The sequence below is a fragment of the Lentzea kristufekii genome, from assembly GCF_033949925.1.
Taxonomy (GTDB): domain Bacteria; phylum Actinomycetota; class Actinomycetes; order Mycobacteriales; family Pseudonocardiaceae; genus Lentzea; species Lentzea kristufekii.
On record NZ_JAXAVV010000030.1, the window covers coordinates 57,672 to 103,298 of the forward strand.

38 protein-coding genes and 1 pseudogene are annotated in these 45,627 nt (G+C 70.9%); 19 read left to right on the forward strand and 20 right to left on the reverse strand.

The window, feature by feature from the left end; translation table 11 throughout:
* Positions 1-101: 101 nt before the first annotated feature.
* The 4 genes from SK571_RS40135 to SK571_RS40150 are packed head-to-tail and all read right to left on the reverse strand — an operon-like array spanning position 102 to position 2,895.
* Entirely contained in the window at positions 102-839 is a 738-nt protein-coding gene (locus SK571_RS40135; RefSeq protein WP_319989348.1) for a zinc ribbon domain-containing protein, read from the reverse strand.
* Entirely contained in the window at positions 836-1,660 is an 825-nt protein-coding gene (locus SK571_RS40140) for a Nif3-like dinuclear metal center hexameric protein (protein ID WP_319989349.1), read from the reverse strand. Before SK571_RS40140 ends, SK571_RS40135 begins: the two co-directional genes overlap by 4 nt.
* Positions 1,657-2,652: an Rv2231c family pyridoxal phosphate-dependent protein CobC gene (cobC, locus tag SK571_RS40145; RefSeq protein ID WP_319989350.1), complete on the reverse strand. Its 996-nt coding sequence runs from the start codon at positions 2,650-2,652 to the stop codon at positions 1,657-1,659. Before cobC ends, SK571_RS40140 begins: the two co-directional genes overlap by 4 nt.
* Before the next feature lie 36 nt (positions 2,653-2,688).
* On the reverse strand, positions 2,689-2,895 hold the full coding sequence (locus SK571_RS40150; protein ID WP_030472678.1) for a hypothetical protein: 207 nt from the start codon (positions 2,893-2,895) through the stop codon (positions 2,689-2,691).
* A gap of 84 nt (positions 2,896-2,979) precedes the next feature.
* On the opposite strand from SK571_RS40150, the gene SK571_RS40155 reads away from it, so the two are divergent.
* The 4 genes and pseudogenes from SK571_RS40155 (at position 2,980) to SK571_RS40170 (ending at position 5,519) form a co-directional block, all read left to right on the forward strand.
* Positions 2,980-3,432, forward strand: a complete 453-nt coding sequence (locus SK571_RS40155) for a low molecular weight protein-tyrosine-phosphatase (protein ID WP_319989351.1) — start codon at positions 2,980-2,982, stop codon at positions 3,430-3,432.
* A pseudogene (locus SK571_RS40160) lies at positions 3,411-4,142 on the forward strand (fructosamine kinase family protein). Before SK571_RS40155 ends, SK571_RS40160 begins: the two are co-directional and overlap by 22 nt.
* Positions 4,143-4,147: 5 nt before the next feature.
* Positions 4,148-4,696, forward strand: a complete 549-nt coding sequence (locus SK571_RS40165) for a DUF1349 domain-containing protein (protein ID WP_319989352.1) — start codon at positions 4,148-4,150, stop codon at positions 4,694-4,696.
* A gap of 4 nt (positions 4,697-4,700) precedes the next feature.
* The gene (locus SK571_RS40170) at positions 4,701-5,519 is read left to right on the forward strand and encodes an SURF1 family cytochrome oxidase biogenesis protein (RefSeq protein WP_319989353.1); all 819 of its coding nucleotides are present in this window, start codon (positions 4,701-4,703) and stop codon (positions 5,517-5,519) included.
* Here SK571_RS40170 and SK571_RS40175 read toward each other — a convergent pair.
* Positions 5,427-6,359 carry a cobalamin biosynthesis protein gene (locus SK571_RS40175; RefSeq protein WP_319989354.1) on the reverse strand — a complete coding sequence of 311 codons (933 nt, stop codon included), beginning with the start codon at positions 6,357-6,359 and terminating at the stop codon, positions 5,427-5,429. The genes SK571_RS40170 and SK571_RS40175 overlap by 93 nt on opposite strands.
* Positions 6,360-6,431: 72 nt before the next feature.
* Here SK571_RS40175 and SK571_RS40180 point away from each other — a divergent pair, with 72 nt between their 5' ends.
* From SK571_RS40180 to SK571_RS40190, 3 genes are read left to right on the forward strand one after another with little or no spacing between them, the layout of a single operon-like run.
* Positions 6,432-7,904, forward strand: coding sequence for a DUF2397 domain-containing protein (locus SK571_RS40180; RefSeq protein ID WP_319989355.1), 1,473 nt, complete (start codon positions 6,432-6,434; stop codon positions 7,902-7,904).
* Positions 7,901-9,097 (forward strand): TIGR02678 family protein, encoded by a 1,197-nt coding sequence (locus tag SK571_RS40185; protein ID WP_319989356.1) that lies wholly within the window; start codon positions 7,901-7,903, stop codon positions 9,095-9,097. Before SK571_RS40180 ends, SK571_RS40185 begins: the two co-directional genes overlap by 4 nt.
* Positions 9,094-13,122: a TIGR02680 family protein gene (locus SK571_RS40190; RefSeq protein ID WP_319989357.1), complete on the forward strand. Its 4,029-nt coding sequence runs from the start codon at positions 9,094-9,096 to the stop codon at positions 13,120-13,122. The genes SK571_RS40185 and SK571_RS40190 overlap by 4 nt, the downstream gene beginning before the upstream one ends.
* On the opposite strand, the gene SK571_RS40195 is transcribed toward SK571_RS40190, so the two are convergent.
* Together SK571_RS40195 and SK571_RS40200 are read right to left on the reverse strand one after the other, a co-directional pair.
* Complete coding sequence (locus tag SK571_RS40195) at positions 13,119-13,859, reverse strand: maleylpyruvate isomerase family mycothiol-dependent enzyme (protein WP_319989358.1); 741 nt, start codon at positions 13,857-13,859, stop codon at positions 13,119-13,121. The genes SK571_RS40190 and SK571_RS40195 overlap by 4 nt on opposite strands.
* A complete protein-coding gene (locus SK571_RS40200; RefSeq protein ID WP_319989359.1) occupies positions 13,856-14,467 on the reverse strand; it encodes a TetR/AcrR family transcriptional regulator in 612 nt (203 codons plus the stop codon). Before SK571_RS40200 ends, SK571_RS40195 begins: the two co-directional genes overlap by 4 nt.
* A 134-nt stretch (positions 14,468-14,601) precedes the next feature.
* Here SK571_RS40200 and SK571_RS40205 point away from each other — a divergent pair, with 134 nt between their 5' ends.
* Together SK571_RS40205 and SK571_RS40210 are read left to right on the forward strand one after the other, a co-directional pair.
* Complete coding sequence (locus SK571_RS40205) at positions 14,602-15,612, forward strand: DUF2399 domain-containing protein (protein WP_319989386.1); 1,011 nt, start codon at positions 14,602-14,604, stop codon at positions 15,610-15,612.
* Between the two features lie 91 nt (positions 15,613-15,703).
* Positions 15,704-15,874, forward strand: coding sequence for a hypothetical protein (locus SK571_RS40210; protein ID WP_319989360.1), 171 nt, complete (start codon positions 15,704-15,706; stop codon positions 15,872-15,874).
* A 16-nt stretch (positions 15,875-15,890) separates the two neighbouring features.
* On the opposite strand, the gene nudC is transcribed toward SK571_RS40210, so the two are convergent.
* Genes nudC through SK571_RS40230 form a run of 4 tightly spaced genes read right to left on the reverse strand, consistent with a single transcriptional unit; the run spans position 15,891 to position 21,147 of the window.
* Positions 15,891-16,838, reverse strand: coding sequence for an NAD(+) diphosphatase (gene nudC, locus SK571_RS40215; protein WP_319989361.1), 948 nt, complete (start codon positions 16,836-16,838; stop codon positions 15,891-15,893).
* Positions 16,835-18,223 carry a M16 family metallopeptidase gene (locus SK571_RS40220; protein ID WP_319989362.1) on the reverse strand — a complete coding sequence of 463 codons (1,389 nt, stop codon included), beginning with the start codon at positions 18,221-18,223 and terminating at the stop codon, positions 16,835-16,837. Before SK571_RS40220 ends, nudC begins: the two co-directional genes overlap by 4 nt.
* A complete protein-coding gene (locus SK571_RS40225; protein WP_266041001.1) occupies positions 18,220-19,503 on the reverse strand; it encodes a M16 family metallopeptidase in 1,284 nt (427 codons plus the stop codon). Before SK571_RS40225 ends, SK571_RS40220 begins: the two co-directional genes overlap by 4 nt.
* Before the next feature lie 9 nt (positions 19,504-19,512).
* Positions 19,513-21,147 carry a DUF2207 domain-containing protein gene (locus SK571_RS40230; protein ID WP_319989363.1) on the reverse strand — a complete coding sequence of 545 codons (1,635 nt, stop codon included), beginning with the start codon at positions 21,145-21,147 and terminating at the stop codon, positions 19,513-19,515.
* 396 nt (positions 21,148-21,543) lie between these two features.
* On the opposite strand from SK571_RS40230, the gene SK571_RS40235 reads away from it, so the two are divergent.
* The 3 genes from SK571_RS40235 to SK571_RS40245 all read left to right on the forward strand — a co-directional run bounded on the left by SK571_RS40235 (position 21,544) and on the right by SK571_RS40245 (position 24,826).
* Positions 21,544-22,584, forward strand: a complete 1,041-nt coding sequence (locus tag SK571_RS40235; RefSeq protein ID WP_319989364.1) for a neutral zinc metallopeptidase — start codon at positions 21,544-21,546, stop codon at positions 22,582-22,584.
* A gap of 127 nt (positions 22,585-22,711) precedes the next feature.
* The gene (locus SK571_RS40240; RefSeq protein ID WP_319989365.1) at positions 22,712-23,920 is read left to right on the forward strand and encodes a neutral zinc metallopeptidase; all 1,209 of its coding nucleotides are present in this window, start codon (positions 22,712-22,714) and stop codon (positions 23,918-23,920) included.
* A gap of 12 nt (positions 23,921-23,932) precedes the next feature.
* Positions 23,933-24,826 (forward strand): neutral zinc metallopeptidase, encoded by an 894-nt coding sequence (locus tag SK571_RS40245; protein WP_319989366.1) that lies wholly within the window; start codon positions 23,933-23,935, stop codon positions 24,824-24,826.
* Here the strand turns inward: SK571_RS40245 and SK571_RS40250 are convergent.
* Genes SK571_RS40250 through SK571_RS40260 form a run of 3 tightly spaced genes read right to left on the reverse strand, consistent with a single transcriptional unit; the run spans position 24,823 to position 27,266 of the window.
* Positions 24,823-25,302 (reverse strand): hypothetical protein, encoded by a 480-nt coding sequence (locus tag SK571_RS40250; RefSeq protein WP_319989367.1) that lies wholly within the window; start codon positions 25,300-25,302, stop codon positions 24,823-24,825. The two genes, SK571_RS40245 and SK571_RS40250, sit on opposite strands and share 4 nt — an antisense overlap.
* A 12-nt stretch (positions 25,303-25,314) precedes the next feature.
* Complete coding sequence (locus SK571_RS40255; protein ID WP_319989368.1) at positions 25,315-26,592, reverse strand: sensor histidine kinase; 1,278 nt, start codon at positions 26,590-26,592, stop codon at positions 25,315-25,317.
* Positions 26,589-27,266 carry a response regulator transcription factor gene (locus tag SK571_RS40260; protein ID WP_319989369.1) on the reverse strand — a complete coding sequence of 226 codons (678 nt, stop codon included), beginning with the start codon at positions 27,264-27,266 and terminating at the stop codon, positions 26,589-26,591. Before SK571_RS40260 ends, SK571_RS40255 begins: the two co-directional genes overlap by 4 nt.
* A gap of 72 nt (positions 27,267-27,338) precedes the next feature.
* Between SK571_RS40260 and SK571_RS40265 the strand changes: the two genes are divergently transcribed.
* A complete protein-coding gene (locus SK571_RS40265; protein WP_319989370.1) occupies positions 27,339-27,911 on the forward strand; it encodes a single stranded DNA-binding domain-containing protein in 573 nt (190 codons plus the stop codon).
* Positions 27,912-27,954: 43 nt separating this feature from the next.
* A complete protein-coding gene (locus SK571_RS40270; RefSeq protein WP_319989371.1) occupies positions 27,955-28,410 on the forward strand; it encodes a hypothetical protein in 456 nt (151 codons plus the stop codon).
* Here SK571_RS40270 and SK571_RS40275 read toward each other — a convergent pair.
* Positions 28,379-29,422 carry a potassium channel family protein gene (locus SK571_RS40275; RefSeq protein ID WP_319989372.1) on the reverse strand — a complete coding sequence of 348 codons (1,044 nt, stop codon included), beginning with the start codon at positions 29,420-29,422 and terminating at the stop codon, positions 28,379-28,381. The two genes, SK571_RS40270 and SK571_RS40275, sit on opposite strands and share 32 nt — an antisense overlap.
* Positions 29,419-30,861, reverse strand: coding sequence for a M20/M25/M40 family metallo-hydrolase (locus SK571_RS40280; RefSeq protein ID WP_319989373.1), 1,443 nt, complete (start codon positions 30,859-30,861; stop codon positions 29,419-29,421). Before SK571_RS40280 ends, SK571_RS40275 begins: the two co-directional genes overlap by 4 nt.
* A 62-nt stretch (positions 30,862-30,923) precedes the next feature.
* On the opposite strand from SK571_RS40280, the gene SK571_RS40285 reads away from it, so the two are divergent.
* Positions 30,924-31,304, forward strand: a complete 381-nt coding sequence (locus tag SK571_RS40285; RefSeq protein WP_319989374.1) for a DoxX family protein — start codon at positions 30,924-30,926, stop codon at positions 31,302-31,304.
* 76 nt (positions 31,305-31,380) lie between these two features.
* Positions 31,381-31,920 carry a hypothetical protein gene (locus SK571_RS40290; protein ID WP_319989375.1) on the forward strand — a complete coding sequence of 180 codons (540 nt, stop codon included), beginning with the start codon at positions 31,381-31,383 and terminating at the stop codon, positions 31,918-31,920.
* A gap of 392 nt (positions 31,921-32,312) precedes the next feature.
* Here the strand turns inward: SK571_RS40290 and SK571_RS40295 are convergent, their stop codons facing one another.
* Both SK571_RS40295 and SK571_RS40300 read right to left on the reverse strand, forming a co-directional pair.
* The gene (locus SK571_RS40295; RefSeq protein ID WP_319989376.1) at positions 32,313-35,675 is read right to left on the reverse strand and encodes an ATP-dependent DNA helicase; all 3,363 of its coding nucleotides are present in this window, start codon (positions 35,673-35,675) and stop codon (positions 32,313-32,315) included.
* A gap of 97 nt (positions 35,676-35,772) precedes the next feature.
* Positions 35,773-38,910, reverse strand: a complete 3,138-nt coding sequence (locus SK571_RS40300) for an ATP-dependent helicase (RefSeq protein ID WP_319989377.1) — start codon at positions 38,908-38,910, stop codon at positions 35,773-35,775.
* 195 nt (positions 38,911-39,105) lie between these two features.
* Between SK571_RS40300 and SK571_RS40305 the strand changes: the two genes are divergently transcribed.
* On the forward strand, positions 39,106-40,053 hold the full coding sequence (locus SK571_RS40305) for a chitinase (protein ID WP_319989378.1): 948 nt from the start codon (positions 39,106-39,108) through the stop codon (positions 40,051-40,053).
* A gap of 42 nt (positions 40,054-40,095) precedes the next feature.
* On the opposite strand, the gene SK571_RS40310 is transcribed toward SK571_RS40305, so the two are convergent.
* Both SK571_RS40310 and SK571_RS40315 read right to left on the reverse strand, forming a co-directional pair.
* Entirely contained in the window at positions 40,096-42,216 is a 2,121-nt protein-coding gene (locus tag SK571_RS40310; RefSeq protein WP_319989379.1) for a putative bifunctional diguanylate cyclase/phosphodiesterase, read from the reverse strand.
* Between the two features lie 105 nt (positions 42,217-42,321).
* Entirely contained in the window at positions 42,322-43,137 is an 816-nt protein-coding gene (locus SK571_RS40315; RefSeq protein ID WP_319989380.1) for an SAM-dependent methyltransferase, read from the reverse strand.
* A gap of 164 nt (positions 43,138-43,301) precedes the next feature.
* Between SK571_RS40315 and SK571_RS40320 the strand changes: the two genes are divergently transcribed.
* Both SK571_RS40320 and SK571_RS40325 read left to right on the forward strand, forming a co-directional pair.
* The gene (locus SK571_RS40320; protein WP_319989381.1) at positions 43,302-44,615 is read left to right on the forward strand and encodes a cytochrome P450; all 1,314 of its coding nucleotides are present in this window, start codon (positions 43,302-43,304) and stop codon (positions 44,613-44,615) included.
* A gap of 17 nt (positions 44,616-44,632) precedes the next feature.
* The coding region (locus SK571_RS40325) for an alpha/beta hydrolase (protein ID WP_319989382.1) at positions 44,633-45,627 on the forward strand (995 nt) is incomplete at its 3' end.

The window sequence follows — 45,627 nt, forward strand, 5'->3', positions numbered from 1 at the left end:
GGCAGGCGTTGCCGCCCGTTCAGACCTTCGCTTCGGAGACGAAAAAAGGCCCGGCAGAAACAGGAAGACTGCTTCTGCCGGGCCCGCGTTCGTCGGGCGGCTCAGGCCTTCGGCTCCGCGATGCGGACCAGGATCGTGCCGCACTCCTCGCAGCGCACGATCTCGTCCGCCGCCGCTTCCTTCAGCTTCGACACCGCACCGCTGTCCAGCTCGATCCGGCACGCCCCGCACCGGCGCGACTGGAACGGCGCGGCGCCGATGCCGCGCTGCTCGCGCTGGCGGTCGTAGAGCTTCAGCAGGTCGTCCGGGAAGCCCTTGGCCATCGTCGAACGGTCGGCGGTGCGGCGGGTCTCGGTCGCCTCCAGGTCGGCGAGGGCCTGGTCGCGGCGGGCGGCCGCGTCCTTCAGGGTCTCGCGGGCCTTGTCGAGTTCCACGCGCGCGAAGGAGGCGTCGGCGTCGACGGCCTCGCGGCGTTCCATCAGCTCCAGCAGGTCGTCCTCGAGGATGCCCTGGCGGCGCTGGATGGTGGCCAGCTCGTGTTCTAGGTCGGTGAGCTGCTTGGCGCCGACCGAACCCGACTGCATCAGCTTGCGGTCGCGCTCACCACGGGCGCGGACCTGGTCGATCTCGGTCTCCTGGCGCTTCACGTCGCGGTCGAGGTCGGTGAGCGTCGTCTCGACGGCCACCAGCGCGTCCTGCTTGGCGCGCACCTGCTGCTCGGCCTCCGCGATCTCCGCGATCTCGGGCAGCGTGCGGCGACGGTGGGTGACACGCGCCAGTTCGGCGTCGACCGCGGCCAGGTCGAGCAGCCTTCGCTGCACTGCGGGATCGGCTTTCACGCAAGTCCTCCTACTGCTGTGCTCGTCGCACCGACGGTCCACGGGTCGGTCCGGCGGGTGGAGACGAGTACGTCGACCCTACCGCCGAAGGCCGCCCGCAGGATCTCCGCCGCCTGCTCGCACCACGGCCACTCGCTGGCCCAGTGCGCCACGTCGACCAACGCGGGCCCGCCGGACTCGATGTGCTCGCTCGCGGGGTGGTGCCGCAGGTCCGCCGTGACGTAGGCGTCGACGCCTGCTCGCTTGACCGCGTCCAGGAAGCTGTCGCCCGCGCCGCCGCACACCGCGACCCGCCTGATCAGGCCTTCCGGATCTCCCGCGGCCCGCACGCCCTGCACGGTGGCGGGCAGCGCGGCGGCCACCCGCTGAGCGAACGCCCTGAGCGGCTCGGGTTCCGCGAGCTCCCCGATGCGACCGAGGCCCGTACCCTCGGGCTCGGCCGGTTCGAGCGGGCCGGTGACGGTGAGACCGATGGCGTTCGCGAGCGCGTCCGACACTCCGGGGAGCGCGCCGTCGGCGTTGGTGTGCGCGCAGTACAAGGCGGCGCCGTTCCGGATCAGCTTGTGCACCAACGCCCCCTTGGGGTCGTCGGCCGGAACACCGTTGACGCCCTTGAGGAGCAGCGGGTGGTGCGCGAGCACGAGCTGCGCGCCCCGTTCGACCGCCTCGTCCACAGTGGACGACGTCGGGTCGACGCAGACCAGGACCCTGGTGACCTCCTCCTGCGGATCACCGCAGACCAGGCCGACCGCGTCCCACTTCTCGGCGGTCTTCGGCGGATACGCGGACTCCAGGACCGCGATCACGTCGGCGAGCTTCACGCCAGTTCCTCCATCACGACGCGCAACGCGTCCACGAACACCGCGAACTCCTCCGGCGGCCGGATCGCCACGCGCAGGTACGTGTCATCGAGCCCCGGGAACGTGTCGCAGCGGCGCACCGCGATCCCCTTGTCCCGCAACGCTCGCCGCGCGCCTCTGGGCGCCCTGATCAGCAGGAACGGCCCTTTCGGCGCAACGACGACGAGGTCTTGGAGCTGCTCCAACGCGTGCGCCGCGTACTGCTCGGCCTCCAGCGCGAACCGCGCGGACTGGTCGAGCGCCTCCGGTTCGCAGCACGCCGTGATCGCTTCCAGTGTGAGGCTGCCCACCGGCCAATGCGGACGGCCGTGCGCGAGCTTCGCGAGGGTCTCCGGGTCGCCGAGGAAGTAGCCGGCGCGCAGGCCCGCGAGCCCCCAGGTCTTGGTCAGGCTGCGCAGCACCAGCACACCGGGGTCGTGCGCGAGCGACTCGGGCTCGCCGGGAACGGCGTCCATGAACGCCTCGTCGACGACCACCCGGCCGGGCAACGCCTTGAGCGCGGCGGCCTCGTGCAGCACGGACGTCGGGTTCGTGGGGTTGCCGATGACAGTGAGGTCGGCGTCCGAAGTCACGTCGCGGAGGCGGAAGTCGCCGTCGAGCAGCACGTGGTCGACCGGAATTCCGGCATCGCGAAAGGCCACCTCGGGTTCGGTGAACCCGGGGTGGACGATCGCGGCACGGCGCGGCGCGAGCTTCGGCAGCAGCGCGAAGCCCTCGGCGGCACCGTTGAGCAGCAGCACCTCGTCCGGAGAGCGCCCGTGCCGGCGTGCGACGGCCTCACGAGCACGTTCTTCGGCGAGTTTCGAGGGGTAACGCCCGAGGTCGTCGAGCGCCGCGGCCAGCCGTTCGCGCAGCCAATCGGGCGGGTGCGGCACCCGCACGTTGACGGCGAAGTCGGCGAGGCCTGGTGCGGCGTCGACGTCACCGTGGTGGCGCAGATCTGGGCTGGTCATCGCCGGAATTCTAGGCGACCGGCTCAGACGGGCGCGTCACTGCATGTAGCGGCGGAGTTCGGTGAGGTGGCTGATCAGCTCGTCCAGCTGGAACGCGTCGAGCTGCGCGGACTCACCGGGCGGGGTGCGGAAGCAGACGCGACCCTTCTCGTTGAGGTACACCTCGAACGCACGTCGGCGCCCGAGGGCGTCGGTGCACCCGATGATCTCCCGTTGCGGGGGCACGTCGGTACCTGTCTGCATGGGCGGCCTCCATGTCGTTTGTCCGTACATCTTGCGACAACGGTTGAGCGTTACCGTGCGGCGGCACCACATAGGCTGCGCGACATGCACGTCTCGTTCGTCTGCACCGGCAACATCTGCCGGTCCCCCGTGGCAGCGCTCGTGTTCCGGGAGTGGTTGTCCCGGGAAGGATTGTCGTCGAAGGTCCAGGTGTCCAGTGCCGGGACCGGCGGATGGCACGTCGGCGACCCGGCCGACCCGCGCTCGTTGAAGACGTTGGCGGACAACGGATATCCCGTCGACCACGTGGCCGCGCAGGTCGGTGCCGAACATCTGGACGCGGATCTGCTGGTCGCGCTCGACTCCGGTCACGCCCGCGCGTTGCGCCGGATGGTCGATCCGGATCGCGTGCGGCTGCTCCGTTCGTTCGACCCGGACGCCGACGGCGTGGACGTGCCGGATCCGTACTACGGCGACGACGCCGGGTTCACCGAGGTGCTGGTGATGGTCGAGGCGGCGATGCCGGGGCTGGTCGCGTGGGTCCGCGAGCGGCTCTGAGGACGAAGCACCAGTCACCGCGGGCCACCGCCGCCGAGGCGGCCGGTCTGCGGTGGCTGCGCGTCGACGGCGGCCCGCCGATCCCCTCGGTGCACAGCGCTTCGGAGGGCACGCTGGTGATCGACGAGATCCCGCTCGGCGAGCCGAATCTTCAGGCGGCCGTGACCTTCGGCCGCCGGCTGGCCGCCCTGCACCTCGCCGGAGCCCCGGCGTTCGGCTCCCCGCCTCCCGGCGGCCCGCGCGAGGCCACGATCGGCCTGGCCGAGATGGTCAACGAGCCCGCGCCGGAGTGGCCGGAGTGGTTCGCGTCATAGCGGACCGAGCCGTACGCGCGGCAGGCGGGCATCGACGTCAGCGAGGTGTGCTCGCGGATCAACGACCTCGCCGGTCCGCCGGAACCTCCCGCACGGCTGCACGGCGACCTGTGGGGCGGCAACGTGCTGTGGGGGGCCGACGGCCAGGTGTGGCTCATCGACCCGGCGGCGCACGGCGGGCACCGGGAGAGCGATCTCGCGATGCTCCAGCTCTTCGGCTGCCCGTTCCTCGACCACGTGCTCGGTGCCTACCGGGAGGTCGCACCCCTGGCCGACGGCTGGCAGGCGCGAGTGCCGTTGCACCAACTGTTCCCGCTGCTCGTGCACGCCGTGCTGTTCGGCGGCGGATACCGCTCGCAGGCGGTGGCCGCGGCACGCGCCGCTTTGCGAGGATGACGTTCATGGACCTCACCGCCTGGACCTGGCTCAACGAGCCGCGAAAGTGGTCGGCCACCCCGCTGACCGTGCACGCCGACCCGAGCAGCGACTTCTGGCGCCTCACCGGCAACGGCGTGATCCGCGACAACGGCCACCTCTACGGCATGAGCCTCACCGGCGACTTCACCATCACCGCCACCTTCAGCGGCGAGTACGCGGCGCAGTACGACCACGCGGGCGTCGGGCTGCTGGCCGACGGCGAGAACTGGATCAAGGCCGGGGTCGAGGTGTTCGACGGGAAACTGCAGGCCAGCACCGTTGTGACGCGGGGTTTCTCGGACTGGAACCTGGCGCTCGTGGAGCCGTTCGAGCGGTTCACCGTCAGTGCCGAACGCAAGGGTGACGCCGTCTGGGTGCGGTACGGGACCGACGGGCAGGAGCCGGTGAACGTGCTGCGCAAGGCGTACTTCCCGCCCGGTGTGGAGGTCAAGGTGGGGATCATGGCGGCGAGCCCGGAGGGCGAGGGGTTCGTGACCCAGTTCCACGAGGTCCAGCTCACGCAACTACCGTGAGGACGTGCGGTTCAAGTTCCTCCTCAAGCCGGGCTGGCTGGCGCTGACCCTGGCCGTCTGGGTGTTCGCGGGTGCCTGCATCTACCTCCTGTCGCCGTGGCAGTTCGGCCGCAACGACGAACGCCAGGAGCAGAACTCCGCCATCACCAAGTCGCTGAAGAGCGATCCCGCCCCGTTCGGGGCGAAGCACGACGAGTGGCAGAAGGTCGAGATCAAGGGCCGCTACCTGCCGGAGCTGGAAGCGCTCGCACGGCTGCGCACGGTCCAGGGCGAGGCGGCGTTCGAGGTCATCACGCCGTTCGAGACCACCACGGGCCACAAGGTCCTGATCGACCGCGGGTATGTGCGCCCGGTCAACGGCATCAAGCCGCCGGACTTCGACGCGCCTCCCACCGGCGAGGTCACGCTCATCGGGCTCGCGAGGCCCAACGAGTCGAACGACCAGCCCGCGTTCGAGCAGGACGGCCGCAAGCAGATCTACTCGATCAACAACAACGCGGTCGGGCCGGGCATCGAACCCGGTTACTACCAGCTGATCGAGAAGCAGCCCGGTGCGCTGGACACGTTGCCGCTGCCCCGGCTCGAGTCCGGGCCGTTCTTCTCCTACGCGCTGCAGTGGATCGCGTTCGGCGTGATGGCGGTCGGGGGCTGGCTGTACTTCACGATCCGCGAGGCACGACCGGGTGGCGTGCTCTACGAGGGCAAGAAAAAGAAGAAGTCGATCGCCGAGCTACTTGCGGAAGAGGGCGATGACGGCGCTGACGAAGCCGGCGCCGAAGCCCACGACCCGGGACAGCTCCACGGCACGCGTCACGTGACCTGAGTCCGGGCTGCGGCCGTGGCCGAGGACCGGGCGCTCTTCCACGCCGTGCGAGTAGACGGTGCGGCCGCCCAGCCTGATCTCCAGGGCGCCCGCGAAGGCCGCCTCCACCTGGCCCGCGTTGGGCGACGGGTGCGCTGACGCGTCACGGCGCCAGGTCTCCAGCGCCTGCGAGGCCGAGCCGCCGACGACCGGTGCTCCGCCGACCGTCAGCAGGGCCGCGAGGCGCGACGGCACCAGGTTCAGCAGGTCGTCCAGGCGGGCCGAGGCCCAGCCGAACCGCAGGTGGCGCGGGGACTTGTGGCCGACCATCGCGTCCAGGGTGTTGGCGGCGCGGTAGCCCAGGAGGCCGGGCACACCGGCCACCGCACCCCAGAACAGCGGCGCCACGACGGCGTCCGAGGTGTTCTCGGCCACGGACTCCACGGTCGCGCGCGCCAGGCCCGTGGTGTCGAGCCGGGCCGCGTCACGGCCGCACAGGCTCGGCAGCCGCGTCCGGGCCGCGTCGAGGTCTCCGTCGGCCAGTTCCCGGCCCATCGACGTGCCCTCGGTGGCCAGCGAGTTGCCGCCGAGCACCGTCCAGGTCGCCAGCGCCGTGGTCGCCGTCTGCAGCAGCCAGTGCTTGCGCGAGGCCCGTTCCACCGCCACGCCCAGGGCCACGGTGCCGCCGACCAACACGGCGGAGTAGACGGCCCCGGCGGCCTGCGAGTCGGCGTACAGCCGCTTCTCGAGGGCCGCGGCGGACGTCCCGAATGCCGCTACCGGGTGAAATCGGCGTGGATCACCGAACACCGCGTCCGCGGCCACGCCCAGCAACAACCCCAACGCGCGCCCCGCACCCAAGGCATCCTCCCCAGCTCGTCGACGGCACGGTAGCGCCGCGGCGGACGAGCGCGCGCATTAGGGTGGCCGGTCGTGGAGCACAAGCGGCTGAAGCTGTACGCCTATCTGGACGCGCGCGATCATCAGCGCACGTACCTGGCGATCATGCGGCTGTTCACCTCCACGCTGCTGGCGGATCTGAGCGCGGGCGAGGTCGCGGGGGCGCTGGCCGGGCAGGAGCGCGAGGGCCGCGTCGAGCAGGGCGAGAGCCGCATCGAGAACGTCATCAACCGCCTCAAGCAGCTCGTGGAGTGGGGCAACCTCGTCCAGGGCCGGCGTGAGGTCGTCGCCGCCAGCATCGCCGAGTTCCAGCACGGCAGCGTGCGCTACCAGGTCTCCAAGCTGGCCGTCCGCGTCCAGCGCGACGTCGACGAGCTGCTCCGGGTCCCGGAGGGCGCCCGCGAGGTCTCCCGCGAACTGCTCCCCGCGATCGAACGCGGCCTCAACGAGCTGGGCGGATCGCTGTCCGTCGCCCTGCTCAACGAGGGCGACAGGACCAGGGAGCTGCTGGCCGAACGCGTCACGACGCTGTTCCTGCAGCACGCCGAACTCGCCGCGACGGTCCGCGACTTCTACGCCTACCTCGGCCAGGTCGTCACGAGGAACCACCTGGCGCCCGAGGAGATCGCGGGCTTCCGGAACCTGCTGGTCGAGTACATCCAGCGGGTCGTCGAGGACGTCCTGAAGTACACGCCCCCGATCGCGGAGGCCCTCGCCGGCCTCACGAAGGCCCGCACCGAGCTCCTGCGGCTGCTCGGCACCGACCTCGGCCACAACGTCGAACGCGCCCGCGGCCGGACGCCGGAGGACTGGCAGGAGCTGACGGACTGGTTCGTCGACCGCCCTGGCCGCCCGAGCCAGGTCACGGCCCTGCGCGAGGCCACGGCGCGCGCCATCGGCAGCCTCCTGGCCAGCGTGAAGCGCGCGACGTCCGGCGGAGGACTGCTGCCCGGCCGCCGCGCCGAACTGCTCAAGCTCGCGAGCTGGTTCGACAACGCGACCAGGGAGGAAGCGCACGAGATCTACGCCTCCGCGTTCGGTCTCTACAGCGCCCGCCACCTCTCCCCCGCGCCCGAGCACGACTCGGACAACGAGCGCACGCCGTGGCGCGACGGCCCGGTCTGCGACGTCACCGTGAGCGTCCGGACCCGGGGCGACCGGGGCGGGCGCGGCAGGCCGTCCAGGATCCTCGACGACCCCATGACCGAGCAGTCGCTGCTGGCGGAGGCGCGCGAGGCGGACGAGATCCGCGCGAGGCACGTCGCGGAGCTCACCAACGCCGCCGGAAACCTGGAGAACACCACGCTCACGCACGGCGCGTTGGAGGTCTTCTGCGAGCTGTTGACGCTCGCGATGGCCCAGCGCGACTCCCCGAACGACAGCGGCTCGGCCAGCGACCCCGTGCGCGGCCTCAAGCTGGAGATCGCCCGCGGCACGACGACCCAGATCCGGTCGGCCGCCGGGACGCTCACCCTGCACGACGCGACGGTGGCACTGAAGCGATGAACCACTTGGACAACCTCTCCGACATCGACGCCGCGAACGTGGTGCGATGCGCGCGCACGTTGCTGCGCAGGCCTTTGCTGCGCACGGACGGCCCGGACGGCGAACTGCTCAGCCTCGTCTACCGGCACCGCGCGACCCTCCAGGACCTGTTCGCGGGGCTGCTCGGCTACCGGCTGGTCGTGGAACGCCGGTTCGCGCGCCTGTACAAGTCCGGTCCCGGCAACGACGACACGCGCGGCGTGCTCAGCATGTCCCCGCGCGGGTACGCCTACCTGGCGCTGACGCTCGCGGTCCTCACCGGCATCGGCCGGCAGACGTTGCTCAGCAGGCTGGTCGCCGACATCCGTTCCGCCGCAGCAGAAGCAGGCATCGACGCACCGGACGACGTCACCGAACGGCGTGCGCTCACCGCGGCCCTGCGCCACCTCGTCTCGCTCGGCGTGCTGCACGAGACCGAGGGTTCGGTCGCCCAGGACGTGCTGCCGCAGGAAGCGCTGATCACGATCGACACCGACCTGCTGGGCCAGCTCGTGACGGGCCCGGTGGGCGAGGCCCAGAGCCCCGCCCACCTCGTCGAACTGGCGGCACGCCCCGGCCCGCGCGGCATCGAGCACGCGGTGCGGCGCAGGCTGGTCGAGACGCCGCTGGTGCTCTACGCGGACCTGCCGGCCGAGCAGGCGGAGTGGCTGCGCCGCAACCAGCGCAAGGAGACCGCGTTGCTGGAGCAGGCTTTCGGCCTGCACACCGAGTGCCGCGTCGAGGGCGTGCTCGCCGCGGATCCCGAGGACTTCCTGACCGACCTGTCGTTCCCCGGTGTCTCGACGGTCGCGCGGATCACGCTGCTGGCTCTGCCCGACCTGCTCGACGGCGAGGAGGAGGACGCGCCCGCCCGGCACGTCGTCACCGTCGAACGCCTCCGCGAGGTCTGCGCCGGTCTGGTCGAGGACTACCCCGCGGCGTGGTCGAAGCAGTTCACCGACGACCTCGACCGGCTGGTCGCCGAGGTGACGGAACTCCTGCGCCGCATGGGCTTGGCGGCGCGGACGGACGACGGCTCGTGGTCGATCAGCGCGGCCGCGCACCGCTGGCTGCCGTCCCCCGACGGCGACCCGGAACGAGAACAACAACCGGAACCCGTTGTGGTGCCCGAAATACCGAGCTGGTCCCTGTTCGACGAGGAGAACGTTTCATGAGCAGGTGGCGGCTGCACCGCGGCGGCGTGGTCAACATCTGGCAGTACACCGAGCAGACGTTCGACTTCTCCGGTGGCCGCGCGATCTTCCAGGGCACCAACGGTTCCGGCAAGTCCCGCACGCTGGAGCTGCTGCTCCCGCTGTGCCTGGACGGCGACCTTCGCCAGGTCGGCTCCAAGGGCTTCGACACGGTCAGCCTGCGGCGCCTCATGCTGGACGACTACGACGGCGGCCCGAACCGCATCGGCTACACGTGGGTGGAGCTGATCCGCGAGGCCGCCGACCACTCCGGCAACGAGTACCTGACGTGCGGCCTGGGCGTGAAGGCGTCGAAGACCTCGCAGGCCATCACGGACTCGTGGCGCTTCGTCACGCCGATGCGGGTCGGCACGGAACTGCAGCTCGCGGGCCCGGAACGCGTTCCGCACGGCCCGGCGCAGCTGCGGGACCTCATCGGCGCGGACTGCATGTTCGAGGAGCCGGCGTTCCGCGCGAAGATCGCCGAGACCGTCTACGGCGTGCCGGCCGCGCGCTACGGCGACCTGCTGCACCTGCAGCGGACGCTGCGCAACCCGGACGTCGGCCTGAAGGTGCTGGAGGGCCAGCTCGAACAGATCCTGAGCGACGCCCTGCCGCCGCTGGACCAGGCGATGGTCGAGCAGCTCGCGACGTCGTTCGACGACCTGGAGTCGATCCGCGAGAACATCGTGCGACTGTCCTCGGCGGACAGTGCGCTCGGCACGTTCCTCAAGACCTACAGCGACTACGCGTTCGGCGGGCTGCGGTCCGCGGCCGAACGGCTGGAGGCCGCCGAGAAGTCCGTGGCGAAGCTGCAGCGCGAGCAGTCGAAGCTCACGCAGGAACTGGACCTCACGCGGATGGAGCGCGCGGCGGCCGAGCAGGCGCTGGCCGACATGGAGACCGGTGAGCAGCAGGCCGAGGAGACCATCGCGGCGCTGAAGGAACTTCCGGCGTTCCGCGATCTGCAGGACCTCAAGACGCGCGAGAACCTGGTGGCGGAGAAGCGTTCCTCCGCCGTCGCCGCCCTCGAGACGGCCCACCGCCAGCGCGCCCAGGAGGAGGCGGCCGTCGACAACGTGCTGCGCCTGCTGCGCCGCCTCGCCGAGGACCTCCAGGCAGCCGACGCGCTGAGCGAGCCGTTGCGCGAGAACCTGCGTCTCGCGGGCATGGACCCGGACCTCGCGCCGGACGTGCCGCAGGTCCCGGCCGCCGAGGCAGGCGTGACCACGGCTTCGGTGCGGGCCAAGCCCGATCCCGAGGCCGGGCCGCTGCCGATCGAACGCCGCGTGCCCCCGGCCGCCGCGACCGAGGACGTGCTGACCGCGCTGACGTCCGTGATCGACCAGACCTCGGGCATCGCTTCCCTTGCCCGTCAACGGGGTGCGCTCGCCCTGGCCCTGCACGAGCAGGCGCTGGCCCTGGACGCGCAGCAGCGCGAGGTGGAGTCGTTGCGGCAGAAGGCCCGCGACGCCCAGCTCAGCGCGACCGAGGCGACCTCGTTGCGCAACCAGGAGATGCAGGAGCTGGCCGAGGTCGTGCAGGCCTGGCTGGAGCAGGTCGAGGTGTGGACGTCGAGCGGCCCGTTGCTCGACGAACGTCCCGCCGAGGCCCTGAAGCTGCCGCAGACCGCCGATCCGGCCGCCGCGCGGACGCTGAGCACGACCGCCCGCGAATGGGCGGCACCGCTCGTGCAGGCGGCTCGCGACGCCGCGCACGCGTTCACCCAGCAGCGCACCGAACTGCGGGCGCGGCTCGACACGCTCGACGAGGAGCTCGTCGGCCTGCGTTCGGGCAACGAGCGGGTGCCGGTGCCCGGCCAGTACACGTCGGCGGACCGCGATTCCGCTGCTGGAGCGCCCTTCTACCGGCTCGTCGACTTCGTGCCGGCGCTGACCGACGACGAACGGGCCGGGCTGGAGGCCGCGTTGCAGGCGAGTGGCCTGCTGGACGCCTGGGTGACCCCGGCCGACGCCGACCTGAGCGACGTCCTGGCCGTCCCGAGGCCCGCCGTCGACGGCCGTTCGCTGGCCGACTACCTCGTGCCGGCCGTCGAGGGCTCACCGGTGCCGGAGTCCTTCGTCGCCGACCTGCTCAAAGCGGTGTCGCTGGACGACATGACCACCACCGGCGACTGGCGCACGGGCGTGCTGACCGGCCGCTGGACCAAGCCCGAGGCCGAGTTCATCGGCGCGGGCGCGCGGGAAGCCGCCCGCGGCCGCCGCATCGCCGCCCTGGAGGAGGAACTCGCCGACCTGCGCGCCCGGCTCGGCACCGCCGAGGACGAACTGGCCCGCGCCCACGAGCACGTCGCCACCTGGGAGGCGCACCTCGCGGCGTTCCCCGGCGACGGCGAGCTGATCGCGAAGCACAGCCGCGTCCAGGCCGCCGAGGAGTCGGCCGCACGGGCCCAGCAGCGCACGTTCGAGCTGCGGGAGGCCCTGGAGAACGCGAACTCCCGGCTGGAGGCGGCGCGCAGCGAGCTGACCCGGCAGGCGGCCGACGCCGACCTGTCGTCCGACACCGAGGCACTGCGCCAGGCGCAGGCCGCCGCCTCGGAGGCCCAGCGGACCGCAGACCTGCTCGGTGACGCGGTGAAGAGGCGTTGCCAGGGCACGATCTCCGACCTCACCGACGCCTCGCACCGCTACCACGAGGCCGTCGCCGACCGGCAGACCGCGGAGGCCGACGCCGACGCCCGCTGCGTCGACCACGCGGCCCAGGCCGGGACGCTGGCCGAGCTGACCGACGCGGTCGGCGGTGAGGCCAAGGAGATCAGCGAGCAGCTCACGCAGCTGGAGAAGTCGCGCAAGAAGATGCGCACGGACCTCAAGGGCGTGCGGGAGGGCATCACCACCGCACGCGAGCAGGCCGCGAAGCTGGAAGCGTTGCTGGAGAACAACTCCGCGCAGGTGATCGACGCCTCCGAGGCACTCGAACGGGCCGCGGGGAACTTCCGGGCGACCGTCCGCGCCCCCGGTCTGCTGGCCGCCGCCTTCCCCGAGGCACCCGAGGAAGCCCTGGTGCGCCAGGCCATCGCCGAGACCCCGGACCGGCGCGGCGGCACCGAGGCGACCGTGATCGCGAAGCTGCAGGCGTTGCAGACCTCACTGGCCGGCAGCCACGACATCGCCGCCGAACAGCACGCGGGCCTGCTCACCGTCACCGTGACCGGTGAGGAGGGCGCGAAGCCCGTCGCCGTCGCCGCCCGCCAGGTCACCACGAAGCTGGCCGAGCAGCGCGGGTTCCTCGACGAGCAGTACCAGGGCATCTTCGCCGACTACCTGATCCGCGACCTGGCCGAGTGGCTGCGCGGCCAGATCACCGTCGCCGAGGACCTGACCAAGCGCATGAACGAGGTGCTCGGCCAGGCCCGGTCCAGCCAGGGCGTGCACGTCAAGCTCGCGTGGAAGTCGTCCAGCGCCCTCGACGACTCGACGCGGCAAGCGCTTGCGCTCGTGCGGCTGCCATTCGGCGAACGCACGCCCGAGCAGGACGCCACGCTGCGCCGCGTCTTCACCGAGCGCATCGAGAACGAGCGCGACACGCACTCCGGCGGCTACGCCGAGATCCTGTCGCGCGCCCTCGACTACCGCACGTGGCACCAGTTCACCGTGACCGTCGCCGACACGGGCCCGGACGGCAACCCGCGCGAACGGCGGCTCCGGCAGCTCTCGTCCGGCGAGACCCGGCTGATCTCGTACGTGACGCTGTTCGCGGCCGCGGCGAGCTTCTACGACGCGGTCAGCGACGAGTTCGACCCGCTGCGCCTGGTGCTGCTCGACGAGGCGTTCGAACGTCTCGACGACCCGACCATCGCGCGGATGCTGGGCCTGCTGGTCGACCTCGACATGGACTGGGTGATCACCTGGCCGAGCGGGTGGGGCGTGTCGGACAAGATCCCGCGCATGCACATCTTCGACGTGTTGCGCCCCAAGAACGGCCGGGGCGTCGCGTGCACGCAGACCACGTGGGACGGCGCGGGACTGGACCGGGTCGACCCCTAGAACGGCACCTCGGTGTCCTGCGGGGCGGTCCCGCGGCCGGACAGCGCGCGGCAGAACTCGACCGCGTCGAACTCCAGTTCCGGACCATCCTCGCCCCAGCTGCCTCCCGCGGGCCCGGTCAGCCGCAACCTGACCGGGCTGCCCAGCCGCTCGAACCACTCGCGCACCACGTCGTCGACCAGCACGCCGTCGTGCTCGGCGGTCAGCACCACGGGCGCGCCGGTGGCCCGCGCGATGTCGGTCCGGTGCATCCACGGGTCGCGAGTCATGATCACGTCGGACAGGAACCCGAGGGTCCACGTCTCCTCACGCGCGTTGACCACCTGCGAGGCCGGCATCTTCTGCCTGCGCAGGAACCACGGCATGCGCCGCCGCGCCTTCACCGCCTTCGGGGCCACCTCGGCGTAACGGGCGGCGATGGCAGCGGGAGGCATGTCCGCCCGCTCGGCCACCTGCAGGCCGGTCAGCTCGTCGATGAACACCCCGCCACGTGCCTGCGCCGCCTTCACCTGCCGCAGGCTCTCGCGGATCGAGGCGGACATCTCAACCATCCCGAGCATGTGCGCGGCCATCGCGCGGACGTCCCAGGCAGGACAGTCCGTGGGCTTGCTCCAGTCCTGCGGCGACAGTGCGCCGAGCAGCGCGACGACGCGCTCGTACTCGGTCTCGGCCAGCCGCAGCGCGATGTCGCGATCCAGTGCGGAAGTACGGGGTCTGGCGGCAAGAGCGGCGGTCATGTCGAACTCCTCAGGGACGGTCCGGGCAGGCCGACTTCGTCGGCGAACATGTCGATCACGCGGGACAGTTGCCGCAGCCAGCGGTCGCCACCCGGCTCGTTGGCGAGCTGTCGTTCGAGCAGGCCACCGCACAGGGCGAGGAACAGGTCGATGTCGGCGCCGTCGGTGATGCCGAGCCCGCGCATGGTGTCGTGCAGCAGGCCGATGACCTCGACGGACGGCGCGTAGGCGGCCTCCGAGGGCGTGAAGCCGGGGATGGCGTGCTGGTTCATCAGCTGGTAGCGGGCGGTGTCGGCGAGTGAGAACGCGAAGAAGTGCTCGGCGATCGCCAGAACGGCCTTCCGCGGTGCCGCCGGCAGGGGGCGCTCCCGCATCTCGGCGAGGTAGAGCGTCCAGGCCTGCCCGAACATCGCGTCGTAGATCGCGTTCTTGGAGTCGAAGTGCGAGTACAGCGACGGCGACCGCATCCCGATCATGGCCGCGACCTCGCGCAACGTGACCGCACCCAGCCCGTCGCGGCGCGCGATCTCCCACGCGGCGTCGACGATCTCCCGCCGGGTTGCCTCACGCCGTTCGGCTTGCCTATCACGATTAGGCAGAACGCTCATGGTTAGGAAGAGTCCGCTTCGGGGCTTCCGCTGTCAAGGGCCGGCTGCACCGGGGACGTCGCTGGACCGCGTCGTCGAGCTGCCGGGTGATGTCGTTCTCCAGCGAATCAGGAAACTAGGGTGGTGCCGTGAACATGGACCAGCCCGAGCTGCGGGACTTCTGGCGTCTCGCGCGCGAGACGATGGAGGGCGGCGGCCGGTCGGCGTTCAGCTTCCGCGTCGAGGACGCGCGCACCGCCACCGTCCTGGGTGAGCTCCTGCGCAAGCCGATCGCCCACCCGGCACGCCGGCAGATCTCGCTGGCACGTCTGGACGAACACGTCCGCGCGCACGGGAGCTCGCTGCCCGAGGTCCTGGAATCGGTGCACGGCAAGCCGGTCGGCCTGTCGACGGCCGAGGAGTCCTCGACGGCGGACGCCGTCCTCAGGTTCGCGTTGCGCGAGCACGGTCTGCTGTCGCGTCCGTGGGCCGCCGAGTGGATCGAGCACGTCCGCAGGTACGGCAAGATCCCGCAGCCCGCGTTGCCGATGATCGCGAACCAGGCCGCGGCGATACTCGCGAAGCTCAGTCCCGAACCGCGCCGGTGGACCACGCGGTTCGCCTTGGCGGGCAACGACTTGGACGACGGCCGCCCGCTGGCCCGCATCGCCGGCAAGGCCCTGCGGCTGGCCGGCACCGACTGGGAACGCGCCGGGGTCCTGCCCGACGCCTACAGCGGTCCCGTCCTCACCTCGCAGGGCTACCTGACGCTCAACGACACCCTCGACGCCCCGGCGATCACCGTCGTCCGGTCGCCGCGCCTGCTCGAGTCCGGTGTGCCCGGCCCGTTGATGGTGCTCCCGGACGTACTGACCCCGCAGGCCAGGCACCACCTCGACGGCAGGACCGTCCGGTGCCACAACGACTTCACGCCCGACGGCATCCGCACGGTGAACGAGGTGCTCGCCTGGACCGGCGGAACGGCGTGGCGCATGTCAGCGGCCGACTACCGCGAGGCGGTGGCCACGCTGATCGCGCGGGGCGTCGAGCTGCCGACGCTGAACAGTCGTCCGGAGACCGCGAGCTGGGACCCCGATCTCGCCGAGACCATGGCCACGACGGGCCTGATGGTCACCGAGGAGCACGTGCTGCCGTCACTCCTCTGAGGGCGCGAACCGCTTCACGTCCCACCGCGAACTCCACTCGCTCGTCAGCGACCTGCTCGACCTCCCCGAGGTCAAGACCCGCATCTCCGCGATGGTCCAGGGCACCGACATCCGCTACGAGACGGGCTGCGACCACCCGCTCGCGGGCACGTTCCTGCCCGGCCTGGACCTGGTCGACGGCTTGGGCACGAGCACCGTGGTGGACGGGCTCGACGCCGCGGTCCGCCCGGACGGCTACCTCTCCTGGGTCGGTCCCCGATGAGGATCGCCGTCACCGCCTAGGCCGAGACGGACCAGCTCTGCAGCATCCGGAACGCGATCGACGCACCACCGGCGAGGCCGAGCCCGGGAACGCTGCCCGGCTCCTCGATCGCCTTGCGGACGTCGGCCCGCGACACCCACTTGGCCTCGGCGATCTCGCCCTCGGCGAGCCTCAACGGCTCGGCGGGATCCGCCACGGCCTCGAACCCGATCATCAACGACCGGGGGAACGGCCAGGGCTGGGACCCGAGGTACCGGATGTCCCGCACCGAGACGCCGACCTCCTCGCCGATCTCCCGCGCCACGCAGGCTTCCAGCGACTCGCCGGCCTCGACGAACCCGGCCAGCACGGAGAACCGGCCTTCCGGCCACTCCGGTCCGCGAGCGACGAGGACCTGGTCGGCACCGTCGTGCACGAGGCAGATCACCGCCGCGTCGGTGCGCGGGTACTCCTCCCGGCCGCACCCGGAACAGACCGACGTCCAGCCGGACTTCTCCAGCACCGTCCTGGCCCCGCACTTGGCGCAGTACTTGCCGAGGCGGTGCCACTGGAACAGCGCGGCGGCCGTGGTGAACAGCCCGGCCGACATGTCGTCGAGGGTCGCTCCGGCCTGCCGCAGGTCGAGCCACTGCGGTTCGTCCGTGAGCTCAGGCGGGCCCCAGGCACGGCTCGCCGGCACGGCCTCGTCGTCCTCGGCGGGCATCAGCACGGCGAACCAGGCCACGCCGTCCTGCTCACCGAGCAGGACGGCGTTCACGGGCGGCTGGTCACCGAACTCCAGGGCCGGCCGGTCGGCCAGCCGCGTACCGCGATCGGCGACCAGCGTGCGGCCGCGCGTGTCGACGACGATCATCCGGGCCTTGGGCCAGAGCGCGGCGAGCTTGTCGTCGTCGCCGCGCAACGGCTCGGACCGGTCGATCGAGAACCGCGACAGCGCGGGCAGACCGACTAGTTCGAATGTCACTGGAACGAGACTCCACCCAACGCGGCCAGCTTCGGCTTGAGCAGCTCGGCGTCACCGACGAGCACGCCGGTGAAGTTGCCGGGAGCGAAGAACTCCAGCGCGGCCGCGGCCACCTGCTCCGGCGTGACGGCCGCGAGGCGCTGCGGGTGCGCGACCAGCCAGTCGAGGCCGAGGCCCAGTGCGACGAGGTTCACCAGGAACGACGCCAGGCCGCCCTGCGAGGACGTGCTGGTGAGCAGCGTGCCGACGGCGTAGCTGCGCGCGGTGTCCACTTCGGACTCCGACGGCGGCACGAGACCGAGGCGCGCCAGTTCGTAGCGGGTCTCCAGCAGGGCCGCCGCCGTCACGTCCGAGGCCGTGTCGGCGTCGATCAGCAACGTCGCGCCGTGCACGGTGAACTCGGGGTGCGACCGGGCGCTGTAGGTGTAGCCCTTGTCCTCGCGGATGTTCTCGACCAGGCGCGACGAGAAGAACCCGCCGTAGACCAGGTTCGCGAGCTGCAGCGCCGGGTAGCGCTCGTCGGTGCGCGGGATCGCCTGCGCCGCAAGGCGGATCTGCGACTGCACGGCACCGGCGCGGTGCACGAGCACCAGGTCGCCACCGGACACCTGCGGCAGCGGCGGCAGCTGGACGGCCTCGCCGTCGCCCTGCCACGCCGCCAGCGCCTCGCCGATCTGGGCCACGGCGTCGGCCGGCTCGACGTCGCCGACGACGACGAGGACCGAGCCGCGCGGCAGCAGAGCCTTGGCGTGCAACGCCACCACGTCGTCGCGGGTGACGGCGGCGACCTCGTCGGCCTCCGGCATCTCCTTCGCGTACGGGTGGTCGCCGTACAGGACCTTCTGCAACGCCTCGCGCGCGATGACGCTCGGCTGCGAGCGGGCGATCGTGATGCGCTCGACCAGGCGGGCGCCCTCGCGCTCCAGCTCCTCCGCCGGGTAGGAGGCACCCGTCAGGACGTCGGCCAGCACCTCCAGCACCGTGCCGAGGCCCGAGGCCAGGGCGTTGCCGGTGAAGCTCAGGCGCTCCGGGTCGACCACGGCGTCGAGCTCGCCGCCGACCAGCGCGAGCTCGGTGTCGATCTGCACGCGCGAACGCTTCTCGGTGCCGGTCAGCACGGTGTTCGCGAGGATCTCGGCCACCGCGGCGTGCTGGGAGCCGACGCTGGTGCCGGCCGGGTCCGCGAACGGGACGCGCAGCCGCACCTCGACCATCGGCACGGTGGCACGGCGCACGGCGATGACGCGCAGGCCGTTCGGCAGCGTGGTGTCCACAGTGGACAGCTCGGCGGCCACCTTCTGCGATCCCAGCTCCGGCAGCGGACGGGGACCGGCCTCGGTGCGGCCGATCTCGTCTGCCGAGCGATGGGTCTTGGCGGCGGTCACTGAGCTCCTCCGGTGGGCTTGACGAAGAGAAGGGCGCGGGAGTCGGGACGCAGCGCCTTGGCCGCGGCCGACACCTCGTCGACGGTCACCGAGGCGATCCGCTCCGGCAGTTCGTAGATCAGCTCGGCGCGGCCGAACAGCAGCTCCGCCGAGCCGAGGCCCAGCGTGCGGTTCGTGAGCCGGTCGTGCTCCTTGTGCATGGTCGACGCCCAGCGGGCGGTGACCTTCGCGAGCTCCTCGGCCGACGGCGGCTCCTGCGCGAGCTTCTGCAGTTCCTCGTCGATGGCCGCGACGACCTGGTCCGCGGAGACCTCGGCGGCGTGGATCGCGGTGATGCTGAACGTGTCGGGGTCGCGGGCCTCGAGCGGGCCGAACAGGCCGCAGCCGGCGTTCAGGTCGATCACGATGCCCTCGCGGTGCACGAGGCGCTGCTGCAGGCGCGAGCCGTCGCCGTCCGCCAGCACACCGGCGAGGACGAGGTACGAGAGGTAGCCGTCGATGTCGGTGACCGGGTCGGGCACGCGGTAGCCGATCGCGATCGCGGGCAGCGGGGCCAGCGCGTCGCCGTGCTCGTGGCGCACCTCGCCCTGCGGGGCGGGCTCGGCGAACGAGGGGCGCTCCGGGCGCGGGCGCGCGGGCACGTCACCGAAGTGCTTCTCCACCAACGTCTTCGTGGTCTCGACGTCGAGGTCGCCCGCCACCGTCAGCACCGCGTTCGCCGGGCTGTAGTAGGTGTCGAAGAACTCCGCGCAGTCGTCGACCGTCGCGCTCTCCAGGTCGACGAAGTCGCCGTAGCCGTTGTGCGCGTTGGCGAACGTCTTGAACAGCACCGCGGGCAGGAGGATCCAGGGGAACCCGCCGTACGGGCGGTTCAGCACGTTGAGCCGGATCTCCTCCTTCACCACGTCGATCTGGTTGCGGAGGTTCTCCTCGGTGAGCTTCGGCGCGCGCATGCGGTCCGCTTCGAGGAACAGCGCCCGCTCCAGGGCCGCGGACGGCAGCACCTGGTAGTAGTCGGTGTAGTCCGGGTGTGTGGACCCGTTGAACGTGCCGCCCGACGACTGCACGTGCCGGAAGTGGGCGAGCTTCTCCAGGCTCTCGCTGCCCTGGAACATCAGGTGCTCGAACAGGTGCGCGAACCCGGTGCGCCCCTCCGGCTCGGAACGGAAGCCGACGTCGTAGTGCACGCTGACGCCGACGACCGGTGCGCTGGCGTCGGGGGCGAGCACCACCCGCAGGCCGTTGGGCAACGTGAACCTGTGCAGTTCGGGTGAGGCCATGGCGCAAGCCTACGGGTTCGGCGTCCGGAGCGATCGCAGGTGGCCCGCCTGGGCGAGCACGCCGTCGAGAGCCCCGAGGAACGCCGGGAAGCTGCGCCGGAAGTCCGAGCCGGTTCCCGAGTTGCCGTACCAGTAGAGGTCCTGCTGACCGAACGTGCCGATCCAGCGCTCGGTCTCGCCGAGCACCACCGCGTACGGCAGCGACCGGGAGAACACCAGCTCGCGGTCGGCCTCGGGGACGTCGTCCGGCGTCACCCCGGCGAGGTAGCCGCGCAGACCGCGGACGTGCTCCAGCAGCTCGCTGCCGCGCTTGGTGCGGGCGGGCATCGACCGCGCCCCGAACGCCAGCGCGACACCGCCGGCCGCGACGACGAGCCCGAACAGCGCGTTGCCGATCGTCAGCGCCAGCACGACCGTGGCGGCCACGCCGAGCACCGCGATCACGATTCCAGCCCACCAGAACAGGTTCCGCTCGGCGTCCGGGCGGCGCACGAACCAGCGCTTCTCCACGACGTCGGCGTAAAGCCTGTCGCGCACGAGCGCGAGGTCGATCTGCCGGCCGCGCAGCGCGGACACGCTCACCGCGTCCGCGCCCTGGGGCAGCAGTGCCTCGCAGACTGCCTTCTCGTAGCCGGACAACGAGTCGTCCACCGGGTTGCGGCGCACGATCTGCCAGTCGTGGTCGTCCGTCTCCGTGATCCACAGGTAGTTGCGGACGGCGAGGTCGATCACCGTGGCGGTCACGTCGACGACGTCCACGTGCTCGTCGACGACGGTGCCGACCTGACCGGGCAGCACGCCGTCCGGAGAGGCGAAGGCGACCCTGTCGTCCTGGTCGCGGACCAGCACGGAGACCGCGCCGACCTCGCTCGCGAGCGCCGCCGCGTCCCGGCCGCGCAGGTACCAGAGCAGCGCGACGCCGCCGAGCAGCAGCACCAGCAGCCCGCCGAGCGCGGCACCGCTGGCCGGCGTGAGCGCGAACGCGGCCGCGAGACCGGACTGCTCGACCACGACGGCGTTGGGGGGCACGACCCCGGCGGACAGTCCGATCGCGACGTCGACGCGTTCACCGGCGCCGAGCTTGATCTCCTGCGCGCGCACGCCCTTGCCGTCCGCGAGGTCCGCGCTCGTGCACGGCTGCGACGAACCGATCGGGCCCGCGAGGCAGTTGACCGACGTCGGGGAGTCGGGTGCGGAGAAGGAGACGGCGACCTTGTCGAGCTCGGTGTCCCAGCCGCCCGCGACCTGCCAGCGGACCTCCAGCGCGTCACCGACGGGGGCGACGGCGCCGACGACCGTGTAGGTCAGCGTGGACTGGCCGCCATCGAGGGTGACGGAGAAGCTGTCGTCGTCGGTGGAGGTGCTGCCCTTGCCCTCGACCTTCGCATCGGTGACCTGGTACTGGCGCTCCAGGTCGTTGCCGGCCGCGAGTCGCAAGGGGACGGTCCGCTTGACTGTCCTGCCGTCGGGCACCTGGACGGTCTCGGTGACGGAGAGCCGGGCGTCGCGCTCCAGCTTCATCCGCACCTCGGTGCTGACGGTGCCGGGGAGCGGCTGCGCGAGCGCGCCGGCCGCCGTCCCGAGAGACGTGACGGACGTCAGCGCTACGGCGACGAAGATCGCCGCACCCCAGTTCTTCGACACGGCTGCGGACAATAGCGGAGTCCTCATATGCTCCGGCGGACTTTCGAACAGACGCCATCTGGGGGATCTTCGGCGATGACACAACCACCGCCGCCAGGCAATCGGCCGCCGCCGCGCCCGGTGGGCCCGCCGCCCGTGCCCGCCGCACCGCCGTACGGGCCGCCGATGCCTCCCCGCCCCGTTCAAGGACCTCCGCCCGGCGCGCGCCCGCCGATGGCACCGCCGCCTCCTCCGTACGGTCCGCCGCCGGGAAGCCGGCCTCCGGCAGGCCCGCCGCCGCCGATGGGACCGCCTCCTTACGGCCCGCCCATGGGCTCGCCTCCTCCCTACGGCCCGCCGCCCGGCCACATGCCACTCCCGCCGCCGCGCCCGGTGATGCCGCCTCCGCGTCCGGTGATGCCTCCACCGCGACCGACGTGGGGTCACCCGCACCCCGGCGCGTTCGCACCACCGCCCTACCCGATGGCGCCGCCCCGCAGGAGCAACAGCGGGCCGGTCCTGGCGCTCGTCCTCGGCGGCGTCGTGGTCCTCGGCTTGGGCGCGATCGGTGTCTTCTCGGCGGTGTTGAACAACAAGGTGAAAGACACGGGCTACTCGAACTACACGACCTACAGCCCGACCTACACCTACACGTCGACCACGACGACAACGACCACCACGACGACGTCCACACGCACCTCGTCGACCCGCGCGCCGAGCACGCAGCAGACCCCGGTGGGCCCGAAGGCGATCTACAAGCTCGCCGACCACCCGATCTTCAGCACCAACATCGGCGCGAACGACTTCGACTCGTGCCCGTTGCCGCAGATGGAATACACCCCCGCGGGCGAGAAGCGGTTCCTCGAAGCCGCGCTGCCGTGCATCGAGAAGGCGTGGCAGCCGGCCCTCAAGGCAGCCAACCTGCCGTACCAGCCGGCCGAGCTGCAGGTGTTCACCGGCACCACGCAGACGCCGTGCGGTTCGCGGCAGAACAACACGACGGCGATGTTCTGCCGCGGCGTCATCTACTGGCCCGGCAGCTTCTACGCGAACGAGGGCGGCTCGACGGTCCGGCACCCCGGCGTCTACCTCGGTCAGCTCAGCCACGAGTACGGCCACCACGTGCAGTGGCTGACCGGCATGTTGCGCGCCGCCGACCAGGCCCAGTACGACGTCGGCGGCTTCGACACCCCGAAGGGCCTTGAGCTCAACCGCAGGCTGGAGCTGCAGGCCACCTGCCTCGGCGGCATGACGCTGGCGCCGTTCTCGCACAAGAACGTCGTGCCGATGGAGGTCGTGAACACCGGTCTGAGCGACGCGGGCAAGCGCGGTGACTACAACCGCAGGCCGGACCACGGCAGCGCGCCGAACAACGACCGCTGGGTGATGCACGGCCACAAGCAGAACAAGATCAACGCGTGCAACACCTGGGCGGCGAGCTCAGCGGACGTCTCATGAACCGATCCCCCGTCCCGTGCGTCTCCAGGAGGTGGACGGGACGCGTTAGCCCGGTCGGGGGACGCGCGATCCCGGTCCGCCTATGCTCGTACCCGACCCAGGATGACCATTGGGGGGACCTCAGGCGATGACGCAACCACCGCCACCGGGCAACTGGCCGCCGCCTCGCCCGGTCGGCCCGCCACCGATGCCCGCACCGCTCGGGCAGCGTCCGCCGCAGGGCCCACCGCCTCCGTACGGCATGCCGCCGCAGGGCCCGCCGCCCGGTTACTACGGCCCGCCGCCGCCTCCCGGCCAGGTCATGCCGCCGCCGCAGCCGTCGTGGGGCCCGCCTCCCGGCTACGGCCCGTACCCGCCGATGCCGCCGCGCCGCAGGAGCAACGGCCCGATGATCGCCCTGATCCTGGGCGGCGTCGTGGTCCTCGGCCTCGGCGCGGTCGGCGTCTTCGCGGCGACCCTGAACAAGAAGATCGAGGACGCGGGCTACTCGAACTACACGACGTACAGCCCGACGTTCACCCTCCCGACCACGACGGAGGCACCGCCGACGACGAGCAGCGCGCCGCGCGCCCCGGCGTCGCGCACCCCGTCCGCCCCGGCGACCCCGGCCGGCCCGAAGGCCGTCTACGCGCTGGCGGACCACCCGTTCCTCAAGCCGGGCTTCGGCGCGAACACGATCTCGGGCTGCGCGCTGCCGCCGATGGACTACTCCCCGGCCGGCCAGGACCGCTTCCTGCGCGCCGCGCTGCCGTGCATCGAGAGCATGTGGAAGCCGGCGCTGAACGCCGCGAACCTGCCGTACCAGCCGGTCGAGCTGCACGTCATCACCGAGACCGCGCAGTACCCGTGCGGCACGGTCCGCCCGGACCAGACGGCGCGGTACTGCCAGGGCGGCATCTACTGGACGGCGAACGCCTACGCCGCCGAACGCAACCCGAACAACCCGAACCACCCCGGCAAGTACCTGGGCCAGCTCGCCCACGAGTACGGCCACCACATCCAGTGGCTCACCGGGATGCTCAAAGCCTCGGACCGCGCGCAGTACGACGCGGGCGGGTGGGATACTCCGAAGGGCCTCGACCTGAACCGCCGGATGGAGCTGCAGGCGACCTGCTTCGGAGGCATGTCGCTGGCCCCGTTGTCGCACGGAGCGATTCCGATCGAGGTGATCCGGGTGGCCCTGACCGACGCGGGCAACCGGGGTGACTACGACATCTACCCGACGAAGGACCACGGCACCCCGCAGAACAACGCGATCTGGGTCGACCGGGGTTACAAGTCGAACAAGGCGTCCGACTGCAACACCTGGGCAGCCGATCCAGGCGCCGTCTCCTAGGAAGGGGAGAACGTGACCCAACCAGCCAAGAACAACCCGGTCCTGCTCGCGGGAGTGTTCGTGCTGGTGGTCGCGTTCGTCCTCGGAATCGGTCAACTGAGCCGTCCCAGAGTGGTCACCGGCCACGCCCTGGCCGGTGCGCGCCCGGCCTCGACTCCCCCGACGGAGCCGTCGACCGCGATCCGGCCGCGGGCCGTCTTCCGCCTGGCCGACCACCCGTTGCTGGTGAAGCCGGTCTCGCTGACCCCGGTGACCTGCGCGTTGCCGCCGTTCGGCACCTCGGACGGCCAGCTGGCCGCCTACTACGCGGCCGGCGTCGAGTGCCTGGACACCGCCTGGGGCCCGCTGCTGACGGCGGCGAACCTGCCGTTCGACAAGCCGGAGCTGGACGCCTCGCCGGTCCTGAAAGACGGCCCGTGCGGTGAGGCCCCGGAGTCCGACCACGCGGTGGCCTACTACTGCGGCCGCAACCGCACGATCTACATGCCGACGTCGCGGCTGCGGGACAACGGCGGCGGCGACGCCCCGGCGACGCACCTGGCCACGCTGTCGCACGAGTACGGCCACCACGTCCAGGCGCTGACGGGTCTGCTGCGGGCAGCGGACCTGAAGATCACCGACGCGGGCGAGAAGACCCCGGCGGGCCTGGAGATGTCGCGGCGGATCGAACTGCAGGCGAACTGCTTCGCGGGCATGTTCCTGAGCTCTGCGGCCGGGCGCGGTTCGCTGACGGCGGGTCTCGCGCGGCAGGCGCAGGAGGACTTCCAGTTCGCGGTCGAGGAGAAGCCCGAGAACAACGCGCACGGTTCCGCCAAGAACCAGGCGCAGTGGGCGGCCGCGGGCTTCAAGGCGAACTCGACGGACGCCTGCAACACCTTCACGGCGTCCCCGGCCCAGGTCGGCTAACGCAGGTAGGTCTGCTCGTCGACGTGACGCGTGGGCGTTCCGAGGAACACCTTCGCGTCACGGGGTGAGCCGCGAGCCAGGTTCAACGTGGTCAGCAGGTAGTTGTAGCCGCCGTCGCGTGGCCGCTGCCAGCGGTGGCCGAGCTGCCACCGGACCCACTCGCCGCGCGCCAGCCGGACCGGCGAGGGCCGGTTCCACCGCCGTGGTGTCGCGTGCATGGTGTCCTGCAGCTGCACGGACAGCACGTCGTCGTCCTCGCGGAGGGTGAGTGCGAGCCGGTCGATCTCGTCGCTCTCCTTCGACCACACGGGTGCGAAGTCCTCCCACTCGAGCAGGCGCACCTCGTGCACAGCGGGCTTCAGGTGCGGCAGCACGAACCCGACCGGCACGGCGTTGCGCCGGGTCGCGCCGGGCTCACCGCGGGACTGCTTGGTCCACTCGGTCTTCACCCACTGCACCACCACGTCCGCGTCCACACCCCGATGGAATCAGACGCGGCTCGGCTCGGCGACCGGATTCACCGAGGGCAGCACCACCCGGAACACGGCTCCTCGCTCGGACGGTTCGCAGGTCAGGTCTCCCCCGTGCGCCCGGATCACGCCCCGCGCGATGGCCAGGCCCAGCCCGGATCCACCGGAGCGCCGGTCGCGGGCGTCGTCGAGCCGCACCAGCCGGTCGAAGATCCGCTCGCGTTCGGCCTCGGGCACGCCCGGCCCGTCGTCGGACACGGTGAACCCCGTGAGGTCGACCCGGATCCGGACGGTCCCCTGTGGACCGGTCGCCTGCCGGGCGTTGTCGACCAGGTTGGCCAGCACCTGCGCGAGCCGTTGCCCGTCCCCGACCACGGCGACCGGGACGCCCTCCGCGGAGATGTCGAAGTCGGGCGCGACGAACCGGGTCCGCGCCACCTCGGCCTCGGCCAGTCCCAACAGGTCCACCGACTCGCGTTGCATCTCGTACCCGGCGTCGAGCTGGGCGAGCGCGAGCAGGTCGTCCACCAGCCGTCCGGCCCTTCTGGCCTCCCTGACCAGCAGGAACGACATCTGGTCCCGGTCGGGTGAGTCGACGGGGGCCTGCACGAGCGCCTCGGCCACGGCCTGCACGCCGGTGATCGGCGTGCGCAGCTCGTGTGCTGCGTCCGCGACGAACCGCCGTGTGCGCTGTTCGGAGCCCTCCAGCGAGTCGAGCATGCCGTCGAACGCGGCGGCGGTCCGTCCCAGCTCGGTGTCGGTCCTGGACGGGTTGAGCCGTCCGCCCCGGTGCCCGGCGGCGATGGCCTGCGCCAGCGAGGTCATGGCGTCCAGCGGCGCGAGCGCCTTGCGCACCACCACGAAGATCAGCACACCGGTGATGCCGATCGCCGCGAGTCCCAGGATCAGCAGCAGCTTCCGCAGCCTGTGCTGTGCCTGGGAGATCGCCTCGGTGTCGGCGTAGAGGGTGACCCTGTTGCGCTGGACGTTGCGGACCTGGCGCTCGAACTGCCCCTCTTCAGGCGCGCTGCCGACGGTCGTGCCGTTGGGCAGCTCGATGGTGACGTGGATGTTCCGCTTCGTCAACACGCCGACGACCTCGGCCGGACGCCTGCCGTTCCTCAGCATCTCCACCGCACGCGCCCCGGCGTTGTTCAGCACGCCGTCGACGTCCTTGGAGGACTGCCCGGCGAACGTCCGGTCGACCGAGATCACCAGTGCCACGAGCACCAGGAACAGCACGAGCAGCACGGACACCGCCACCCGCCGGCGCAACGAGACCGTGCGGAGGTTCATTCCTCTGCCCGCAGCACGTACCCAAGGCCGCGAACGGTGTGGACGAGCCTCGTGCCGTGCTCCTCGATCTTGCGGCGCACGGCGCTGACGTGGACCTCGACCAGGTTCGGGTCGTAGTCCTCGTAGCCCCACACGGCCGTGAGGATCTGCGTCTTGGACACCACGCGGCCGCGCTGGGCCGCCAGGTACACCAGCAGCCGCAGTTCGGTCGCGGTCAGGTCGATCGGCCGGTCGGCGCGCATGACGACACCGGCGTCGGCGTCCACGACCAGGTCGCCGACCTGCACGGTCGACGGCGTGCGGCCGAGGCGGCGCAGCACCGCCGACACCCGTGCCACGAGCTCTGCCAGCACGAACGGTTTGCCCACGTAGTCGTCGGCGCCGCCGGAAAGCCCGCGCAGCCGGTCCGGCACGCCGTCGCGCGCGGTCAGCATGACCACGCCGGCGCCGGACGAGCGGCGGATGACCTCGAGCAACTGGAAGCCGTCGCGGCCGGGCAGCATCACGTCGAGCACGACCAGGTCGGGGCGGAAGCGACCGAGGTCGGCCTCCAGCTGGCGCCCGTCAAGTCGGTGCTGCACGTCGTACCCGGACTCGCGCAGCGCGGACGACACCGCGGCGCCGATCGCCTCGGCGTCCTCGATCACCAACACCCTGGCGGACACCTCACCCATTCTGCTGATCATCGGGACTTCGGGCGACTCGCCTTCAGCTTGCGCTCAGCATGCACGCGCACGCTGGTGCGCATGTCGAAGAAATCAGCGTGGGCCGGCGCCATCGTCGCGGCCGTCGGCCTCACCGTCGGCGGCATCGCGGTCGCGACGGCGGCCGAAGGCCCCGACCGCCCACCGAACGCGGCGTTCGCGGAGCGCCACCTAGGCGGCCCCGGCAAGCCGGGCCGTCCGGACAAGACCAAGCTCAAGGACAGCACGCTCGTCGTCGGACGGGTCAAGTCGGTCGAGACCGGCAAGCTCACGATCACCAAGGACGACGGCAGCGAGGTGTCGTTGACCACTGACGGTTCCACCAAGCTGCGCGGGGGCGATCTCGCCGGGCTCAAGGCCGACCAGCGCGTGACCGTGCGCGTGAAGGACGGCAAGGCGCTGAACGTGGCGCTGGCGAAGGCCCAGGCGCGCGGCACCGTCAAGGACGTCAACGGCGACAACGCCACGTTGATCCAGGTCGACGGTCTGCAGACGCCGCTGGACCTGTCCTCGGTGACCGAGAAGCCGAAGAACGGCGACCTCGTCGCCGTGAACGGCTCGGTGACCGACGGCAGGACCATCAAGGTCGAGCAGCTGCGTCAGCTGCCGAAATAAACCTGGGCTCCACGCGGGCCGCCGCGTCTGCGAACATCGCAGTGTGGCGGTTCCGCGAAGCCCGGACAGATGGGTGTTCATCCTGCTGGTCGTCGGACTGGTCGGGATCGGGGTCGCGGTCGCGCTCTTGGTGCCCGCCAAGGTGTTGGGCGACGAGGAACCCCCTAGACCCGTGACCGCGACAGTCGTCGAAAGCGGCTCGTGCGGCCAGGGCATGGACACCGTCGAGTGGGACGCCGGCGGCGAGAAGAAGCAGGCCAAGCTCGACGGCTGCGGTCACACCAAGGGCGAGACCGTCGAGATCGTCAACACCGGCGGCGAGATGGTGTCGTCCGCCGCCTCACTGCCCGTCGGACTCCCGGTCGGGCGCCGCCTCACCGCGCTGCTGCTGTGCATGGCAGCGCTGGCGGGCGGCTTCTACGCGTTCCTCTTCCGCTACGCGCCTCTGCGCGCACCGGCCGTGATGCCTACTCCTCGCCGGGCGGAGTCACCTTCTTGACGTAGAGCAGCCGGTCTCCCGGCTCGATCGCGTCGGCCTCCGGAGCGTCCACCCGGTACAGCGTCCCGCCCCGCACCACGCCGAGCACGATGTCGGGCAGGTGTCGCGGCGATCCGCCGATCTCGCCCTTCTCGACGTCCCGCTCCGCGATCGCGAGCCCCGCGTCGGGCGTGAGCAGGTCCTCCACCATCGCCACGACGGACGGCGTCGCGGTGGCCATGCCGAGCAGGCGACCGGCCGTCTCGGACGACACGACGACCGAGTCGGCACCGGACTGCTTGAGCAGGTGCTCGTTCTCCCGTTCCCGCACCGACGCCACGATCTGCGCCTTGGGGGCGAGTTCGCGGGCGGTCAACGTCACCAGCACCGCCGTGTCGTCCCGGTTCGGCGCGACGACGATCGCGCGCGCACGGGCCGCACCGGCGACCCTCAGCACGTCGTTGCGCGTACCGGAGCCGTGCACGACCACCAGCCCCTTGGCGGACGCCGCGTCCAGCGACTCCTGCACGGTGTCGACGACGACGATCGAGCCGGGGTCGACACCGTCACCGAGCAGCGCCGCGACCGCCGAGCGCCCCTTCGTGCCGTAACCGACGACCACCACGTGGTCCCGCACAACCCGCCTCCACTTTTGAATGCGCAACGCCTGACGGGAGCGCTCCGTGAGAACTTCGAGTGTCGTGCCGACCAGCACGATCAGGAACAGGACCCGCAACGGCGTGATGACCAGAACGTTGATCAGACGCGCCGACGACGACGCGGGCGTGATGTCGCCGTAGCCGGTCGTCGAGAGAGATACCGTCGCGTAGTAGAACGCGTCGAGCAGTGAGACGCCGTCCTCGTTCACGTCGCGATAACCGTCACGGTCCAGGTAGACGATCATCACCGCGAGCAGCAGCGCCCCCATAGCGCCGATGACGCGCTTCAGGATCGCGCGGACAGGGCTCTCGACCTTGTCCGGCATCCTGATCACGCCGACGAGCGAGTGCGACGCTTCATCAGACAGGCTCATCGGGACAACCTCTTCGCGATCTCCGCTTGGGCAAGCATCCGCCACAGGTGAGCGGCCGCCTCCGCGCCTTTGAGGAGCAACGGCACCACTACGCGCTCGTTCGGCGCGTGGACGCGATCATCCGGCAAGGTCGCGCCGAGGTACACGAGGGGCACCCCCAGACGTTGCTGGAGCACCGCCGCGGGCCCGGACCCGCCGGCCCGCGCGAACCTGACGGGCTGGTCGAACGCGAGCTCCACCGCCCGCTTGACCGCGGCGTTGGCCGGGTCGTCGGGGCTGATCGCGTACGGCGGCACCCCCTCGCCCCGGAAGCCGACCCGCGCCGTGATGCCCGGCGGGGTGTGCTCGGCGACGAACTGGCTGAGCTGCTGCGCGACCTTCTCCGGGTGCTGGTCGGGCACGAGCCGGAAGCTGATCTTCGCCGTGGCGCTCGCGGGGATGATCGTCTTCAGGCCGGGCCCGGTGTAGCCGCTGCTGATGCCGTTGACCTCGGCGGTGGGCCGCACCCAGATCCGTTCGAGCGTGCTGTAGCCGGTCTCGCCGTGGGTTCCCTGGGCGCCACCACCGTTGCGCTGGAGCCACTTGCGCTCGTCGAACGGCAGCGCGGCGTAGTCCTCACGTTCCTTTGTGGACGGTTCCAGGACGTCGTCGTAGAAGCCTTCGAGCCGCACCCTGTTGTCGTCGTCGTGCAGCGCGGCGATCAGTTTCGCGAGCGCCGTCGCCGGGTTCGGAATCGCACCGCCCGCGCGCCCGGAATGCACATCGTCCGCGCCGCCCTCGAACGTGATTTCCGCGCCGAGAACACCCCTTTGCCCAGTGGTGACCGTCGGCGCGTCACGTTCGTGCAATGCCGTGTCGGTGAACACCACAAGATCACAACCGAGTTCGGCTTCGTGATCTTCAAGCAGCTTTCGCAGATGCGGTGATCCCGATTCCTCCTCGCCTTCGACGAAGAGTTTCAGCGTGACGCTCGGCGCATTCTGCCCGGTGGCCGCGAGATGAGCTTTGACCGCGAGCAGGTGCATCGCGACCTGCCCCTTGTCATCACTGGCACCGCGCCCCCTGATCTCATCGCCGCTGATCACGGGCTCGAACGGCGGATGGTCCCAGCGTTGCACCGGATCGACCGGCTGGACGTCGTGATGCCCGTAGACGAGCACGGTGGGCGCGTCCGGATCGCCGGCGGGCCAACAGGCGAACACCGCGGGAAGCGCCGGCCCGTCGCCCCAGATCGCGACCTCCGGCCAGCCGTCCTCCCGCAGCGCGTTCGCCAGCCACTCGGCGGATCTGCGCACGTCAGCGTGGTGCGCGGGGTCGACCCCGATGCTCGGAATCCTGATCCACTCGCAGAGCCCGGCCACGAAGGAATCGGTCAGCGCGGCGACAGCGGCGCGTTCGGTGCGTTCAGGGCGTTCGGAATGACGAGAATCACCTGCCACGGCCGTGGAGAATAGGCCAGCCCCGTCTCGCCTACGCGGCGTAGGCATGACAGGGTGACGCCATGGAACCAACCCGTTCCCGAGCGCGGTCGGCGCTGGCGCTGGCCGCACTGCTAGGCCTGGCCGGAGCAACCCACTTCACCAGGCCGAAGTACTACGACGCGATCGTCCCCCGCGCACTGCCCGGCACCCCGAGGCAGTGGACGTACGCCTCAGGTGCCGCCGAACTGGCCGTGTCCTTGGCCGTGGCCGCCCCTCGAACCCGCCGCCTGGGCGCATTCGCGGCCACCGCGCTGTTCGTGGCCGTGTTCCCGGCGAACGTGAAAATGGCTCTGGATTTCCGGGACAAGTCGCCCAAAGCCCGCGCCATCGCCTACGGCCGCCTGCCACTGCAGATCCCACTTGTCGCATGGGCCTGGAAAGTGGCGAAAGCCTCACCATGACCACCCTGGGTAATCCTTAACCAAGTATCCCGCAAACGCTGTCATTTTCTGCGCGAGGAACCTTAGGATGCGCCCTGTGCAAACGCTCCTTCAGCGCGCCGCGACCGCACTCGGCTGGGACGGAGTCGTCGTTCCCGACGTCGCCGTCCTCGGCCAGCAGGTGTCCGCGGTAGTGCGTTTGCTGCCCGACGTGCACGAGTGGAGAACCTCGAACGGCTGGCCCCCGAGAGCCGACCCGTCGTGGTTCCGCTCGTGGTTCGAGCCGGAGGCACACGACCGCCTTCCCGTGGCCGCCGTGGAACTGGTCGGCGTCCTGGTGAGCGAGTCCACTACGGACCGTGCCCTCCAGTCTTGCGGCACCCTCCTGACCCTGGCGCCGTGCGCGGTGATGCTCCCCCGCACCGACGAGTCGCAGGCCTGGTCGTTCATCGAGCTCGACTACTACGGGATCGGTGTCGTCGTGGGCGACGACAGCGTGGCCGAGCTGATGGTGCCGCCGGAGGACCGGTCGCCTGAGTTCGGGCCTTCGTTGTTCGGGCGGTGGCTGCTTGAGGTGCTGTACGAGCGGGTGTTGAAGGCTTCGCACGCGCCTGCGGGTAGTACCCCGCAGGGCTGAGCTCGGTCGCAGGGCCGAGCCTGGTCTCCGCAGGGCCGAGCCTGGTCTCCGCAGGGCCGAGCCTGGTCTCCGCAGGGCTGAGCCTGGTCACAGGGCTGAACCGGCCGCAGGGCTGAACCGGCCGCAGGGCCGACACCTTCTTGATGGCAGCTGAGCCCGACGGAAGCGGAGCCGCTGCTGCCCCCGCGCGCTTCCTTGTCACGCAACGAGTGAAACGCACTTTGGGTTCCCGGCTATCCACAGGCTACCCGGCAACCGATAACCGCAGGTCAGAAAGCCGCAGCCTGTGGACAACTCGCGATCATGACTCCGCCGAGCAGATCAGGCGCTCTCCACACCGAGCGGAGTTCTCTCCACACCGAGCAGACCAGGTGGTCTCCACACCCACCGACTCAGGTCGTCTGCACAGAGCGGATCAGGTCCTTCAGCCCCTGCTCGTCCAGCAGGTCCGCCGGCCGCACCGTGTGGTCGTGCCGCACGTAGTGGAAGGCGGCCCGCACCTGTTCCAGCGGCGCGCCGACCAGGGCCGCCCACGCCAGCCGGTACGCCGCGAGCTGTACGGACAGGGCGGGCAGGGCTTCGGCGTCCGGGACCGCGCCCGTCTTCCAGTCCACGACGGTCCAGCCGTCGGGGTCCCGGTACACCGCGTCCATGCGGCCGCGGACCGAGATGCCGTCGAACTCCGCCTCGAACGGCACCTCCACGTCGTGCGGGGTGCGGTCTGCCCAGGCGCTGGTCAGGAACGACTCCTTCAGGCGGTCCAGGTCCGCGTCCGGGGCCGCGTCTGCGTCGCCTGCGCCTGGGAGGTCGTCCATGTCCAGGAGGCGGGTGGCGCCGAAGCGGTTTTCCAGCCACGTGTGGAAGGCCGTGCCTCTGCGGGCCAGTGGGTTCGGGGGGAACGGGAGTGGGCGGCGCAGGCGGCGGGCCAGCAGGTCTGGGTCCTTGGCCAGTTCCACCAACTGTGAGACCGAGAGGTGGTCTGGGAGGGCCACCTGTTCTCGGCGGTTCTGGGAGGCGGCGCGTTCTGCCAGCAGGACGTCGACGTCCTTCGCCCAGCCTTCTGGGTCGTCGTCGAGGGGCATTTCCGGGTCGTCCGGGACCACGTCGTCCGGGAGTGGTTCGGGCTCCGGCGGGAAGTCGTCGTCCGGGGGCTCGTCGGTGGGGGGCGGGTAGTCCTCGTCGATGAGCTCGGCGGCGGGCTCTTCGAAGATCAGCGGCAGCGGTGCTGGTGGTGCGTTGCGCAGGGTGTCGAGGGCGGCCAGGACCATCTGGGCGCCCTCTACGACGGCGTCGCGGCGTTTGCCCAGGGGGTCTGCCGGCCAGATCGAGGACTTCACGTCCTCGGCGAGTGGGTTCGGGGTGTCCGCTTCCGGCTCTGGCGCCCAGCAGGAGATGTCGCCGGGCGGGTTGTCGCGTTGCAGGACCTCGTGCATCTCCTGCAGGAAGATCGACGGGCCCTTGGGCTTGTCGCCGGCCTCGGCCCACCAGTGGCCCGACATCAGCAGGCTGTGTTCGGCTCGGGTGACGCCCACGTAGAAGAGGCGGCGTTCCTCGACGAGGCGGCGTTCCTCGAACTCCTCGGCGTGGATGGTGAGTGCCTCGTCGACCTCCTTGCGGTTGTAGCCGGCGGACAGCTTCAACGTGGGCAGGTCGGCCGCGTCGCCGCGCAGCGGGGCCGGCAGTTCCGTTACGGACTTGAGCCAGCACGAGGACTTCTTGCGGCCCGGGAACACGTCGCGGACCAGGTGCGGCAGCGCGACGATGTGCCACTCCAGGCCCTTCGCCGAGTGGACGGTGAGGATCTGCACGCGGTCTTCGGAGACCTCGACCTCGCCGGGTTCGAGGCCGTCTTCGGCGTGTTCGGCCGTGTAGAGGTAGTCGAGCAGGGACGGGAGCGTGGCGGACGGGGAGGCGGCGGCGAAGTCCGTCACGACGTCGGCGAAGGCGTCCAGGTGGGCGCGGCCGACCATGCCGGGGCGTGACATCGACTCGATGTCCAGCAGCAGGGTGCGTTCGACGTCGGCGACGAGTTCGGGCAGCGGCTGGTCGAGCCTGCGACGCAACGCCGCGAGCTCGCCGCCGAGCCGCCGGATTCGCCGGTAGCCGTCGGTGGAGTAGGCGTCCGGGTCACCTGGGTCGTCCAGGGCGTCGGCGAGGCCTGCCTGTTCGGCGTGTTCGCCGGGCAACGCGTCCGCCAGCACCAGCAGCGGGTCGTCCACAACGGACTGTCGCGGTGCGACGCCCGCCAGGTCGCGGGCCCGGGACCACAGGGCGGCCAGGTCGACGGCCGCCAGTCGCCAGCGCGAGCCGGTGAGGAGGCGGGCGGCGGCGGTGCCCGCCAACGGGTCGACCAGCACCCTCAGGGCCGACACGAGGTCGCGCACCTCGGGTTCGTCCAGCAGGCCACCGAGGCCGACGACCTCGACCGGCAGGCCGCGTTCTCGGAGGGCCGCGGCGATGGCGGCCATGTCCGAACGGCGGCGCACCAGGACGGCCGCGGTCGGCGGCACGCCCTCGGTGTCGAGGTGAGCTTCCCATTGCGCCGCAACGTTGTCCGCCATCCAGTCGAGTTCCTGGCGGATGTCGGTGTGCAACGCCAGCCGGACGTCACCCGGTCCGGCGCCGGGCCTCGCGCGCAGTTCCTCGACGTCCAGACCGGCTTCCCGCAACGGCAACGAGACGGCGTTGGCGAGTTCGAGCACCTCGGGCGGGTTGCGGAAGCTGGTGAGCAGACCGAACTTCTTCGTCGGCGGGAAGTCGTCGGCGAAGCGCGGCAGGTTCGCTGCCGACGCCCCGCGCCAGCCGTAGATGGCCTGCGCCGGGTCGCCCACGGACGTCACCGGCATCGGCTTGCCCTCGCCGAACAACGACCGCAGCAACACGCGCTGTGCGTGCCCGGTGTCCTGGTACTCGTCCAGCAGAACGGCGCCGTACCGCTCGCGTTCGCCGGTGGACACCTCGTCGAAGGCGGCCAGCTGCGCGGCCAGCGACATCTGGTCCGCGAAGTCCAGCGCGGCTTCCTTGCGCTTGCGCTGCTGGTAGGCGTCCAGCAACGGCAGCATCGCGATCCGCAGCCGTTGCGCCGCAACGATCTCCCGGAGCTTCTCCGGCAACGCGTCCCGCTGGCGAGGTGCCCGCGGCGCGTTCTCGACCAGCGCGCAGAACTCGAGGGCGTGCGCTTCCAACGCCTCGGGCGTCACCAGGTGCTCGCCCAGCTCACCGGCCAGCGACAGCAGGTACCCGGTGATCGTCGCCGGAACCTTGTCCGTGTCCAGGTCGCGAGCCCACGTCGACACCACCCGGTGCGCGAGCTGCCACGACGCCGTCTGCGTCAGCAGCCGCACGCCGGGCTCCACGGGCAACCGGAGCCCGTGCTCGGTCACCAGGCGGCCCGCGTAGGCGTGGTACGTCAGCACCACGGGCTCGCCGGTCAGCACGGCCATCTTGCGCTCGCCGCTGGGGTCGAGATCGTCCAGGAGGGATGATCCGGCCAGCCTGCGCAGCCGGGCGCGCACCCGGTCCGCGAGCTGGCGCGCGGCCTTGCGGGTGAACGTCAGGCCGAGCACGCGATCGGGCAGCACGAGCCCGTTCGCCACCAGCCACACCACGCGCGCGGCCATGGTCTCGGTCTTGCCTGCTCCGGCGCCCGCGATGACCAGCGCGGGCTGCGCTGGTGCGGCGATCACCTCGGCCTGCTCGGGGGTCGGCTTGTTCAGCCCGAGCGCCTCAGCGATCTCAAACGGGCTGACGGTCACCAGTACATCTTCCTACCCGGGCCGGACGCGTCCGCACCACCCGGGACGGTGTGTTCGCCGACAGTTCGAGCGCATGAAACACGCAGGTCAACAGTACTTACTCGCTGACCTGCCGGCCGGACGGGTGGACCGGGCACGTCGTGCGGGCCGGGCAGCGGTCGCAGTCCGCGTTCTCCCGCGCCGTGTAGTTCGGCCCGAGCACGGACTCCGCGGCACCCTGCACGACCTCCAGCCACGCCTGCACGCCCTGCTCGTCCAGCGGCGCCTGGGTGCGTTCGACGGCTCCTGTCTTCTTGTCCTCCTTCGCCACGTAGAGCAGGCGGGCACCGCCTGGCTCGGTTCCGAGTCCGATGTGGGTGAAGCCGCCCAGCGACGACGCCAGCTGGTAGACGGCCAGCTGCGGGTGCTCCTGGGACGCCTCGCGCGACACCGGGCTCTTGCCGGTTTTGAGGTCGATCACCACCGGGCGGCCGTCCTCGTCCTTTTCCAGACGGTCGACCCGGCCCCTGACCTGCAGCCACGGCCCGCCGTCGCGTTTCGGGACGTCGACGACCATCTCCTCCTCGACCGCGACCTGCGTGAGCTGGCTGCGGCTCATGGCCAGCCACGCGAGGAACGTGTCGAGCATCTTCTCCACCCGCAGGCGTTCGCGGCGGGAGAACCAGGGAGCGCCGGCGTCCACAGCGGCCCACGCCTCGTCGAGTTTCGCCCTGAGCTGCTGCGCGTCCGCACCGGACGACGCCGCCTGCGCCAGTGCGTGGACGAGCGTGCCCGTCACCGAGGCTAGCTCCGCCGGGTCCTGCCCGCCGTGCCGCTCGACGACCCAGCGCAACGGGCACTTCGTGATCACCTCGATGGTCGACGGCGTCACGCTGACCTTCTGCTCCTCGGTCCACAGTGGAGCGTCGACGGACACTTCCGCCAGGCCGTACCAGGACTCGGGGTGCGCACCGGGCACGCCCGCCTCGGCCAGCCGGGCCAGCTGCTCGGCGGCACGCGCACGCCGGTCCGGGTCCTCGGAGTCCGAGCACACGACCCGGCGCAGCTCGCCGACCAGTTCGCCCAGCACCAGACCGCGCTGCGGCCGGTGCAGCTTCCGTTCGTCCTCAGCGGACGACTCGATCTCGTCGAGGAACCGAGACGGCTGCTCGTCCTCCCCTCGAACAGCGCTGATCAGCAGCTTCGACCGCGCGCGGGAAGCGGCGACCAGCAGCAGCCGGCGTTCCTCCGCCAGGATCGGCGCCACCGCCGACACCGAGGGCTCCAGCCCGGCCAGCACGTCCACCATGCGTTCGACGCCGAGCACCGTGCCGCGCAGCCGCAGGTCCGGCCAGCTGCCCTCCTGGACGCCGGGCACCGCGACGACCTCCCACTCGCGCCCGGCGGCCGAGTGGGCCGTCAGCACGGACACCGCCTCACCGGTCGGGGCCGAGGCGGCCAGCGTGTCGCCGACGATCCGTTGCGACTCCAGGTAGTCCGCGAACCCGGCGACCCCCGAACCGGGCAACCGGTCGACGTACTTCGCGGCCGCCTCGAACAACGCCACGATCGCGTCGAGGTCGCGGTCCGCCTGCATGCCGAGCAGGCCGCGCCGGGCCGACTGCGCCACCCAGCGCTCCTGCAGACCTGTCGCCGTCCACAGCTCCCACAGCACGACCTCGACGGACTTCCCCGCCTCGATCGCCTTGCGCGCCAACGCCAGCAGGTGCCCGATCCGCCGCGCGGGCAACGACTCCGCGTCCTCCAGCGCGGCCAGCCTGTCCCCGGTCTCCACGACCTCGACCAGCAGGTCGCCGCTCGGCCTGTCCCCGCCCGCGGCCATCTCCAGGCGCCGCAGACCACGCCGCAACCGCCGCAGCGCCAACGGATCCGCGCCACCGTACGAGGAGGACAGCAGCATCGCCGCCGTGTCCTCGTCCAGCGAACCCGGCGAGGCCGCGGCCCGAACGAGAGCGAGCAACGGACGCACGGAAGGCTGCTGCGCAAGCGGCAGCTCGTCCGACGCGACGGACACCGGCACGCCGGCGGCGAGCAGGGCCCGTTGCAACACCGGCAGGGACAACGTCGCCGACCGCACCACCACGGCCATCTGCGACCACGGCACCTCGTCGGCCAGGTGCGAACGCCGCAGCTGGTCCGCCACCCACGTCGCTTCCTGCGCGGACGACGCGAGCAACCGCACCTGCACGGAGCCCTCGCCGTCGACCGGATCGACCTTGCGCGCAGGAGAGGCACCGGGCAGACGGGCCGCCAGCCTTGCCACCGCGTCCCGGACCTCGGGCGTCATCCGGTGCGACTGCCGCAGCACGACCGTCTCGCCGTCGGCGTCGCGCAGGATCTCCGGATCGGCACCGCGGAACGTGAAGATCGCCTGGTCCGGATCACCGGCCAGCACGAACCGCGCCGCCCCCGACCCGAGCGAGCGGATCAGCGAGTACTGCATCGGATCGAGGTGCTGCGCGTCGTCGACCAGCAGGTACCGCACGCGCCGCCGTTCGGCGAACAGCAGGTCCTCGTCGTTCACGAACGCCGCGTAGGCCGACGACACCAGCTCGGCCGCGTCGTAGGCGGGGGCGTACGCCGTCGCGGAGTCCATCCCGGACAGCAGGTTCACCGCCTCGTACTGCGCCCCGAACCGCCCGGCCGCAACCCATTCGTCGCGTCCGTGCTGCTCTCCGAGCTCGATCAGGTCTTCCGGCCCGAGCCCGCGTTCCGCCGCGCGCAGCAGCAGATCCCGCAGCTCGTGCGCGAACCCCGGCAGCTCCAGCGCCGGCCGCAACCGCTCCGGCCACTTCAACGCGCCCAGCTCCACGTCACCCGCGAGCAGTTCGCGCACCATCGCGTCCTGGTCCGGCCCGGACAGCAACCGCGGCGGCGGCTCGCCCAGCAGCACCGCCTGGTTGCGCAGCACGGCGAACGCGTAGGAGTGCACGGTCCGCACCAACGGCTCGCGGATCGCCGACAACCGGCCCGTCAGCAACTGCGTGATCTGCGCGCGCAACGCCACCGACGCGCGCCTGTTCGCCGTGAGCACGAGCACGTTCTCCGGATCGGCCCCGTGCTCCAGCACGACGTGCGCGGCCAGCTCGGCGAGCAGCGTCGTCTTGCCGGTGCCGGGGCCGCCGAGCACCCGGACGAAGCCCTCGAGCTCGAAGACCCGCTGGGCAGCGGCGTCCCACCGGGGACGCGGGCGCGTCTCCGGCTTCCGGCGGACCAGCTGGGGTGCAAGTGCCACGACTCGATTGCACCACGCGCCACCGACAAGATCGTCAGAGCCCGCCGGACCAGGGCCGAAACGGGGCCGGATGATTCACAGCGTTTTCGTCTACCTTCTTGACAGAGAGCGATGGTCTAGTCCATTTTTGAAGACGTTGTGAGCCCCCTCACTGCCAGCTCCGCCGCCCTGGACCGAGCAGTTCTTGGAGGACTGATGAAGCGGTTCCTCGTCGGCGCAGTCGCTGCCACGTGCGCGGCGATCATGCTGCCCACGACCGCACAGGCGGCCGTCAACCCCGTGCTCGCGGCGCCCTACCTCTACCAGTGGGGCGGTCAGCCCAACCCCGCCACGGTCATGCAGCAGACGGGCATCAGGTCGTTCACCCTCGCGTTCATCCTCAGCGACGGCACGTGCAACCCGAAGTGGGACGGCTCCCGCTCGCTGACCGGGTCGGACAAGACGCTGATCAACTCGATCCGCGCGGCCGGCGGTGACGCCGTGCCGTCGATCGGCGGCTGGTCCGGCAACAAGCTCGGCCAGTTCTGCAGCTCACCGGCCGCGCTCGCCGGCGCCTACCAGAAGGTGATCGACGCCTACGCGCTCAAGGCGATCGACATCGACATCGAGGCCGCCGAGTTCGAGAACAACACCACGCAGGACCGCGTCCTCGGCGCACTGAAGATCATCAAGCAGAACAACCCCGGCGTGAAGACGGTCATCACCATGCCGACCGACCGCACCGGCCCGAACTCCTGGGGCAAGCGCCTGATCACGCGCGCCAAGGAGCTCGGCGCACCGATCGACACGTGGGCGGTCATGCCGTTCGACTGGGGCACCGGCGGTGACATGTTCGCGTACACCAAGAGCGCGGTCGACGGCCTGAAGAACCACGTCAAGTCGACGTACGGCCTCACCGACGACGCGGCGTACCGGCGCAGCGGCCTGTCGTCGATGAACGGCAAGACCGACACCGGCGAGACCGTCACCCCGCAGAACTTCCGCGACATCGTGGCGTGGTCCAACTCCAAGCACCTGGCGCGCGTGTCGTTCTGGGCCGTGAACCGGGACCGCGGCAACTGCGGGGCGATGAGCTCCTCGTGCAGCGGCATCAACCAGCAGACCTACGAGTTCACCAAGGCCCTGGCGAAGTTCACCGGCTAGAAGTCTTCTCCGGTGGCCGGACGTGACCCCGACCCCGTCCGGTCACCGGGGTTCCAGCGTCTCCAGGAACTGGCCCGGCTCCTGCGCCACCCCGAAGTGGTCGCCCGTCGCGAAGTCCGCCCCGGCGGCACGCCACCACTCGGCCTGCTCGGCGCTGTCGATCCCCTCCACGGCGACCGCCACACCCTGCTCCCGCAACAGCGGCAGCAGCGCCGCCACGTACGGAGAGCGGCTCGCCACCAGGCCGGGCGCCACCCGCACGGCCCGCACCGGCAGTTCGGACGCGAGCAGGCCGAAGTCGAGCGGCCCCATCCCGAAGTCGTCGATCGCCGTCAGCACGCCCATGCGGGCCAGCACGGCGAGGTTGTCCGCCGCGTCGGCCACGGACAGCACGCCGCCGGGCATGCTGATCATCAGCTTGTCGGCGGGCACCCCGATCTGGTCGAGCACCTCCACCACCCGCGAGACCAGGTCCGCGTCGGACGACTGGTGCGCGGTGAGGCGCACGGCCAGCGTCCTGTCCAACTGCCCGCGCTGGCGCCACCACGCCGACTGGCCGCCTGCGACCTTCAGCAGCCACCCGCCGAGCGGCAGGATCAGGCCGGTCTGCTCGGCCAGGTACGCGCACCGGTCGTGGGTCAGCACGCCGGATTCCGGGCTGTCCCAGTGGAACTCCGCCTCGACACCGCTGACCGCGCCGTCCGCGAGCCGCACGACCGGCCGGTACCTCACGCTGATCTCGCCGTTCTCCCACGCGGCCGGCATCTCCACGGCCAGCGCGTCGTCCCGGAGCTCCTCGGCGTCCTGGCCGGCGTGGTACAGCTCCCACTGCCCGCGCCTGCCCTTCTTGGCGCGGCGCAACGACCGTTCCGCGGAGCGCAGCACGTCGAGCGGTTCGGAGTCGGTGCCCGGCCGGTGCACGACGCCCGCGCTCATCGACGCCGACACCCCGTGACCGTCCACGAAGGTCGGTTCGAGCACCAGGTCGTCGTTGATGCTCTTCATGATCGCGTCGATGCCCGGCGTCGTCGCCGTGTTCTCCAGCAGGACGCCGAACTCGTCGCCGCCGAACCGGGCGATCATGACCTTCTCGCCCGCCAGCAACGTCTTCAGCCGGCCGGTCACGTGCTGCAGGTACCGCTCGACGACCCGGCCGCCGAAGCTGTCGCGCAGCATGCCGAACGCGTCGAGGTCGAGGTGGAATACGGTGATGCCGTGCTCGGGATCGGCCTTGCGCAGCGCGATCTCCAGCTGGGTGGTGAAGAACTGGCGGTTCGGCAGCCCGGTCAGCACGTCGTGCAGCGACTGCCGCCTGAGCTCGCTCTGCAGCAGCGCCAGTTCGGTGCCGTCCTCGATCACGACGACGAAGTGCATCGGCTGGTCGTCGGCACCGCGCAGCAGCGAAGCGGCCAGCGTCACCGGCGCGGACTCGCCGTCGTCGCGCAGCAGCCGCTGCGACTGCCGGAAGCGCTCGGTGGTGCCGGCGGCGAGGTCGGCCATCGCGTCGCGCAGCACCTCGACGTAGGTGGGCTCGATCAGGTCGAGCAGCGGCACACCGGTGAGTTCTTCGGAGGTGCGCCCGAGGATCTGGCCGGTGGCCGCGTTCACCTGGAGCAGCCGGCCCTCGAGGTCGACGATCAGCACACCGTTGGTGGACGACGTGACGACCTCGTCGAAGCGGGCCTGGCTCTCCCTGAGGTTCCAGTTCGCGTCGCGGACCGCCTTGAGCAACGACCGCTGCATGCTCTCCTGCTGCGCCAGCACGGATTCCGCGTTGGCCGCGGTGAAACCGGCACCGAGCGCGCCCATCGCGAGCGCGATCCGTTCCGCGTACCGCTCGACCGGCTGGAACTCCGGCAGCGCGAGCAGGCCCTTGCCGAGGACCTCGGTGGTGCACCGCAGCCCGAACCGGCCCAGATGACCCAGCGTCGCCAGGTCGGCGCCCGCCGCCTCGATCGAGGCGGTCACGAACGGTTCCTCGTGCAGCATCGAGCACAACGCGTCCAGCCGGATCCGCAGCTCCGCGTCGAGATCTTCTCGGCCCAGGGGAATCGCGACTGCTCCGAGCAGGCGGTACGACCATTTGCGGGCGAGCGTCGTCCGCGCCCTCGCATTGTCCTGAGGCGAAGGCGTTCCGTCTGGTATTCGGCTCGGGCTGGACATTCGGGTGGCCGCCTCGCAATGGCTCTGAGGTCCGGCAGTTTACCCACGCAGAGTCGGCTCCGCCTCAACCGGTCGCGTGAATCGACATCACACCATCGATAATCGCTATGGCTTCCGGCCGACTCCGGCGAACGCGATCTTGTTCAACGCTGGATCATCGGAGACGTCACCGGGGCCGGAAGGCCGCCACTCGGCGAATTTGACGAGTCCGGGCTCGACCAGTTCGAAGTCCCCGAAGAACGACTCGACCTGGGCGCGGTCGCGATAGGTGACGTCGCCACCGCCCGCCTTGGCCATCCTGTCGGTGACCGACCTGGCGTCGTCGTTGACGTGGTCGCCGGCCATGTGCGAGATCGCGAGGTAGCTCCCGCTGGGCAGCGCCTCGCGGTAGCGCTTGAGCAGGCTCTGCGGGTCGGCCTCGTCCGGCACCCAGTGGACCATGAACAGCATCAGCAGGCCGATGGGCTGGTCGAAGTCCAGCAGCCGGTTCACCTCGCCGCTGTTCAGGATGCTGTCCGGATCGCGCATGTCGGCCTGCAGCACGCCGACGCGGTCGTTGCCCGCGATGATCAGCTCACCGTGCGCGACGGCGACGGGGTCGCGGTCCACGTACACGACGCGGCACGACGGGTCTTCCTCCTGCGCGACCTCGTGCACGTTGGCCACGGTCGGGATGCCCGAGCCGATGTCCAGGAACTGGCGCACGCCCTGGTCGGTCATGAAGCGCACCGCGCGGCGCAGGAAGGCCCTGTTGAGCCTGGCCGCGTTGCGGGAGTTCGGCATCATCTGCTCGGCCTTGTCGCCCATCAGGCGGTCGACCGCGAAGTTGTGCGCACCCCCGAGCAGGTAGTCGTAGACGCGTGCCGCGCTCGGCACGGAAACGTCGACGCTCTGCGGAACCCAGTTCTGCACGTCGGACACGACTACCCACCTCTTCAGGTTGCGGACGCACTAGCTTAGTCACGCACAAAGCGCGAGCGACTAGGCCGCAAGCGTGAACGGACTCCACCCGATCGGGCACTGTCACTCTCGACCGAACGACTCATAGGGTTGCGCGATCTCTTTTCCCCTCACTAGGAGCGATGATGTCCGTCCCGGTGGCACCCGGCCGGCTGCCATTTCTCGGGCATTCGTTGCCTATGCTCAGGAAAAGATTCGCATTCACCAGGAATTTACGTGGTCAGGGTGATCTCGTCGAAGTACATCTCGGGCCGATGCGCACCTATTTCGTCGCCAGCCCGAAGTTGACCCACCAGGTGCTGGTCGCCGACGCACCGAAGTTCCACAAAGGCCGGATGTACGACAAGTTCCGGCCGTTCGTCGGCAACGGGCTCGCGGTGTCGAGCGGAGCCTTCCACCTGCGCCAGCGCCGCATGATGCAGCCGGCGTTCCACCGCGACCGGATCGCCGGTTACGCGAGCACCATGCTCCGCGCGACGCTCGACCTGCTGGACGGCTGGCGGCCCGGCGAGGTGCGGCAGCTGGAGGCCGACATGCAGGGCCTCGCCGTCACGATCGTCGGTGAGGCGCTCTTCTCCACCGAGATCGGCAAGAAGGCGATCGCCGAGGCACGCCGGTCCGTCTTCGTGATCATCAGGAACGGAATCCTGCGCGCCCTCTCACCGGCGTTCGTCGAGAAGCTGCCCATCCCGGCCAACCGCGAGTTCGACGAGGCCATCTCCCGGATGCGCGCGATCGTGCGCGAGGTCATCGAGAGCCGTCGTGGCGATGAGACCGACCACGGCGACCTGCTGTCGACGTTGCTGATGGCCAGGGACGCCGAGACCGGCGAACCGATGACCGAGGAGCAGGTCTTCGACGAGGTCATCACGCTGCTGACGGCGGGCATCGAGACGACCGCGCTGGCGCTGGCCTGGATCTTCCACGAGATCGCCGCCAACCCCGAGGTGGAACGGCGGGTCGTGGCGGAGGTCGACGAGGTGCTGGCCGGCCGTCCGGTGACCGTCGACGACGTGCCGAAGCTGACCTACGTCGGCCAGGTGGCGACCGAGGTCCTGCGGAAGTACCCGCTCTGGCTCGTCATGCGCCGCACGGCCGTCGAGGTCGAGCTCGGCGGCGCCGTCCTGCCCGCGGGCACCGAGGTGATCCTCAGCCCGCACACGATGCACCACGACCCCGCGAACTTCCCGGACCCCGAGCGCTTCGACCCGGACCGCTGGACGCCCGAACGCGCCAAGCGGCTGCCGAAGGGCGCGTTCGTGCCGTTCGGCGGCGGCATCCACCAGTGCATCGGGAACCACTTCGCGCTGACCGAGATCGCCATCGTGGTGGCGACGGTCTGCGCGCGCTACCGGCTGGTCCCCGACCGGCCCGTGCGCACCAAGTTCACGAACGCGGCCTACCCCAACGACCTGATGATGAAGGTCGTCCCCCGCTAGCTGGAGGTTGTTCCCCCATGCGTTTCCGCCGGCTCTGTGCCGCCGTGCTGCTCGCTGCCCTCCTGCCGGTTCCCGCGCCGGCCAGCGCTGCCGCGACGACCTGCGAGGACGTGTACACGCCCGTTCAGTTCGGCCTCATCAGGCAGACGATGTACGGCAGGCTGTGCGTCCCGCAGGGGGCGAAGACCGTCCAGGTGCTCGTCCCCGGCGGCACCTACACCAGCGGTTACTGGGACATCCCGGTCGAAGGCGAGACCCGTTCGGTCACGCGCGCGATGAACAGCGCGGGCATCGCCACCATGGCCGTCGACCGGATCGGGTCCGGCAGGAGCACGAAGCCGCTGAGCATCCTCGTCGACGTGCCGAACCAGGCAGAGGCGGTGCACCAGGTCATCCAGAAATTGCGCCCCCGCTTCGCCAAGGTGCTCGTCGGCGGGCACTCGATCGGCTCGGCCATCGCGATGGCCGAGGCGGGCAAGTACCGCGACGTCGACGGCGTCCTGGTCACCGGCATGACGCACCAGTGGGACTACATCAGGGCCGTGCCCGCGCTGACGAACCTGATCCCCGCGCTGATCGACCCGAAGCTGAGCCTGCGCGGCCTCGACGTCGGCTACCTGACGACGGCCCCCGGCACCCGGTACGACATGTTCCACGCGCCCGGCCCGAACATCGCCACCGTGATCAACCTCGACGAGGCCACCAAGGACGTCGTGTCGGCGGGCGAGTTCGTGACCACCGCGCTGATGTCGAACCTCGTCCTGCCGGTGAGCGCCCTCATCGACGTGCCGGTGATGACCGTGCAGACCTCGGCCGACTACTTCTGCGGAACCCCGCCGCTCGGCGCCGACTGCTCCTCGGCCCAGGCACTGGTCGCCTCCGAGAAGCCGTTCTACCCCAAGGCACCGCGGGTCGACGGCTTCGTCGTCAACGGGTACGGGCACGTCTTCAACTTCGACACGAAGGCGGCCAACAGCTACCACTCGGCCGTCGTCCAGTGGCAGCGCGACCT

Coding starts and splice junctions, on each gene's coding strand:
- SK571_RS40285 (WP_319989374.1), top strand. CDS start 30,924: ATGGAACCAACCCGTTCCCGAGCGCGGTCGGCGCTGGCGCTGGCCGCA.
- SK571_RS40255 (WP_319989368.1), bottom strand. CDS start 26,592: ATGAACCTCCGCACGGTCTCGTTGCGCCGGCGGGTGGCGGTGTCCGTG.
- SK571_RS40190 (WP_319989357.1), top strand. CDS start 9,094: ATGAGCAGGTGGCGGCTGCACCGCGGCGGCGTGGTCAACATCTGGCAG.
- cobC (WP_319989350.1), bottom strand. CDS start 2,652: ATGACCAGCCCAGATCTGCGCCACCACGGTGACGTCGACGCCGCACCA.
- SK571_RS40205 (WP_319989386.1), top strand. CDS start 14,602: ATGGACCAGCCCGAGCTGCGGGACTTCTGGCGTCTCGCGCGCGAGACG.
- SK571_RS40200 (WP_319989359.1), bottom strand. CDS start 14,467: ATGAGCGTTCTGCCTAATCGTGATAGGCAAGCCGAACGGCGTGAGGCA.
- SK571_RS40265 (WP_319989370.1), top strand. CDS start 27,339: ATGTCGAAGAAATCAGCGTGGGCCGGCGCCATCGTCGCGGCCGTCGGC.
- SK571_RS40235 (WP_319989364.1), top strand. CDS start 21,544: ATGCCTCCACCGCGACCGACGTGGGGTCACCCGCACCCCGGCGCGTTC.
- SK571_RS40165 (WP_319989352.1), top strand. CDS start 4,148: ATGGACCTCACCGCCTGGACCTGGCTCAACGAGCCGCGAAAGTGGTCG.
- SK571_RS40155 (WP_319989351.1), top strand. CDS start 2,980: ATGCACGTCTCGTTCGTCTGCACCGGCAACATCTGCCGGTCCCCCGTG.
- SK571_RS40310 (WP_319989379.1), bottom strand. CDS start 42,216: ATGTCCAGCCCGAGCCGAATACCAGACGGAACGCCTTCGCCTCAGGAC.
- SK571_RS40260 (WP_319989369.1), bottom strand. CDS start 27,266: ATGGGTGAGGTGTCCGCCAGGGTGTTGGTGATCGAGGACGCCGAGGCG.
- SK571_RS40210 (WP_319989360.1), top strand. CDS start 15,704: ATGGTCCAGGGCACCGACATCCGCTACGAGACGGGCTGCGACCACCCG.
- SK571_RS40305 (WP_319989378.1), top strand. CDS start 39,106: ATGAAGCGGTTCCTCGTCGGCGCAGTCGCTGCCACGTGCGCGGCGATC.
- SK571_RS40275 (WP_319989372.1), bottom strand. CDS start 29,422: ATGAGCCTGTCTGATGAAGCGTCGCACTCGCTCGTCGGCGTGATCAGG.
- SK571_RS40240 (WP_319989365.1), top strand. CDS start 22,712: ATGACGCAACCACCGCCACCGGGCAACTGGCCGCCGCCTCGCCCGGTC.
- SK571_RS40150 (WP_030472678.1), bottom strand. CDS start 2,895: ATGCAGACAGGTACCGACGTGCCCCCGCAACGGGAGATCATCGGGTGC.
- SK571_RS40225 (WP_266041001.1), bottom strand. CDS start 19,503: ATGGCCTCACCCGAACTGCACAGGTTCACGTTGCCCAACGGCCTGCGG.
- SK571_RS40185 (WP_319989356.1), top strand. CDS start 7,901: ATGAACCACTTGGACAACCTCTCCGACATCGACGCCGCGAACGTGGTG.
- SK571_RS40320 (WP_319989381.1), top strand. CDS start 43,302: ATGTCCGTCCCGGTGGCACCCGGCCGGCTGCCATTTCTCGGGCATTCG.
- SK571_RS40195 (WP_319989358.1), bottom strand. CDS start 13,859: ATGACCGCCGCTCTTGCCGCCAGACCCCGTACTTCCGCACTGGATCGC.